Below are 43673 nucleotides of genomic sequence, written 5' to 3'. Positions count from 1 at the left end.
GATGGGGAAAAGTACGCTAACTCACGCGTTTTCACACAGCCTGGGCCAGTAGCGGACGCAGCGCGCGTGGCAAGGCCGGCACCAGATAGCCGGCGGTCGCCATCACGCGGCTCATCGCCGGGCGACTACGTTCGACGCGCCCGTCGCGGGCACAGGCCACGATCAGCTCGGCGATCTGTTCGGGCGTACTCATTGCCTGCGAGAAGGTGATGTCGGACACCGAGTCGATATCGGACAGAATGAAATCGGTCGCGATCGGCCCCGGCGATACCACGCTCACGCTGACGCCGGTATCGTCCAGTTCCTCGGCCAGGGCATAGGTGAAAGCGCGCAGGCCGAACTTGGTGGCCGAATAGCTGGCACTGCCGGCCAGCGGCATATGCCCGGCAATCGAGGCCACATTGACAATGGCGCCGCCGTCGCCGGCCTGAAGCGCATCCAGGGCCAGACGCGAGAGCATCAATGGCGCGCGCAGATTGGTATCCACCATTTCGCCGATTTCGTCGGCGCTGCGCGTGGCCACCGGTCCGCGGTGATGGCAGCCGGCATTGTTGACCAGTACATCGAGCCGGCCGTGAACGGCCAGCGTTTCGTGTATGAGCTGCTCGCAGCCGGCGGCGGAGGATACGTCCGCCACGATGGGCGTGGCGCCGATATCGCGGGCAACGCGTTCGAGCTTTTCGGCGCCGCGGGCGGCCACGATGACCTGCGCGCCGGCCTCGGCAAAAGCGCGCGCCGCAGCTTCGCCCACCCCGGCCGAGGCGCCGGTAACCAGCACCACGGAGCCCGCTAACTGCTTGACTGTCATGGGCTTACTCCATCGGTTGCAACGGACGTTTGTGGGTCGGGCGTTCGAACCACTGGTCGAGCTTGTGGGCGGTACGCCGACGCACGTCGTCGTTGATGTATTGCGACAGGGCCACCACCGCCAGGGTCAGCGCCGACAGATCGTCGGTCAGCCCGAAGCCGAACAGCCAGTCCGGAATGGCATCCATCGGCAGGATGAAATAACCCAGCGCGCCGTAGGCGGTCACCCGTGCCCAGCGCGGGGTTTCCGGGCGCTGGGCGGCATAATGCAGCCAGAGCGCTTTTTCCAGCAGTTCGTAGCCGGCGCGCTTGGCCACCCGCGACACCTTGGTCCAGAAGCGCGTATTGGAATACTGGCCGGCATAATCGCGCACCTCGGCCGCATTCTGCGGGGCCTCGCTCGGTCGATGAACGGTTGGTAGGGGCATGGGTCACTCCCGGCGTACGGCGCCTTGGATGAGAACGATAGTGTCGAGCGTAGCGCATGCACGGCGACAGGCGTATCCGTATCGTTCGCCGGTCGCGTTTCGATCGCGTCGTCGTTGCGACGGCCTATCTCACGACGTAGGGCCTGTGGTCGCGGGATATGTCATCGCAACCTCAACCAATAACGATCGGTCGGCGGCCAAGCCACGGCAATCCGGCGTTATGGTTCATGGGTTGGCTCGCTAACGCGAAATAACTACGCGGCACTCGCGATGCCTTTGTCTTGCCGCGGCATGGTCGGCGATGCGGTGGCCTATCTCGCGACGACAGGCCCTAGATTGCCGGCAGAAAGCTATGTGCCTGCGCCTTGCGCCAGGCGTTTTCGTAGCGACCATCGCCGAGCCGGGTGAGCAGTTCGCCGGTTTCCAGAAACCGGTAGACCTGATCGGCGGTATGGATTTCCGAATCCATCGTGCGCCGGCACAGATGTTCCGGGCGCAGCTGGCCCGGATGATCGAGCCCGACGGTCGCCACCACTTCCTGCATCGCCGCGACCGTACGGCGATGGAAGTTGTAGACGCGCTCGCCCTTGTCGGGCACTACCACCGCGCGCTGGCGCCATTTGTTCTGGGTTGCCACGCCGGTGGGGCAGCGATCGGTATGACAGGATTCGGACTGCACACAGCCCACCGCGAACATGAAGCCGCGGGCGGAGTTGCACCAGTCCGCGCCCAGGGCCATGTTCGCGGCCATCTTGAAGCCCGAGGTGATCTTGCCGGAGGCGCCGATACGAATACGATCGCGCAGACCGGCGCCCACCAGCGTGTTGTGCACCCAGATCAGGCCCTCACGCAGCGGTGTGCCGACGTGATCGGCCAGTTCCAGCGGCGCCGCACCCGTGCCGCCTTCGGCGCCGTCGACGACAATGAAATCGGGCGTGATGCCGGTCTTGAGCATGGCCTTAGCCAACGACATGAACTGCCAGCCGTGGCCCACGCAGAGTTTGAAACCCACCGGTTTGCCGTTCGCGCCCTCGCGCAGATCGGCAATGAACTCCATCAGCTCGATGGGCGTGGAAAACGCCGAGTGCGCCGGTGGCGAGACACAGGTCTGGCCGACTTCGATACCGCGGGCTTCCGCGATTTCCGGGGTGACCTTGGAGCCCGGCAGTACGCCGCCGTGGCCGGGCTTGGCGCCCTGGCTGAGCTTGATCTCGATCATCTTGACCTGGTCGTCGTTGGCGACCTGTACATATTGATCGCGATCGAAACCGCCATCGGCACGCCGACAGCCGAAATAGCCGCTGCCGATTTCCCAGATCAGATCGCCACCGAATTCCTTGTGGTGGCGGCTGACCGAACCTTCGCCGGTATCGTGGGCGAAGCCGCCCTTGGCCGCGCCGAAGTTGAGTGCGCGAATGGCATTGGCCGACAGTGAGCCGAAGCTCATCGCCGAGATATTGAGCGTGGAGGCTTCATACGGCTGGGTGCACTGCGGTCCGCCCACACGCACGCGCGGCGGGGTTTCGCTCGGGGTTTTGGCCGCGATCGAATGCACCAGCCATTCATGGCCTTCGGCATAGACATTGTGCTCGGTGCCGAACGGGTCGGCATCGTTGACGTTCTTGGCGCGCTGGTACACCTGCGAACGATACTCGCGTGAAAACGGCGCGGCTTCGGTATCCGATTCCAGCAGATACTGGCGGATTTCCGGGCGGATCGCTTCGATCATCCAGCGAAAATGCGCCAGCAGCGGGTAATTGCGCAAAAGCGCGTGTTCGCGCTGGAAGAAATCGTGCAGGCCCATGCCCAGAAACGCGACGCTGATCAGAAAGAACAGGCCGAAATAACGCGGCATGCCGAGGGTCAGGTAACCGAAGCCCACGGTGGCGGCGATACAGGCGATTAAGGCGATATAGCGCATGGGGTCAATCTAGGTGGTGATTCATTTCTGGCAGACCGGGCAGAAAAACGTGCTGCGTTGACCGATTACTTCGCGACGAATCGGCCCGCATCCGCGCGGGCAGGGCTGGCCGGCCTTGCCATACGCGGCCAGGCGTAGCTGGAAATAGCCGGTATCGCCGTCGACACCGATATAGTCGCGCAATGTCGTACCGCCGGCCACGATTGCGTCGGCAAGCACCTGTCGAATCGCGCTGGCCAGCGCATGGTAACGCGTGCGCCCGATACGTCCGGCCGGCCGGCGCGGATGAATACGTGCGGCGTGCAGGGCTTCGCAGGCATAGATGTTGCCCACGCCGACCACCGTGGCGCTATCCATGATGAATGTCTTGACCGGCGCGCGCCGTCCGCGCGAGCGCGTATACAGCCAGTCGCCGTCGAAGGCCTCGCCCAGTGGTTCCGGGCCGAGATTCGCCAGCAACGCGAATCGTTCGGGCGGGCCGTCGAGCCAGAACAGCGAGCCGAAGCGCCGGGCATCGTTGAAGCGCACGGTCCAGTCGTTATCGAGCACGATATCGACATGGTCGTGGGTAGCCACCGGGGTGTCGGCGGGCACGATACGCAGACGCCCGGACATGCCCAGATGCAGGCAGATGTGGCCGGTCTCGGCCTCGAACAGCAGATATTTCGCCCGTCGATGCACGGTGCGAATGGTCTGGCCGGGCAGGACTTCGGCCAGCGCTTCGGATACCGGCCAGCGCAGCTGCGGCTGGCGCACGATGACCGTGCGCACGCGCTGACCGCGCACATGCGGCTCGATCCCCGCACGCGTGGTTTCGACTTCGGGCAATTCGGGCATCGCGCCATTCTGCCACGGTCTTCGAGCCAGACCGCATTTGGCCAACATCGCCGGCCGAGGGGCGCGGTCTAGTCTGGCATCGATGTAGTGCCTGCGGCGCCGTCGTCTGCCGGGGTCAGCGGGATCGCCGAGGGTTGCAGGCTGCGTGCGCGCCCCGCGCCGAGTGTGTCCGGGTGCTGCATATCCAGCAGCGGCGCGGCCAGATGCGCAGCAAAGTGGTAGTCGATACCGCGTCCGGCATCGCGCAGGATGAGTTCCGGCTCGCGTTCGATCACATCCAGGTGGCGGATACGGTCGTCGCCGTAGCGCAGGGTCACACGAGCAATGCGCGCGCGTGAGGCATCGACGGGCTCGAGCGATAGTGCTCTGCTGTGGCGCCAGGCATCGATCGTGGCCTGGGCATAATCGGCCCCGAGATCTGCCTTGGCCGGGGCCACCTGCCAGCCGCCGGTATCGCTCCGGGTCAGCGTCAGCCGAGGCAATATGAGTTCGCTCAGATCGGCATCGTCGGCCAGCAGCGTGGGCGATACCCAGTTGCGCCAGTTCGCGGGCAGCCGCGCCAGGCGCTCGGCCTCGACCAGCAGCAGGGCATGCGGCGTGGCGACATAACGGCTGGCCGGCGTCGGTCCTTCATTGCCCACGGCAATCGGGGCTTGGCCGTTGAAGCGCACCACCAGCGCCGGCTCATCGAGCCCGGTGGTCTTGTCGTCGATCGCGCCGCGCTCGTAGCGCTGCGTGGGCGTTGCATCGGCCAGGGCCAGCATGGCTTCGAGCGGCGCGGTATCGGCCGGGGCGGCGATGGGCTCACGCATTTGCCAGCTGTGGCCGGCACCGCGGCGCTCGAGTTGCACGATGGCATCGGGCAGATGCACTTCGATGGCGGTGATCGCAGCGGCGGGCAGGGCACTGACCGTTTCCGGCGGCGCGGGTGTGGGTTTGCGCAGCAGCCACAGGGTGAGCCCGAGTACCGCGATGCCCAGAATGAGCGCGCTATTGAAAATCAGTCGCTTGCGATTCATCGCGATGTTAGCGCCGTCGCCGGCGCTGCCAGCGCCAGAGGCCGAAGCCCAGTAACACGAAGGGCAGAATCAGCACATACACCCACCAGAAGCCGCGAATCTGTGCCGGGCTGAGTTGCAGGCGCGTATCCGGGGCCTTGGCGACATCGACCGCGATCTGGGCGTCGCGAAAACCCAGCCACTGAAACAGGGCGAGCGCGAGCGGGCGGTTGCCGAGCCGGTCGAGATGGCCATTGGTCATGAAGTCGCTATCGGCGACCACGGCCACGCGCTGGGCGAACTGGCCGGCATCGGTGTTCACGGCCCGGGTCAGCGCGATGCCGATATCCAGCGGGCCGCGGGTATCGCCCTGATCGGGCTCGAAGGTCAGGCTTTGCTGGCCATCCAGCGGACCGGTTTCCAGCCAGCTGCGCGTACTCGAACGCAAAAAGGTCTGGGCCTGCCAGTCGTTGTCGGGTGCGTCATCCGCGCGCGCCAGTGCGCCTGCGTAGGGGAATAGACCGATCTGGGTGAGGTTGTCGGTGATCGGCGTATTCGGATAGTTGGCAACCAGGGCGATCGCGGGATGGCCCGTGCCCAGTTCGCGAAAATCCGGGTAGATCAGGGTGCCGGGCAGCCAGCGCAAACCCAGATCGCGCGCCAGCGGTTCCAAGCCGTAGCGCGGGCCGGGATCGTCGGCCCAGAGCAGGGCGCCGCCGCGGGCGACGTAGTCGCGCAGCATGCGCACTTCGCCGGGCAGCAGCGCGCGCTGGGGGCTTGCGATGACCACGATCGCGGCGTTGTCGGGAATGGCCGCGGCCTCGGCAATATTCAGGCTGCGCGTAGTCAGGCCCTGGGCATCGAGGGCGGCGGCGAGTTCGCTATAGCCGCCATTGGACGTGTCCGACGGCGAGCGCTCGCCGTGACCGGATAGAAAGACGACCCATTGATTCTTGGCTACCGAGAGCTTCTGCAGGGCGTTGGTCACGCTCTTTTCGCTGAAATCGGTCACCGTCTGGCTGCGCCCCTGATAGCGGATCTGGAGCGCACCCTGATCGCCGATGCCCAGTGCGCGCACCTGCTGCGGATCGCGTGCGGGGTCGACGAATTCCAGCGTCACGCGCGAACTGGCGCGCGTATAACGGGCCAGGCGTTCGCGTACTTCGGCACGGCGCGGGCCGGGATAGATATAGGCCACAAACGAAATCGGCCCGGCGTCGAGCGCGTCGAGCACCTGCTGGCTGGCGCTCGACAGCGAATTGCGATTGCCGGCCGTCCAGTCGGCACTCACAGAAAAGCGCTGGCTGAGCGCGCCGGCCAGAAGTGCGGCGATTACGATCAGCACGCAGGTCAGGGCATGGCTGGCACGCATCAGTGACGATCCATATCGAGGCGCACCACGGTCAGGGCGAGAAAACACAGGGTGAAGATCACGAAATACAGCACATCGGCGCTCGAAAACACGCCGCGCAGCAGCGCATCGTGGTGGCCGATCAGCGACAGCGCATGGGCGATGTCGCCCACCGCCAGCGTGGTGCCGAGCACGACCGGCTGCCAGTCGAAGGTGGAGACCGCATAGCACAGCCACAACAGCATGAGCAGGCCCAGCGTGGCGACCGCGGCCAGCGTCGGCTCGCGGGTGAGCGAGGATACGAACAGCCCGAGCGCGGCGAACGACGCCATGACCAGCCACTGGCCGACCAGCCCGGCACACAGCAGACCGAAATCCAGCGGCGTGAACAGCGCCAGCGACAACGGCATGGCCGCGATGAGTACGAACATCAGGCTCAGATACCCCATCAGCGCCGCGAACTTGCCGCCCACGATCGCCCACAGTTGCGCGGGCGCGGCCAGCATGAGATCGAGATTGCCGCTTTTACGTTCCTCGGCAAAAGCGCGCATGGTCAGCAGTGGTACCACCAGCAGCAGCAGCACGGTGGCAAACCGGAACACACCGCCGCCGACGATCGCGGAAATACCGTCGTATTCGCCCACCGTCTGCGGGTTGAGGCTGATATCGGTCAACGACAGGGCGAACAGAATACCCAGCAGCAGCTGGGTGACGGCGAGCAGCGTCCAGGCCAGCGGCGAGACGAACAGGCGCTTGAGTTCGTGGGCGGCGATCGCGCGTAGGGCATTCATGCGGCATGCTCCGGCGTGTCCCGGGTGAGCTCGCGAAAACGGCTTTCCAGATCGGGCGCGTGGCTGCGCATTTCCAGCAACTGCCAGCCGTGATGAACGGCCGTTTCGGCCAGCGCGCCGCGGATATCGCGTCCGGCCTCGGCGACGATACGCCAACGCCCGTCGCCGATCATCGCGACCGACTGGACGCCGGGCAGGGCAGACAGTGTGTCGGTATCCGGGCCCGAGCGCAGCGTGATGTCGATCACCGCCGGCGCATGGGCCTGTATGCCCGGGCGTTCGTCGAGCACGATCCGGCCGTGATGCAGAATCACCACCCGCGCGGCCACCGCCTCGATTTCCGAAAGAATATGGCTGGACACGATCACGCTGTGGCGGGCCGCCAGGCGCGCCACCAGTTCGCGGATACCGCGCAGCTGGTTGGGGTCGAGCCCGGCGGTGGGTTCGTCGAAGATCAGCACATCCGGGCGATGCACGATCGCCTGGGCGATACCCACGCGCTGCTGATAGCCCTTGGACAGATTGCCGATCAGGCGCTTGCCGACATCTTCGAGCCCGCAATCGCTTTTCGCCTGTTCGATTGCGGCACGGCGATCGGCACGCGCGATCGCGTGCAATCGCGCACAAAAGCCCAGATATTCATCAACGGTAAGTTCGCCGTAGACCGGCGGATGTTCGGGCAGATAGCCCAGATGACGTTTGGCCTGGAGTGGTTCGCGCGCCATGTCGAAGCCGGCGATCTCGACCTGCCCCGCGCCCGGGGCGAGGGTCCCGGCCAGCATGCGCAAGGTGGTCGATTTGCCAGCGCCGTTGGGCCCGAGCAGGCCCAGCACTTCGCCGCGCGCAAGCGACAGATCCACGCCGTCGACGGCCCGCCGGCCTGCATAATCGCGAACCAGGCCTTGCGCTCGGAGCTTCAAATCGCTTTCCATGATCGTTCCCGGTACCACGTCCTCCGGTACTGCCGCCCACTGGGCAGCACCACGAGGCCGAATCATCCGCTGACAGGATCATGACCGTAAACCACGACGATCGTTCGACAAAGCCGCAATCGACCCCGCCCGCCGCCGGTGAACTGGGCGTGGATACCGGCGGCACCTTCACCGACGTGATCGCCCGCGAGCACGGCCGGCTGGCGGTCTACAAGATCGCCTCTACGCCCGACGCCCCGGAAGCGGCGGTTATCGACGGCGTGCGCCATTTTGCCGGCGACGCCGCCGCGGACTGGCGTATCGTGCATGGCTCGACGGTCGCCACCAACGCCGTGCTGGAAAACAAGCTCGCGCGCACCGCCTATATCGCCAATACCGGCTTTGCCGATGTGCTCACCATCGGTCGTCAGGCGCGGCGCGAGTTGTATGCGCTGGAGCCTGCGCCCAATCCGGTCCCGGTCGAGCCCGGCCTGTGTTTCGAAATCGATGCGCGCCGCGACGCGAAAGGCCAATCGCTGGTCGCCCTCGACGAGGACATGTGCGACGCGCTGGTCGACAAGCTGCGCGAGGCCGGTGTGGAGGCGGTGGCCATCAACCTGTTGTTTGCGTTTCTCAACGGCGACGACGAAGCCGCTATCGAAACCGCCTTGCGCGCCGCATTGCCCGATCTGGCCATTGCCCGCGGCAGTCGTGTGCTGCCCGAATACGGCGAATACGAGCGCGGTATCGCCACCTGGCTCAACGCCGCGCTTGGCCCGACCGTGGGCGGCTATCTGCGCCGGCTCGAAAAGGCGCTCGAACGGGTGGCGATCATGCACGGCGCGGCCGGCACGGTCGGTGTCGACCAGGCTGCGGACAACGCCGTGAATCTGTTGTTGTCCGGACCGGCCGGCGGACTGCTGGGCGCACGCTTCGTGGCCCGCGCGGCCGGTCTCGAGCGCGTGCTTACGCTTGATATGGGCGGTACCAGCAGCGATGTGGCGCTGGTCGCCGACGAACTGGCCTTGACCAGCAAGACCCGGATCGCCGGTTACCCGGTGGCCGTGCCCATGGTCGACATGCATACCATCGGCGCGGGCGGCGGTTCGATCGCCTGGCTGGATGCCGGCGGGTTGCTACAGGTCGGCCCCGCGTCGGCCGGTGCCGAACCCGGCCCCGCCTGCTACGGCAAGGGCGGCGAACAGCCCACCGTGACCGATGCCCATGTCGTGCTCGGCCGCCTGCCGGCCTCGACTCAGCTGGGCGGGCATATGGGCCTGGATGTGGATGCCGCCCGGCGGGCGGTTTCGCGTATCGCCGAACCGCTCGATCTGAGCGTGGAAGCGGCCGCTGCCGGCATTCTGCGTATTGCCGATGAAGCCATGACCGGTGCCCTGCGGGTGATTTCGGTCGCCCGCGGTGAACCCGTGGCCGACGACAGCCTGCTGTGTTTCGGCGGGGCGGGGCCGTTGCATGCCTGTGCGCTGGCTGACGGCATGGGCATGAAACGGGTGCTCATCCCGGTATTCGCCGGCGTGCTCTCGGCGCTGGGCATGCTGGTGGCACGACGCTCGCGCGAGCGCTCGCTGAGTATTCTGCAGCCGTTGGCGGATATCGATGGCAACGAAATCGACAGCTGGCTGGCGCCGCTGCGCGAAGCCACCCGCGATGAGCTGGTCGCCGAAGGCGTGGCCGAAGCCGATATCGAGGAACGCCTGAGCGCGGATTTGCGCTATGCCGGCCAGAGTGCCTCGCTCAATCTCGCCTGGCGTGCGCCGGACGAACTGATGCGGGCTTTTCATGAAGCGCACGAAGCGCGCTACGGCCATCGCTTCGATTTGAGCGTGGAACTGGTCAATCTGCGCCTGCACCGTGCCGGGCCGGTGCCGGATGTCGAGCTGCCGGATATCGAAGCTGGCGAAGGCGCGCCCGAGACCGCGCGAACCGTGGCAGTACATGAATGCGGCGACGCGGTGCCGCTCTACGAGCGCGAGTCGCTACGCGCAGGCCAGCATTTCGAGGGCCCGGCGATCGTGCGCGAGCAGGTCACCACGACATGGATCGCGCCAGGCTGGTCTGCCGAGGTCGATACCAAGGGCAATCTGTTGCTGCGCCGGGACTAGGGCCTATCTCGCGACGACCGGTCCCAAAAGGCAGGACGCACAAAAAAACCGGCGCACGGCCGGTTCTTTCGCGATCGGCACCGGCGCGTCACGCCGGTACAGCGAAGATCACTTGATCTTGGCTTCCTTGAAGGTCACGTGCTTGCGCGCCTTGGGATCGTACTTCTTCATCTCGAGCTTGTCGGGCGTGTTCCGCTTGTTCTTGTACGTGGTGTAGAAGAACCCGGTATCCGCCGTCGAGACCATGCGTACTTTTTCGCGCATTATGCTTTCTCCTGCTTGCGGATCTTGGCAAGCACTGTATCGATGCCCTGGCGGTCGATAATACGCATGCCCTTGGCAGACACGCGCAGGCGCACATAGCGCTTTTCCGATTCCACCCAGAAACGATGCCAGTGCAGGTTGGGCACAAAGCGACGTTTCGTCTTGTTGTGGGCGTGCGAGACGTTGTAACCGGTGACCGGCTTTTTGCCGGTGACCTGACAGATCTGGGACATGACTAACTCCTGGGTCGCGCGCTCATGCGTCAGCGAGCCGCGCATTTAACCATCAATAACCGCGCGACACAACCGTTGTGCGCCAGAATTTGCAGGCCGCCGGTACGAAACGCGGCGGCCCGCAAGCCCGGCTGCTGTCTTAGAAGTTCACGCGTGCGCCGACACGGATCTCGTTGTCGAAGCCGATATCGCGACGCGACGTCTCGATGTCGCTGGCACGGAAATCGGCCGTGAGCGCGAGCGCGTCGTTGACGTAGCCCAGCGCACGCACGCCATAGCGCACACCGTCGGCATCGCCCAGGCCCGAGCCCAGATCGCCGTAATCGACCCAGCCGACATGCGGGTTGATTTCGATACGCGGATCGACCATCCAGCGCAGACCGACATCGGCGCCATAGCCGTTGGCGTCGGCATCGTCATTGCTGCCCGGCAGGTCGTCGAGGTTCAGGCGCTCGAAGGAGACCTGGCCGTAATAGCCCACGCCCGTGCCATCGCCGCGGCCGAAGTCGTAGAAATCGTTGGCGCCGACACCGATGCTGGTGCGATTGGCGTCGAATGCACTGCTGTCCACATCGACCCAGTCATAGCGGCCATTGACGTAAACATTGGGCGTGATCGCGACCGAGCCTTCGATGCCATAGCCGTCGTAATCGTGACCGGTGCCATGGGCGTCGCCATCGACGATCCAGTCGCCCTGAACATAGCTGTAATCGGGCGCGCCGGGCGTATCGTTGGGCGCGGCAATGCCGACCATCGGTACCAGGGATACACTCAGGGCGAGCAGGGTCTTGTTCATCGGATCTTCTCCTGTTGAGCGCAGAACTTATTGAAAGATAAGCAAGTTCGCGGCTGGCGCAAGCTAGTGGCTGGGTCGCGGTGTGTCAAAGCGTATTTGTGCTGAGAGACCGCCCCCGGTAATAAAACACCCCGCCGAAGCGGGGTGCCGGGACCGCGGCCGCGCACCCGCGCGACCGCCGGATTCTTTACGCCGTCGGCGCTAGAAGCTGTAGCGCGCGCCCACCTTGACTTCATTGCCGAAGTCCAGGCCGGCGCTGCCGATGTCGTAATCGGTCTTGGCATATTCGGCCGACAGGGCGAGATTGTCGGTCAGGTAGCCGAGCGTGCGCAGGCTGTAGCGCATGCCGTCGCCCTTGCCCAGATCCACGCCGTCGCCGGAATTGCGGCCGTAGTCGACATAACCGATGTTCGGGTTGATCTCGACGGCCGGGTCGACCATCCAGCGCAGGCCGGCATCGATGCCGTAGCCGGTGGCGCTCGTATCGGCGCTGCCGACCACATCGTCGAACTGCAGCCGCTCGTAGGACACCTGGCCGTAATAGCCGATGCCGGTGCCTTCGGCGCCGCCGTAGTCGTAGAAGTCATTGAGGCCCACACCGAGGCTGCCGCGATCGACATCGGTACGCGAGTCGTCCACATCCAGGCGGTCATAACGGCCTTTTACATAGACGTGCGGCACGATGGCCGCCGAGCCTTCGAGGCCGAAACCGTCATAGTCGGCATCCGCGCCGTCGACCTTGCCGTTGGGGATATAGTCGCCCTGGACATAGGTATAGCTCGGGCCCTCGGCGCTGGTCGGGGCGGCGATGGCGGCAAACGGTACGCAGGCGGCGCCGATCAGGATCACGGCCTGTCTATTGATGTGCTTCATGATGTACTCCAAAACGGTGGGGCCGGTGCAGACCGGCCGGGACAGCAATCTGTCCGCGCACATCATCTTAATTTTAAATTAACGAAACATTAACGCGTCTTAACGGCGCTGCGAAGCCTTTGTGGGCAAGGGCTAGAGCAACCCGCGTTCGGCGAACGAGACGGTTTGGCGCGCGGCGATGACCAGATGATCGAGCACGCGTACGTCGACCAGCGCGAGTGCGTCGGCCAGTCGATGGGTGATATCGCGATCGGCCGCGCTGGGCTCGGCCACGCCCGAGGGATGGTTGTGGGCGAGGATCACCGCGGCCGCGTTGTGGCGCAGCGCGGCCTTGACCACCTCGCGCGGATAGACCGCCGCGCCATCGATGGTGCCGCGAAAGAGTTCCTCGAAGGCGATGACATGATTGCGCGTGTTCAAAAACACACAGGCGAAGACCTCGTGCGGCACATGGGCCAGTTTGAGAGTGAGATAGCGCCGGGTGGCTTCCGGTGCGCTGAGTACGTCCACCTCGGCCAGGGTTTCCGTGGCATGACGGCGTGCCATTTCCATGACTGCCTGCAACTGGGCGAACTTGGCCACGCCCAGGCCGCGGGTCGCACAGAAGGTCTTCTGGTCGGCGGCCAGCAGCGCGCCGAGGCTTTCATATTCGCTAAGTAGCTGACGGGCGAGATCGACCGCGCTCGCCCCGCGTACGCCCACCCGTAGAAAAATGGCCAGCAGTTCGGCATCCGACAGCGCCCCCGCGCCGCGTTCCAGCAGTTTTTCTCGCGGCCGCTCGGCGGCCGGCCAGTCGGCAATCCCCATCGCATATCCTCCGTATCGTTGTTTTGCGATCCTCGTGGTCTGTTATCGGCGGGCAGACGGGGTTAATCCTGTAATTGCAAAGCAAGCGCCGTCCAGTCAGGCAGGTACAATGGCCACCATGTCTATGCTTGCCCATCGCAGAATCCTGCTCGGCGTGACCGGCAGTATCGCGGCCTACAAGGCGGCCGCGCTCGTACGCCGGCTGGTCGAAGCCGGGGCCGAGGTCCAGGTGGTGATGACCGAGTCGGCCAAACGTTTCATCACACCGATGACACTGGCCGCGCTATCCGGTCATGCGGTACGCGACAGCCTCTGGGACGAGGCTGCCGAATTGAACATGGGCCATATCGAACTGGCCCGCTGGGCCGATCTGATCGTGATCGCGCCGGCCTCGGCGGATACGCTGGCCCGTCTGTGTGCCGGCCGGGCCGACGATCTGCTGTCCACGCTGTGTCTGGCAAGTCATGCCGAGGTGCTGGTCGCCCCGGCGATGAATTACGTCATGTGGGCGCATCCGGCCACCTGCGCGAATGTCGAAACGCTGGGCGCACGGGGCGTGCGTTTCATCGGCCCAGCCGAGGGCGCACTGGCCGAGCGTGAAAGCGGCGCTGGGCGCATGGTCGAGCCGGAGGCGATCCGCGATGCGGTCATCGATTATTTCGAAGCCACCGCCGGCGAGGGCGTGCTCGCCGACCGCCATGTGGTGATTACGGCCGGACCCACGCGCGAAGCGCTCGATCCGGTGCGCTTCATTACCAATCATTCCTCCGGACGTATGGGCTATGCCCTGGCTGCGGCCTGTGCCGATGCCGGCGCCCGTGTGACGCTGGTGTCCGGGCCGACCGCCCTGGCTGTGCCCGCCGGGGTGGAACGTGTGGATGTACAGTCGGCCGCGGATATGCACGCCGCGGTCATGGCCGTAATCGACAGTGCGGATATCTTCATCGGCGCGGCGGCCGTTGCTGATTACCGGCCGGCCACCACCGCGGCCGACAAGATCAAGAAGTCCGACGGCGATACCAGCCTGGCGCTGACTCGGACCCGCGATATCATCGCCGACGTGGCCGCAGCCCACCCCTATCTGTTCACGCTGGGTTTTGCGGCCGAAACCACCGACATGCAGGCCAGTGCGCGTTCCAAGCGTGAACGCAAGAAGCTGTCGATGGTTGCCGGCAATATCGTCGGCCCGGAACATGCGTTCGGCCGCGACGACAACGCGCTATACGTGGTCTGGGACGGCGGCGAGCGTGAACTCGCCCAGGCCAGCAAACACGAACTGGCCGAACAGCTGGTCGATCTCATCGCCGAACGCATGGCCGCCGAAGTCGGCCTGTTACCCGAGTCATCCGAAGGAAATGTTTGATGTCCCGTTTGCAGGTCAAGGTGCTCGATGCCCGTCTGGGCCGCGATTTCGAATTGCCGCAACGGGCCACGGCCGGCTCGGCCGGTATCGATCTGCGCGCCATGCTCGAGGCCCCGCTCACGCTTGCCCCGGGCGACTGTGAACTGCTGCCCACGGGGCTGGCGATTCATATTGCCGATCCGAATCTGGCCGGCCTGATCCTGCCGCGCTCGGGGCTGGGCCATAAGCACGGCATCGTGCTGGGCAATCTCGTCGGGCTGATCGATTCCGACTACCAGGGCCCGTTGATGGTGTCCTGCTGGAACCGCGGTACGGCCGAATTCACCATCGATGTCGGCGAGCGTATCGCCCAGTTCGTGCTCGTGCCGGTTGTCGCCCCCGAGCTTGAGGTGGTTGAAGCCTTCGACGACAGCGCCCGTGGCGCAGGCGGCTTCGGTTCGACCGGCAGCCGCTGAGTAGTACGCCCATGACACCATTCGAACAAAACAAACGTATGTCACTCGATCCCGAACAGGCCGCGCGCGTGGCCCGCGTGCTGGGCGAAGCCTTGCCCTATATCCGGCGGTTTGCCGGCAAGACGGTGGTGATCAAGTATGGCGGCAACGCCATGACCGATCCCGAGCTCAAGTCCGGCTTTGCCCGCGATATCGCGCTCATGAAACTGGTCGGCTTCAACCCGGTGGTGGTGCACGGCGGCGGCCCGCAGATCGGCAAGCTGCTGGAGCGCGTCGGCAAGCAGACCGAGTTCATCAAGGGCATGCGGGTCACCGACGAAGAAACCATGGACGTGGTCGAAATGGTGCTCGGCGGGCTGGTGAACAAGGAGATCGTCAATCTCATCAACCAGCACGGCGGCCGTGCGGTGGGCCTGACCGGCAAGGACGGCGGGCTGATTCATGCCCGCAAGCTGGCGCTGGTGGGTGACGATACCGACCTGGGTTTCGTCGGCGAGGTGTCGCATATCGACCCGCGTATTGTGAAACGCCTTGAAGCCGACGATTTCATCCCCGTGATCGCGCCGATTGGTGTCGGTGCGGACGGGCGCAGCTACAACATCAACGCGGATCTGGTCGCTGGCAAGATCGCCTCCGTGCTCGAAGCCGAAAAACTCATGCTGCTGACCAATACGCCCGGCGTGCTCGACGGTGAGGGGCATCTGCTGACCGGCCTGGCACCTGGTCAGGTCAAGGAATTAATCGAGGCCGGGGTGATCCATGGCGGCATGTTGCCCAAGATCCAGTGCGCGCTGGATGCGGTGGCTTCGGGGGTGACATCGGCCCATATCGTCGATGGCCGAGTGGAAAACGCGGTACTCCTCGAGCTGTTCACCGATGCCGGCGTTGGGACCCAGATCACCCGCCAACCCGCCGAACCCCCGGCAGCGAACGATCCCGAGCCGGCCTGAATTCAGGCCGGCTCGGGTGCGCCGGTTCATGCGCCAGATCGATGGTTAGAAAGTCGCCCAGTCGGCATCTTCTTCGAGCATGGGCCGGGCCGGCGCCTGTCGTGGCGTAGTGACCGCCACCCGGGCCGGGGCGGCCGGGCGGGTTTGTGCCTGGTGGGGCGCGGGTGACGTGTTGTCCTCAGGCAGTTCGAAGAAGGCGATCTGCTTTTCGAGCGCGCCGGCCTGTTCTTCCAGGGACAGACTCGCCGCTGCCGACTCCTCGACGAGGGACGCATTCTTCTGGGTCGTGGTATCCATTTGCGATACCGCGATATTGACCTGGTCGATGCCGTGGGCCTGCTCGTTGCCCGCTGCGGCAATTTCGGAAATCAGGTCGCCGACCTGGGCGATCGAACCGACGATCTCCTTGAGCAGGGTTCCGGACAGCTCGACCTGATTCGAACCGTCGGCCACCTTGGCCGCGCTGTCCTCGACCAGTGTCTTGATATCCTTGGCCGCGGCTGCGCTGCGGCTGGCCAGGTTACGCACTTCCGAGGCAACCACCGCGAACCCGCGGCCCTGTTCGCCGGCGCGCGCGGCCTCGACCGATGCGTTGAGCGCCAACAGGTTGGTCTGGAAGGCGATATCGTCGATCAGGCCGACGATTTCGCTGATGCGCTTGCTCGATGCGCTGATTTCGCCCATCGCATGCACCGCGCGGGTCACCACCTCGTCGCCTTCGCCGGCTCGTGTGCGTACGGCATGGGCGAGCTGGTCGGCCTGAGTGGCGTTGTCGGCGTTCTGTTTGACCGTCGCGGTCATCTGTTCCATCGACGCCGCGGTTTCCTCGAGGCTTGCCGCCTGCTGCTGTGTGCGTGTGCTGAGCTCGTCGTTGCCGGAGGCGATTTCGCGTGCACCGGCGTGCACGTTCTGGCTGAGTTCGCGTAGCGAGATCACCAGGGCGGTCAGCTGTGCGCGTTGCTCGGCCATCGCTGCGAGTAGCCGGCCGACTTCATCGCTGCCGCGGACCGTGATCTCGCGGCGCAGGTTGCCGCGGGCCACGTTCTCGACCACATCGACGGCGTAATCCAGCGGCTTCGTAATGCTGCGCGTGATGATCCAGGCGAACACGATGGCCAAAACGATTGCTGTACCGGCGAACGCCAGCAGCGCGATCATCGAACTGCGCTGCTGAGCCTCGAGCGTGGGAATGCTCTGGGCCATGCGCGTATCGGCCAGTTGATCGATCGCTTCGGCCATCGACTCGAGATCGTAGATCGACTGCTTGTACTCTGAGAATGCGGTATTGGCGGCGGCGGTCGAACTCAACTCGCCGTCGCGGATACGCGCATAGGTGCGATCGAAGCCGTCGCGATAGCCGGCCAGTGCGCTCGCTGCATCGCGGTAGAGTGCACGCTGCTTGTCGTTGACGGCCAGCTGCGCGCCGTCCTGGAGCACGCCGACGAGTGCCTTGTGGTTATCGTCCCATGCCTGCTTGTAGTCGGCACGCTTGGCGGCATTCCCGATATTAATGAAGGTGTCTTTTTCGTAGCGTCGCGCTTGCAGCCCAAGACGCTGAACTTCTGCCGAATTGAGCGCGATTTGCGTATCCACGCTGATCGCGCGCGTTGCGGTCGCGGCCACGTGGTTGAGGCCGTAGGTCGCCACTGCTGTATCGACGATCAGAAGAAGCGTCAATATGCCGAAGGCGAGCCCCAGACGGCGGCCGATGCCGAGCCGATTGAGCATGAGGAAGACCGGTTGGTTAAAAGTTGAACTCTTATCGACGCGGATGGGCATTGCTTGAGAAAAGCGCCTCGATGTAGCGCGGCCATGCGCGTGCAAAGCGCCTAAGGCGCGGCGCGTCGGCGAGATCTTCGGCGTGCAACGCCAGGCCGAGCAGCCATGCCACGGTCGGTGCGATATCCGCGTTCTCGGCTTGTTCGGGTACGCCCGGGATGTTGTCGTTGCCGTTCGAGGGCGGGGCGCCGGCGGTGTCCGGCGCGGTCAGGTCCACCGACGCATTGTGTCGTTACAGCGGCCACGCAATGCGACGCATAAGACAAGCCAGGCCGCGATATGCCATTCCGTCGGCATCGTGATCCCCCAAGCCCATGCTACGAGTGCCGGGTGCTTCATCGCCACGTCGGCATGCCTACGGCAGAGCGCAGGTTGGCACGGGCACGCTATGGCGATCGGGTTTCAGCCATATGTCGTGCTTGAACGGCCGGTCAGCGCCTACCGCTTAGATCGCGCAGGTAGGTATCATCGGGCGTGATGACATAAAAGCAGCGCTTGTCCTTGAACGCGACGAACGGCCCCGGCAGGGCCTGCGGAGCCACATTCGTGTCGTTTTCGGATTCGGATACCCCGCCGCAGCCGTGTGATGAGACCGGGCCAACCTTGCGCCATTCGCCGTCGATCTGCGCATAGGCCGAACCATAGCGATGACCGGAGGACGAGCGGGTGAAAACCCACCAGAAAGTCATGTTCGGATGCTGTGCGCGCACCAGCGTACAGCGCCCCGGTGAGTGCAGACACTCGGGCCATGCCTCGGCGGCTGTCGTGATGAATTCAGCCGGTACGGCCGTATCGCCGGGAACAATATTGAACGTCGCGGCAATCGCGTCGGGGTCGGTCGTATCGACCGTCGGTTCGACATCTGTTGTCGACGGATTGTCGAGTACGGCCGCGATCCGTTGGGCGACGCGTGGATGGCCGTCGGCGAAATCGCTGTCACGCAACCGCTTCAGTTCGGCGACGCCATAGGCGCCGAGCTTATTGCGTAGATAGTTGTAGTCGAAGTGCGCCGGTGCGACGCGAGACTCGGTCAGCCGTTGGGCCTGGTTATGCGCACTCAGCGCGCGCAGATCGGCCAGCGGCGTATTGACCAGAATCAGCGTGCCGGCGACGACCAGGCCCATGACGACGTTGATCCGCTGCAGTCTTGCGCTGGCCTTGGCGCGTGACCAAAGGATCACCAGCGCATAGCTGAGTGCATAGGAGGCGATCAGGGCCAGCAGCACGACGGCCCAGAGCCGGTCGACGCTCAAGCCGTGCTGGCCGATACGCAGGCCCAGTGCCCAGCTCGCCAGAACGACGTTGAGCGGCAGGAGTATGACGGCCCCCCAAACCAGCGCGCGTAGCGGGCGTGGATAACCCGTTTCCTGTGGTGCTTCGAGAAATGCCGTGGCGAACAATGCCAGCAGTACCACGCTGAGCATCATCATCAGCGAGGCCGCACGCCCGGTCGCCCATATCTGTTCGACGCCGACCCACGGTAACGCCAGGGCAAAGAGCACGATGGCCAGCGCTACGGGTACCAGCAGCACACGTAGCAGGGCGCGGGTGATGGCGCTCAACGTCGCGATCAGTCGCGGCTGGTTGCGTATGACGACCAGCGCTATGCCGGCGATCAGGCCGTTGCACAGATACCCGAACAGTTCGTTGTTCAAAAGCTGCGAGAACAGCGTAATGCCGATGGCATCGAAAAGCATCGCCCAGAGTGTCAGCAGCCCCCAGGCAATGCCGAGAAACACGCTCACGAGCACGATGCAGAATAGCTGCTCGTGGGTGTAGATCAGCAGCTGCGGATAGTCAAAGACGGGTTTGTGCTGTGCGGTCCAGGCACGCAGATAGCTGGCGAGCACGAACACCGCGGCGCCCATGCTCAGTGCGAAACTCAAGAGGAAGGCATCGGTCGGGGAGCTGTGATTTTCGAACGGCTCGCACAGCCAGCCCAGATGCCAACCGAGGCCGAACAGCAGAGGTGCGAGCAGGACGGCCGCGATCAGATTGCGTATGTCGTACAGACGTTCGCAGCCCAGATAAAACAGCAGTGGCAACAGGCCGGCGACGACATAGGCGCCGTACAGCCAACGCGGCGCATCGAAAGCGTCGCTCGCCTGCGCAAGCCCATAAAGTGCAAGCGCCTGCGCTACGGCAAGTGCGACCAACGCATAGCGCGTAAGCCGGTCGAGGCCCGGCGTGTAGTCGCTGTTCGCGTCGGTGCTGTGCTGGCTCACGCGACGCCGTACTCGTCGCGATAGCGTTTGATTGCGGCCAGCCTGTCGTCGTCCAGCCCGGCGCGTTCGGCATAGCCGATCACATCGTCGAGATTGGCCACGGCGACCGTGGGAATGCCTTCGTCTTCAGCCAGTGCCTGCAGCGGCGAGCGCGCATCCGTGCCGCGTTCCTGGCGATCGAGCGCAATGAGCACGCCGGCGACTTCGCTGCCGGCGTTGCGAATCATGGCGATGGCTTCGCGCACGGCAGTGCCGGCGGTCATGACGTCGTCGACGATCACCACGCGCTGGCCCAGCGGCGCGCCGACCAGCGTGCCGCCTTCGCCGTGATCCTTGGCTTCCTTGCGGTTGTAGGTGAACGGGACGTCGCGGCCGTGATCGGCGAGCGCACAGGCGACAGTGGCCACCAGCGGGATACCTTTATAAGCGGGGCCAAACAGGCTGTCGTAGTCGATGCCGGCATGCGTGAGCGCCGCGGCATAGCCGGCGGCCAGGCGTTTCATGCCGGCGCCGGAGGCGATCGCGCCCATATTGAAGAAGTAGGGGCTCACACGACCCGACTTGAGCTGGAACTCGCCGAACTTGAGCGCGTCGTAGGTAGCGGCAAGGGCCAGAAAATCCTGGCTATGGTCGGTGGGCGGCGCAGACATGGGCAGTTCCCGGCGTGGTTGGATCGTACGGGCTTGGCAAGCACGTATGATAAGGCCTGCGCGGCGCAGCGGCGAGCCGTCACCGAGACGGTCCGCCGCGCGCAAGCGCTTGTCAATCAAGCCAAACAGGTCAAACAAGGGAACGTCGATGCGGGTCATGTCCTTCAACGCCAACGGTATTCGTGCCGCGCAGCGCAAGGGGTTTTTCGAGTGGATGGCCACCCAGGACCCGGACGTGGTCTGTATCCAGGAACTCAAGGCCCAGCAGCATCAGCTTGAGGGGGTGGCCGCGTTCTGGCCCGAGGGCTATCACTGCTTCTATGAAGAGGCGACCAATCGCAAGGGCTATTCGGGTGTTGCGATCTATTCCAGGCGCGAACCCGATGAGATCATCCGTGGCATGGGCCACGAGGAATTCGACGCCGAGGGCCGCTATATCGAGGCGCGCTTCAAGATGCCAGACGGCGATCTGAGCATTGCCAGCCTGTATGCGCCCTCGGGTTCGTCGGGCGATCATCGCCAGGATTCCAAGGAGCGCTATCTGCTGCATTTCCCGGAGCTGCTGGCGGCGCGTGCGGCCGCGCCCGGGGATTATCTGGTCTGTGGCGACTGGAACATCGCGCACAAGGAAATCGATCTCAAGAACTGGAAGAACAACAAGAAGAATTCGGGCTTTCTGCCCCACGAGCGCGAATGGATGGACCGGCTGTTCGGCGAGATGGGCCTGGTCGACGTGTTTCGCGAAATCAACCCGAACGAGGATCAGTTCACCTGGTGGTCCAATCGCGGGCGGGCTTGGGACAACAACGTCGGGTGGCGCATCGACTATCACGTGGCCACCCCCAATCTGGCGGCCAAGGCCACCGCCGAATCGGTATATCGCGCCGAACGGCTCTCCGATCATGCCCCGCTGACGATTGATTACGATGTCGACTTCTGAAGGCCTCGACACCGCAGGCAAGGGCCGGCGTGACTGGCGCGCGGCGCTCGAAGTCTATGCCCAGCCGCGGGTCATCGGCATGGCCTTTCTCGGCTTCGCCTCGGGGCTGCCGTTTCTGCTGGTGTTTTCCACGCTCTCGGCCTGGCTGGCCCAGGAGGGCGTGTCCAAGACCACGATCGGGTTCTTCTCGTGGATCGGGATGATGTACTCGATCAAGTTTTTCTGGGCGCCGGTGGTCGATCGCCTGCCGCTGCCCGTACTTGGCCGTCTGCTGGGCCGGCGCCGGGCCTGGATGCTATTGGCTCAATGTGGGCTCATGGCCGGTCTGATCGCGATGGCGACGACCGACCCCACCCAGAATCTCGCTGCGCTTGCCTGGTTCGGTTTGCTGGTGGCGTTTTCCTCGGCCACCCAGGATGTGGCGATCGATGCCTGGCGTATCGAGGCGGTAGACGAAAGTATTCAGGGCGCGATGGCGGCCACCTATCAGGCCGGCTATCGCATCGCGTTGCTCACCGCTGGCGCGGGCGCGTTCTATATCGCCTCGGGCACATCCTGGCCGTTCACGTATTTCGTCATGGCCGGGCTCGTCGGCGTGGGCATGGTGACCGTGTTGCTGGTCGCCGAACCGGAAGCCTCGGCGCGAGCGTCGCTGCTGCCGGAAGAGCCCTGGGTGAAGGCGCATCTGCAACGGTGTGGTTTTCTGCCCGAGCCGGTGCGCGGCGCCTATGGCTGGGTGCTGGGCGCGGTGGTGTGTCCGCTGGTGGATTTCTTCGCCCGCTACGGCATGCCGGCGATCATCATTCTGTTGTTCGTGAGCCTGTTCCGGGTGACCGATATCACGCTCGGCGTGATGGCCAACCCGTTCTATCTGGACATGCATTATTCGCTCAACGAAATCGCGAGCGTGACCAAGCTGTTCGGCATTGCCATGACCCTCGGCGGCGCGGCGCTGGGCGGCGTGCTGATCGTGCGCTACGGCATTCTCAAGCCGCTGCTGGCCAGTGCCATTCTTGCGGCCGCGACCAATCTCGCTTTTGCCTGGCTGGCTTCGCAGGCGCCGGATGCGCAGAGTCTGCTGCTGTTCAGTACCGGGCTGATGGATATGGCCACCCGCGGCGACAGTGCTGCTTTTTTGTGGACGCCGTTTCTGAATACGCCCTGGCAGCCGGGTAATCCGGGGCTGCTGTCGCTGGCGCTGACCGTATCTGCGGATAATCTGTCGGGTGGTATGGCCGGCTCCGCGTTCATCGCCTATTTATCTAGCCTGACGAATACTCAATACACGGCAACCCAGTACGCCCTGTTTTCATCGCTAATGACTTTGCCCGGCAAATATATCGGCGGTTATTCGGGCTGGGTGGTCGACAACTTCGGCTATCTGCCGTTTTTCAGCTACACCGCGCTGGCGGGCGTGCCCGCGATTTTGCTGGCGGTATGGCTGTTTTATATTCACCGGCATGAACAACCGGCTCATAAACCACAGGAATCGGCGTCATGAAGCATTCGAATCACTGGCTCAAAGCTTTGGTCGTGTTGCCGGCCAGCCTCGTACCGCTGGCTGTATTCGCGGCCACGCCGGCCGATCAGAGCCGGGTCGATGCCATGGCCTTGTACAACCGCGGCGCCGCAGTGGTGCAGACCACGCGCGATATCCCGCTCAAGTCCGGTGCCCAGACCATTGGCTGGCCGATCTCCGGGCGCCTGCGCGCGGATACGCTCTGGCTCGAAGGCGAGGGCGTGCGCCTGACCGGGCTGAGTACGAATATGCCCGATGACAGCGGTCAGGGGCTGCTGGCCGCGCGTATCGGCCAGCCGGTTACGCTGCTGCCGGCCAATGACGAAGGCGATGCCAGCGCGCGCGAGGCTACGCTGGTGGCGGCCAATGGTGACACGCTGCTGGTACGCGTGGATGATCATATCGAACGCTTGGGTCCGAATTCGCCCTGGCGTATCACCTGGCCGGCCGGCGACGACAGCGCCGCCGGGCTTAGCCTGGATATCGACGCCGACAAGGCCGGCAAGCAGGCACTGACCGCGACCTATCAGATCGACGGGCCGAGTTGGCAGGCCAGTTATACTGGGCGTTTCGATGCCCAGGCCGGCCAGCTGGAACTGGCCAGCATGGCGGTAATCGACAATAGCGCCGGCGCGCGATTGGCCGCCGACAAGGCATGGCTGGTCGCCGGCGATGTCGCGCGTAGCACGGGCAATGCGCCCGCACCGATGATGATGGCGCGCGCCGAGGCCAAGGCCAGCGATGCCGGTGCGCCCCAGGCCAGCGGCGATACCTATCGCTATGCGCTCGACAACGGCATCGAGGTCGCTGCCGGCGGCATTCGTGCGGTGTCGATCATGGTGCCGAAAACCTTCGAGGCCACACGCAGCTATCGCTTTGAGAACAGCTTCTATTCGATCAGCCGCGACAGCCAGCGCAGCCATGCCCAGATCCGTCTGGCCTTCGACAATAATGCCGATGTGCCGCTGCCGGCCGGCGTGGTGCGGGTCTACGACAGCAGCGGCGCGGCCAATCTGATGGGCGAAGACCGTATTGGCGACACGCCCAAACAGGCGCCGGTCACGCTCACGCTCGGTACGGCTTTCGACCTGACCAGCGAGCGTCGCCTGGTCGAGGATCGCAAGACCGGCGAGAACGCGCGTCGACGCACGATCGAGATCACCTTGCACAACGCCAGCGCCGATAGCGCGAGCGTCGAGGTCATCGAACACCTACCCGAGGGCGCGCGTATCGAATCGGCGCAACCGACGGTCGCCGATGACGCCCCGGCGAATACCGCCCAGTGGCAGGTCGATGTGCCAGCCAATGGTGAACAGACCGTTCGCTATACGGTGAGTTGGGAGAACTAGCCGATGGCGACCCGTGATCTGGCCCTCATCGGCGTACGGCTGATTGCGTTCTATCTGGTCGTACGCGGCCTTTTGGTCGCGGCCCAGAGTGTGCCCTACCTCTGGGCGAGTCAGTCGGTCGATGACCCGTCATTGGTACAGCTGAGCGTGCTGCTGCAACTGGTCGTGCCGGTCGTGCTGGCGGCGTTGATGTGGCTTGGCGCGCCGTGGCTTGCGGACCGTATGACGCGCGCCAGTGCGGGGGCTATCGAGCCGGGCGGTTTGAGCGCCGAGGCGGTCGCGGCGACGGCCTTTGGCGTGGCCGGCGTGGTCGTGCTGATTCACGGTCTGCCGCAATTGACATGGAGCGCGGTCCAGGCGCTGGTCGTAAGTCGGCAAACCGGTACCGCGTTTACGGCGCACGATCCGTGGTGGCAGGTGGCGGCGCTGGCCCTGCGTTGCGTGCTGGCGATAGCCGTCGTGTGCGGCGCGCGTTCGCTGGGTCGGTGGGTGCTTCGGCTACGCACGCTGGGCCTGCATTCGGGCGCGTCGTGAGCTGCTGCACGCCAATCGTTTTTATGCATGCGGGATGGGGTGGCCGATGAAAAGGCTTTTTCTGTCGTCCTCGTTTGCCCAGGTCGCAGATGAGTTCGCACGATTCGTCGGCGACGACTGCGCGGGCAAGCGTGTGACCTTCATCGCCACGGCCAGTGTGGTCGAACGTGTGAATTTCTATGTCGAGCAGGGCCGGCAGGCGTTACAGCGTCAGGGCCTCGAAGTCGACGCGCTGGATATTTCCACGGCCACGCGCGAACAGACACGCCGCACGCTGCAAGACAACGACTATATCTATGTCAGCGGCGGCAATACGTTCTATCTGCTCCAGGAGCTGCGAAGAACAGGTGCCGACCAGGCGCTGGTTCGGCAAGTCGAGTTGGGCACGCCCTACCTGGGTGAATCGGCGGGGGCGATGGTCATCGCACCGCATATCGAATACGTGCGGTTTATGGACGATCCCGCGGCGGCCCCCGATCTGGATGCCTTGACCGGGCTGGGGCTGATCGACTTCTTTCCGGTTCCGCATTACGGCAACGCCCCGTTTGCCGAGGCCGCCGAACAGATCATGGCCACGTATGGTGCAACGCTCGCGCTTCGGCCCTTGAGCAATACGCAGGCGGTGATTGTCGACGGCGAGCGCGTTGCGGTTGTGGGCGCCTGAGCCGATCGGCGCGCGCGGCTAATGGTCGCGCTTGACGATCTCGGTGGCGATTGCGCGTAGCGGGTCGGCATCGTCGCCGAATGGCGCCAGCGCCGCGAGCGCGTCCTGGTACAGGCGGTTTGCATAATCGCGCGCCGCGTCCAGGCCGAGCAGGGCCGGATAGGTGGCCTTGGCATGGGCGATATCCGCACCCTGTGTCTTGCCCAGCGTCTGCGTATCGGATTCGATATCGAGCACGTCGTCGCGTACCTGAAACGCCAGCCCGATATGCTCGGCAAAGCGATCCAGCGCGGCGCGGCGATCGGCGTCCAGCGACGGCCGGGTATCGGCGGCCAGACGCACGCAGGCACGCAACAGCGCGCCCGTCTTGTGCCGATGCAGGCGTTCGAGCGTGGCCTGGTCGATCGTCTTGCCTTCGCTGGCCATATCCAGCACCTGCCCGCCCACCATCCCGCGCGAGCCGCAGGCCAGCGCCAGCGTATGCGTACGCGCGGCAGCGATCTCGGGTCGGTCGGCCACGCTCACATCCGTCGCCAGCACTTCGAAGGCCAGACTTTGCAGGGCATCGCCGGCCAGAATGGCGGTCGCCTCGTCGTAGGCGATATGCACGGTGGGCTGGCCGCGGCGCAGGGCATCGTCGTCCATGGCCGGCAGGTCGTCGTGAATGAGCGAATAGGCATGGATGAGTTCGACCGCGGTGGCCGGCGCATCCAGGTGTTCGGCGGCGATGCCGAGGGTTTGGCCGGTGGCATGGACCAGCCGCGGGCGAATACGTTTGCCGCCGCCGAGCACGGCATAGCGCATTGCCGCGTGCAGCCGTGTCGGTTCGGTATCGGCGCCGGGCAGCGCGCGTTCGAGTGCTGCTTCGATACGGGCAGAACAGGCGTTGGATGCGTCGGTGGCCATGGGCGGGCAAGCCGTTGTTGAGCGGCGCTTTGATAGACGATGGCGCGCTAGCTAGCCACTAAAGCGCGAAGCGGTCAAATAGCCGGATCGCGCGAAGGGCGATCGCCGCTTGAAGATTCGATGACGGGCGCGCCGCTCGGCGAACTCCGGGTGGCACCGCGTGGTCCATCGCTATCGAACGAGCGAGTGGGCGGGCATCCCAGGAGACGAACATGCGTCGGCGTCGAAATACGTTGCGAAACACCTTGAGCTGCGTGCTGGCAACGCTTGTCGTGGTGGTTTGTCTGGGCGTGTGGAACGCGGCGGCCCGCGAGCCGGCCCCGGCGCTGGTCGAGCGTTTCGACAGCCTGCTGCTCACGACGATGAAACAGGGCGACGTGCTCGATTTCGATCAGCGCTACCATCGCATCGCCCAACGTATCGATACGGATTTCGATATCGCCCAGATTGCCCACCGGCGCCTGGGCGGGCAATGGGCGCAGATGAGCGCGCAGGCGCGTCACGCCTATGTGGCCCGGCTTCGACATACGCTGATTGCGCGCTATGCACACGACTACGACCACTATGCCGGTCAGCATTTCATGATATCCGGGCTGCGAACGCTCGCCGGCGACACCCGCGAGGTCGAAGCTGCTCTGGTCATGCCCGACGGCCGGCGTCGGGTGACGCACTATATTCTGGCCAGCGACCACGGCCGCTGGCGGGTGGTCGGCCTGTCGCAGCCGAGCGGCTATGCCCAGGCCGCGATCACGAACGAGGACACGCCGCAGGCGCTTTTCGGCTGGCTCGGCCGGCCAGGTACGCCGGCTACCCACAAGTCGCCGCCGGTCTGACGGCGGCAATTAATCGGCGAGTACGCGCTCGACCGTGTCCCAGTGATCGGCCCGAATACGCGGCCATTCGAGTTTCAGCCAGGGCGTGTAGCGCTCGGGATGCTCGGCCAATTCGCGATCCAGGGTGTCGGGCGTAACCGCCTGGCTGGCCGCGATCTCGTTGGCATTGGTGGTCACCGGCGTATCCGATTTTGCGACATAGACCGAGCACAGCTCGTGTTCGGCGCCGATGGTGCCGAAATGGGCATGGTATTCGAAGCGATACAAAAATGTGAGTTCGGCGCTTACGCCCAGTTCTTCGTGCAAACGCCGGCTGGCGGCATCGTCGACGGTTTCGCCGCGGCGCGGGTGGCTGCAGCAGCTGTTGGCCCAGTAGCCGCCCCATAGCTGTTTACCGGGCGCGCGCTGCTGTAGCCAGACCCGGCCCATGTCGTCGAACAAAAAGATGGAAAAGGCGCGATGCAGTACGCCATCGCCTTCGTGGGCAGCCGCCTTGGGTTTGTAGCCGAGTACGTTGTCGTCGCTGTCGACGAGGATGAGCGGCTCGTCGTCGAACGACACGATCGGGGCGGTGGAGTCAGGGTTGGACATGGACGGCTCAACGAATTTCGGTAATGAATGTGTTGTAGCCCGCGCTGCGCATGGCGGATGCAATCGCCTGGCAACGCTCGGGCTCGCTGATCGCGATCATCGCGCCGCCACCGCCGCCGCCGGTGAGCTTGGCGCCCAGCGCGCCGTTATCGCGCGCGATCTGGACCAGTTCCTCAATCTCGCGCGAGGAGACCTGCAGCGCATTGAGCAGGCCGTGGTCGATGTTCATGAGTTCGCCGAGTTCGACCAGGTCGCCTTTGCGCATGGCCTCGGCGCCGGCCAGCGCCAGTGCATCGATCTGAGAAAAGATCGATTCATACCGTTCGGGGTTTTTCTGCCAGGCAGCACGCACGCTGCCCACCGTCTGCATGGTGAGCGTCGCCACGCCCGACAGGCCGATGACTACCGGAATGGGGTGTGGTGTTGTCAGATCCTGGATATCGGCACGGCTATTGGCGTTGTCGCGGCGAAAGAGAATCGGCTTGCCGAACGTCGCCAGCGTGTTGTCGATGCCCGATGGCGTGCCGTGAGCGATCTTTTCGCAGTCGAAGGCAAGATTGGAAATCTCGCGCTCGCTGATTTCGATATCGAAACAACGTGCCATGGCACGGATCACGGCGACCGCGAGCGCAGCTGATGCGCCGAGCCCGTTCGCGCGCGGGATATGCGGAAAGACGTCGATACGCATGCCGCGATCGGCCAGGCCGAGGCGCTCGGCGATAAGCGTGATCGACGCATGCAACGAGCTGATCGCGCGTTCCGGCTCCGCCAGGCGCATTTCCACGCCCCAGCGCGGAATGACCAGATCGATATGGTTGGCTTGCGCGGTGACTTCCGCGCGCACATGCAGCGGAATAGGCGCAGCGATCGCATGCCGGCCATACACCACGGAATGCTCGCCGAGCAGGATGATCTTGCCGTAACCGATATCGCCGGCGGTATCGGCGTGTTCGATCACGTCCTGATGCGTGTTCGTACTCGTATTAACCTGCTCGAGCCGGGCGGTGTCTTCCAGCTCGGCGATGATCTCGCGTGCTTTCCATACCTTGATATCGCCGGCGGCGATCAGCCGGTCGACTACATCGTCGAAGATCGCGGCATCCGCACCCGCGGCCATCGCGACGCTGCGTGCATGCAACGTCATGTGGCCGCGCTGAATGCCGTGCGTCGAGAGTGCCTTGATCGCGGCAAAGTTCTGGGCCAGGCCCACCGCACCCATGACTTCGGCCAGTTCGGCCGCGGATTGAATACCCAGCACGCGATGCGCGATCTTGACTGCCTGGTTCGACTCGACCTGGCCGCCCACCGTGCCGATCTTGAGTGGAATATCGAGTTCGCCGACCAGATCCCCGGCTGCGTTGGCATACCAGCGGGTCAGCGAACTGTAGCGCCCGGTGCGCGCGGCATAGGCATGGGCCGCAGCTTCAATCGCGCGCCAGTCGTTGCCGGTGGCAATCGCTACGGCATCGATGCCGTTCATGATGCCCTTGTTATGGGTCGTGGCCCGATAAGGGTCCGTTTCGGCGAACTCGTTCGCGAGGATGATGCCGTCGCGTACTTCCTCTCCCGAATAATCGCCGGCGGCGAGACGGGCGGTCGGGATCACCGCTTTCGAGCGCACCAGCGCGCGGTCAGTGAGATTCGACAGAATGCGCAGGAAAACGCGCCCGCCCGAGATCTTTTCCACCAACGGCGCGGCGCCTTCGCACATCGTATTGACGAGATTCGCGCCCATCGCATCGCGCGTATCCACAAGCAGGTGCACGACCAGCATTTCGCCGTGCGCGGCGGTGCTGCCGTGGGTATGCACCTCGATTTCACGCGCGCCGCCACCGCGCGCGACCATGTTCGGATGCAGGCTGTTGGCCAGATCCAGAATTTCCTGGGCGTTCTGCAGCAACGCCTGGCGCGCGTGAGCCGCATGCGGCACGCCCACGATCTGTATCTGGCCGATGAGCAAAGGGCGCTCGGCATGACTTTCGAACCCGCCGGCGCCACGCACGATCTTGGCCGCGGAGCTGACTGCGGCGATGATCGAGGGCTCTTCGACCACCATCGGTACGAGATAGTCGCGGCCGTTGATCTGGAAATTCAGGCCCAGGCCCATCGGCAGCCCGAATACGCTGATCACGTTCTCGATCAGCCGGTCGGCCTGGGCGGCATCCATCATGTGGGTGCCATCGACGAGCATCTCGTATTCGCGCTCGTCGATGACCTCGCGCTCGAGCAGAACGCGCAGCCGGTTGGCGACGGAAAACTTGTAGAACGAAGGTATCCGGGAATGACTCATCGCAATTGAAAGCGTTTCGTGACAGGGCGAAAACGAGGCCGGAGCCGGGTTCCCGCTAAAGATCAGGGGCGCAGTTTATCGCAGACCGATGGCAGACCGGCGTCAGCCCGGCGATTGCGGCGTCCGACAGGCCACGCCGGCGGCGCCGAAATCCAGGTCCACGACCCGTGCGCCGGCCTGTTCAAGCGCGGCGTGCAACCGCTTTTCCCCATCACCACGTTGTGCGAACACCAGACCCACATCGCCGCCACCGGCGCCCGATGTCTTGAATACGCCGCCATGCTTTGCCGCCAGATCGGCCAGTTGAAAATGCTGCGGTGTGACAATACCGGCGCCGGCCGCGGCATCGAGTCGACATAGCGCAGCAAAATAATCGGCGGCGAGCGTGAGAAAGCTGCGCGTATCATTGAGGCTACCCACGACGGCGTCCGCCAGCGCGCGCAAATCTGCCATGTATCGGGCATGGGCGTCCGGCGCGCGGTTGCCGTAATCCGCTACGCGTTCGACGAGGTCGGGTGTGCTCGCGCCAGTGCCCGTAACCAGCGCGTAGGCCGCGAGATCGGCAGGCCAGGTGAGCGGTATGGGCGTGTGATCGCGGGTATAGCTGATCAAACCGCCGTAGACGGCGGCTGCCACGTCGCCACCGCTGCCACGTCCGTTCTGGGCTGTGCGATGGGCGGCGATCGCGCGCATTGCCAGGGCGCCCTTGTCGAGCGATTCACCGCTTGCCTGCGACAGGGCCGCGGTCAGCGCGGCAGCCACCGCCGCGCTCGATCCCAGCCCGAGCTTATGGCCGTCCTGGGCAAAATCCCGGCTATCGATCGTAACGTGCTGCGCGGTCAGGCGTGTGCCCAGCGCTGCAGCGCTATGCGCGCGTACTGCCTCGAACACAACGAGCTTGCTGCGTGTGGCGGCGTCGAACTCAGGGGGGGGCTGAAGGTCGGCGCCGAGATCGAGATCCCGAATACCCAGATTCGCAGCGGTGAGGCGCCAGCGCGCATCGGGCGAGGGCGTGGCCCTGACATGCACGCGCCGATCGACAGCCGTGAGCAACGCCGGCGCGCCGGCGAGTACCGCATATTCGCCGATCAGAAACAGCTTGCCGGGGGCGCTGGCTTCGACGGCCACGTTCAGTCGAGCGGGTGGGCGCCGGGCCCGAGGCCGCTGATACGCGTATCCAGCACGCCAGGTACGTCGGCCAGTACAGCAGCAACCTCAGCTGTATGTTCGGGCGCACAGATCGCCTTGACCTGGGGGCCGGCGTCGATCGTGAAATAAACCGGCGTACCGGCAGCGCGCAGCGCGCGTATTGCGTGCATCGAGGCAACCGTCGCGGCATTCCAGTAGATCAGCCCGGGGCGCGTCGACAGCATCAGGCCGTGCAGCTTCAGACAGCTCATCTCTGTGAGCGCGCCTACGGTTTCGAAATCGCGGGCGGCGATGGCATCGCGCATGCTCGCCAGATCGTCCGGTGCTCGTGCGACCCAGGCATCGTAATAATCGGAACGCTCGTCGAGTGCGGCCATGCCGGCGGTGGAATTCACGCTTTTCGCGTTGCGATCGGTAATCGCGACGACCACGCCCAACGGCCAGTCCTCGGCATTCAGTAGCGGCTCGGCGTAGGCGTCTTCGCCGCCTTCGGCCTGGCCGCGGTGCATTTCCACGATGCCGCCGAATATCGAACGCGCTGCCGAGCCGGAACCCTGGCGGGCCAGAATCGATAAGTCGCGCGCACTCGTTTCAAGGCCGGCGGCTCGACAGCCGGCCAATGCCAGCGCGCTGTAACCCGATGCAGACGATGCCAGGCCGGCACCAGTGGGAAAATTGTTCCAGGATTCAACGCGGGCGCGATGCGCGATGCCGGCGCGTGCGCGAATCAGGTCTAGAAACTTCGTGAATGGCGCAGCATCGACCTTGCGCCCGCCGATATCGACGCTGTCGCGTTCGGCGCCGGCATGAAAGCCCACGCGGGTATCGGTATAGAGCCCGTCGAGGGTAATCGAGATCGAGCCCACCGCCGGCAGATTGAGCGCGGCATCGCGTTTGCCCCAGTACTTGATCAGGGCGATGTTGCTGTGCGCGCGGGCAGTGACAGGCGAAATCGGTGCAGCAGCCATCGGGCGAGTTCCAGGCCGGTCGAAACCAGGTGAGAGGATACGCGAAAGCGCACACAGGGCGCAGGCCGGGCAGGGCCGTACAGGGTGCAGCATTTGCTAGCATAGCGGCATTCAAACTGGCCTGCCGATAATCGGCACAGCCGCGAAGACAAGAGATCGCGATGCCTGGAATCAGTGGACTGGCGCTTTATCTGCCGCCCTATCGTGTACAGCTGGCCGACTGGTGCGAATGGAATGACCAGCCCTGGGACAAGATTCGTAACGTCGTCGGGCGCAGTTTTCGTATGCGCGGCCCGGAACAGAGCGTGTATACGCTCGCCGCGAATGCCGCCTGGCGCTTGATTCAGGCCTACGATATCGACCCGCGCGAGATCGGCTATCTGGCGCTGGGCACCGAATCCTCCAGCGATAATTCGGCCGGCTCGGTGATCGTCAAGGGCATGCTCGATGACGCGCTCGCCGCCCACGAGATGCCGGCGATGTCGCGCGAATGCGAAGTGCCGGAATACAAGCATGCCTGTCTGGGCGGCGTGTATGCGATGAAGGGCGCGCTGCGCTATCTCGCGACCGACGGGGCCACGCGCAAGGCGATCGTGATCTGTTCGGATATTGCCGAATACGAGCGCGGCAGCAGCGGCGAGCCTACCCAGGGCGCGGGCGCGGTGGCGATGCTGCTCGAAGCCGAGCCGCAGCTGTTGCATGTGGATCTGGCCGGCGCGGGCAGCGCTTCGGATTATCGAATGGTGGATTTTCGCAAGCCGTTCGCGCGTTTTCGTGGTCAGCCCAGTCGTATCGATGGCCAGATGCAGGATCTGCCGGTGTTCAACGGCCGCTATTCGACCAGCTGTTATATCGATGCCACGCGTCATGCGATGAACGCCTTGCTGGCGCGCCAGCACGCACGTTGGCCCGATTACTTTCACGATGTGGACGCCGTGTTCATGCACCGGCCGTACCACAAGATGCCGGCCTCCGGCTGGGCCATGGCGTATCTGTTCGCCCTGGCCGAGGGCGATGACGCCGCGCGCGCCGAGCTGCGCGACTACTGCGCACAGGCCGATATGGACTACGACGCCGTGCTCGCCGAGATCGGCGGAGCGGCGCCGGATATGCGCGAGCGCGTGCATGCGGGCCTGAGCGGTGACGATGCCTTCCCGCTGGCCTCGCTACTGCTGCGTTATCTGCGCAGTACCGACCTCTGGAAGACGCTGGTTACCGGCAAGCTGTCGCTGGGCAGCGAAATGATGCGCGATCTGGGCAATCTCTATACCGCGGCCCTGCCGGCGTGGCTGGCGGCCGGTTTCGTGCAGGCGCTGCGCGAAAATACCGATCTCGACGGCCAACGCTGGCTGGCGCTGGGCTATGGCAGTGGTGATGCCGCCGAGGCCCTGCCCATGCGCGTGGCCGACGGCTGGCGCAACGCCGCCGAGCGAATCAATTTCATGGCCGCGCTCGGTGATCCGCTCGATCTCGACCAGGATCAGTACGTGGCCCTGCACGATGGGCGCGTGGCCGCGCTCGATCCGGTGCCCGCGCATGACGAGTTCGTGGTCGATGCGATCGGCGCGCGCGACGAGCCGGACTTTCGCGACGTGGGCATCGAGTACTACCGCTATGTCGCCAACGGCCATACGCGCAACCGCAGGCGCTGATTACGCCTGCGGTGCAACATGACGCCCGTGTCGGCGGCTAGGGGCAGGGGTTGGGATTGTCGGCGTGAATCGCCTCGATCGACTGGATGAGCTCGTCCGATAGCTCGATATCGGCGCTGGCGATATTGGTTTCCAGCTGTTCCATGGTGGTCGCGCCGATGATGTTCGAGGTCAGAAAGCTGCGGCTGTTCACATAGGCCAGCGCCATCTGGGCCGGGTCCACGCCGTGCTTGCGTGCCAGCGCCACGTAATCGGCGGTGGCCTGTTGACCACGGGCGTTGGTATAGCGCGAGAAACGCTCCCAGCGGGTCAGGCGTGCGCCTTCGGGCATGGCGCCGTCGAGATACTTGCCGGTCAGCATGCCGAACGCCAGCGGCGAATAGGCCAGCAGACGCACATCCTCGCGTTCCGCGCATTCGGCCAGGCCGATCTCGAAGGTGCGGTTGAGCAGCGAATAGGGGTTCTGAATGGACACCACGCGTGGCAGGTTTTCGTTTTCGGCCGCGCGTAGATAGCGCATCAGCCCCCAGGGCGTTTCGTTGGACAGCCCCACACAGCGGATCTTGCCTTCCTCGACCAGGCGGCCCAGTTCGCCCAGCGTTTCCTCGATGGGTACGGCGTCGTCGTCTTCATTGTGGACATAGCCGCGCTTGCCGAAGGTGTTGGTCGCGCGATCCGGCCAGTGCACCTGATACAGATCGAGATAATCCGTATGCAGCCGATCGAGGCTGGCTTCCAGCGCGCTGCGGATCTGTTTCGGCGTCAGGCGGGTTTCGAAGCCGTCCCGCAGGTAGTCCATCTTGGAGCGGCCGGTGACCTTGCTGGCCAGCACCACGTCGTCGCGCCGGCCGGAGGCGGCCAGCCAGGAGCCGATGTATTCCTCGGTGCGGCCCTGGGTATCCGCCTTGGGCGGCACGGGATACATCTCGGCGGCGTCGATGAAGTTCACGCCCTGATCGAGGGCATAGTCGATCTGGCGGTGGGCTTCGTCCTCGGTGTTCTGTTCGCCGAAGGTCATGGTGCCGAGCGCGATACGGCTGACGTCGATATCGCTGCGGCCGAGTTTGCGGTATTGCATGAAAGTCTTCTTTACTGGCGTGTGATGTGTTCTGGCGTGCTCAACGGGTGAGCGCGGCTTCGCGCTGTTCGAGCAGGCGTCGGATGATCGGCCCGATGATGATTTCGATGGCCATGCGCATTTTCGTGCCGGGTACCACCACCGTATTCGGGCGCGACATGAACGACCCATGGATCATGGTCAGCAGATAGGGAAAATCAACCGCCCAGTGGGCCGGATCGCGAAACCGGATCACCACCATGGATTCGTCATCGTTGGGGACGTCGCGGGCCACGAACGGGTTGGAGGTATCCACCAGCGGCACGCGCTGGAAATTGACATCGGTGCGGGTGAACTGAGGGGTGATATAGCGCACGTAATCGGGCATGCGTCGCAGGATCACCTTGGCGACATCCTCCGGCGCATAGCCGCGCACATCGATATCGCGCCGGATCTTCTGGATCCATTCGAGGTTGATGGTGGGTACCACGCCGACCATCAGATCCACATGCTGGGCCACATCCACCTGATCGGTGACCACGCCGCCGTGCAGTCCTTCGTAGAGCAACAGTTCGGTATCGGACGCGATCGGTTCCCAGTCGGTGAATGTGCCCGGTTCGCGGTCGAACTCGGCGGCTTCGATTTCGTCGTGCAGATAACGGCGGGTTTCGCCGGTGCCGCGATCGCCGTATTCGGCAAACAGCCTTTCCAGACGATCGAGGCGGTTGGCGCCCGGGCCGAAATGGCTGAAGTTCTCGCCCCGAATGGTGGCCCGTCGTACCGCCTTGGCCATTTCGCGCCGGCTGTAAGCATGAAACGCATCGCCATCGATATAGGCCGCGCGCACATGCAGGCGATGGAAGATGTGCTCGAATGCAATACGCGCGGTCGACGTGCCGGCACCGGAGGACCCCGTCACCGCGACGATCGGATGGATCACGGACATGTTGCGATAACTCCCAGTACTGCGGCCCGTACCATAGCCAATCCAGCCGCTGCGAGCGATGCGTCGCGACGACCGCGACGCCGTGCGCGGCCCGCCGCAGCCGCTACCGGCCGCGATAGAGAATGGCATTGAAAACGAGCGTACCCCCAGACGACAGGTTTGCCGTCGGATCGACAAACGCGGTTTGTCGATTACTCACCATACCACTGCCATGCGCCGGATCGCAGTGTACTGCCGTCTTGCGGCAGGCCTTTTGCATGCACTCGCTATCAGGCCGCAAAGACTGTGCCGCCGTGGCGTAGCCGTTCGCATCGATCGTGCTCGTGTTGCGCTGCAGCTTGACAGGAACCGGTCTATACCATTTAGTGAAACCACTCATTCAGAATCCACGAAGGGGGATTTTATGCGGCTCAAAGCCATCGGTTTAGCCATTGCATTCGGGCTCGTCACGGTTGCGGGCGTGGCAAATGCCGAAACCTGGCGCTTCGGTCTCGAAGAGATTGAAGGCAGCGTCCAGTACGAATATGCCAAGGAATTCAAGGAGCGCATCGAGGAAAAGAGCGGTGGCGATATCACCGTGCAGTTGCTGCCCTACGGCAAGTGGGGTTCGAGCTATTCCGCGCTGTATGACGCCATCCAGAACGGCGCCATTCAGATCGGCTTCGGTTCGGGCTTTCTGGGCGGTACCGTGCCGGAGAGTCAGCTCATGAGCCTGAACTTCGTCATGCCCGACGATCAGCTGGAAACCGCCGAAGTGCTCAACTCCGATGCATTTCTGAAAAGCGATGCCTGGCAGAAGTCGTTTAAGGATCGTGGCTTGGTGCCGCTGGCCGAGCTGCCCGAGGGTTATCAGGTATGGACCGCGAACCGCGAAATCCGTACCCCGGATGACATGAAGAACCTGCATATCCGCGTGATGGACAACAGCCTGTTGCGTGCGACCTATCGCGCCTACGGTGCTGCGCCGATCACCATTGCCTACGGCGAACTCTACAGCGCGCTGCAGCAGGGCCAGGCGGATGCCAACATCCAGCCGGTGTTCGCGCATGAAGAAATGGGCTTCTACGAAGTTCAGGACTACATGATCTTCGCCAACCAGTCGCAGTTCGTGGCCAACATGATCGGCAACCTGGACTGGTGGGATAGCCTGTCCGCCGACCAGAAGAAGATGGTCGAACAGACCACCCAGGACCTGGTCAAGGTCGGCTACGACATCCAGAACAAGTTCAATGACGAGCGTCTGGATACCATCAAGGAAAAAAGCGATATCAAGATTATCGAACTCAGCGACGACGAGCGCGCCAAGTTCGAGGAAAAAGCCAAGCCGGTACGTGACACCTACGTAAAAGACGTGGGCGAACGCGGTCAGGCTTCGCTTGATGCGCTGCTCAAGGCCATCGACGAGCACAAGAGCGACAGCGACAGCCAGTAAGGCTTCGTTGCGCCTGCCCGGTCGACCTGATCGGGCGTCATAATGAAAACCCGGGCAGTCCGCTGCCCGGGTTTTTTCATGTCCGGGGCAGGGCGAGCGGTTCCTGAACGCGGCGCCGTTTCCTTGACGACCGCGTTGTAGCGACGGCCGTCCGTTGGACGTGCGCGAGCCCCGGGGAGCTCACCGTTTGTAGCGCATATGCAGCGCCTCCGAGCGGGGATCGCTGGCTGCGGGTGATGCCTCCACAAAACCCAGGCGCCTACACAGCGCGATCGCTGCTTCGTTTTCACGGAATACGTTCAACGAGATCGTTTCAGGCTGCCTGGCCAAGGCCCAGCGCAGTAGCCAGTATGCGAGTTCTAGGCCGTATCCATGGCCTCGATGCGCCGGTTTGACGATCAGGCGCGCGAAATGAAGACGGCTTTTCCGATTTGGGTACAAGCTGTCCGAAGCCAATCAATTCCTGCGTATCGGCCAGACAGAAAGGGTAGGCATGGGCCCATTCAATTTGTTCGGCCAGCTTCGTCTTGTCGATCGGATACGACACCCGCGGACCCGCCCAATGCCGACACTGCTGCGCCGAGCCGATCCAGGGGATGACCTCGTCGAGATCGGCTTGCCCTGCCGAACGAAGTGTGGACACGCTAAAGTTTTTCTTGCACCAAAAATGCGCCCCTTTACGGGGCGCGATTATTAACCCGGCACCCAAACAGCTGACGCTGTCAGCCGTTTTCAACGCGATTGAAAATCAAGGCCGGCACGTGTCCGTCCTTGATTTTCAATAGCTTCGCGGCCGTCGGCCGCGGCGAGTACGCTGTGGCGCACTCGCGTTATTAACCCGATAATTCATCTATGTGTGCCGGGTTAATAACGTCGCATCGTTGCGTGTAGGCGGCGTTTGCCCATGTCGCTATTGCCCGCCGATCGAGGGCAGGAACAGCGAGATTTCCGGGAACAGGATCAGAATGAAGGTCGCCAGCATGAGGATGGCGATGAACGGCGGTGTGCCGCGGATCACGTCCATATAGGGCCGACGGAATACCGCGATCGCGGTAAAGATATCGCAGCCGAAGGGCGGCGTGGCCGAGCCGATGGCGGCCTGCAGGGTGACGATTACACCCACATGCACCGGATCGAGCCCGGCAGATTGCACCAGCGGCTTGAAGATCGGCACCAGGATCAGAATCACCACGATCGGATCGACGAACATGCAGCCGACGAAGAACGCGGCCGCGATCAGCAGCAGGGCAAGAATCTTGTTGTCGCCGATGGCATCGATGGCCGGCCCGAGCAGCTGTTCAGGCACGCCGGCGGTACCCAGCGTCTGCGAAAACGCCGCGCCCACCGCCACCAGGATGAACACCACTGCGGTGATCATGCCCGTCGACAGTGCCAGCGAGCCGAGATCGCGAATGGAAACCTGGCGATAGATGATGACTTCGAGCACCAGCGCATAGGCCACGGCGATGGCCGAGGCTTCCACGGCGCTGAAATAGCCGCCGTAGATACCGCCGACCACCAGCACCGGAAAGCCCAGCGGCAGAATGGTCTTGCGCAGCGCGGTAAAGCGCTCGCCCCAGCTGGCCTTGGGCTCGGCGGGGATGTCCTGAATGATGGCGCCGATATAGCAGTAGACGGAGAACATCCCCAGGATCAGCAGCCCCGGCAGGATGCCGGCGAGGAACAGATCGCCGATCGAGGTCTTCATGACCACGCCGTAGACGATGAAACCGATCGACGGCGGAATCAGCAGGGCGATATCGGAGGCGTTGATGATCAGCGCCAGGGCGAACTTGTCCGGATAGCCCTTGGCGAGCAGGCGCGGGCGCATGGGCCCGCCCATGGCCACGACCGTGGCCTGGGTGGAGCCGGACACGGCCCCGAATAACGCGCAGGAGGCGGCGGTGGTAATCGGCAAGCCGCCGCGCATATGGCGGGTAAAGGCATCCACCAGATCGAGCAGCCGATTGGCGGTATGGCCCTTGGTGAGAATATCGGCAGCAAAGATGAACATCGGTACCGCGGCCAGCACCCAACTGCCCACGCCGTTGATCATCCAGCTCACGGCCTGGTCAGGGCCGAAGAACGTCATGCCCGTGAACATCATGTAAAGCGTGCCCGCGGCCAACGGCACCATCATGGGAAACCCGAGCATCAACAGCACGAGCATCAGCAAACCCAACCACATCAACATGCGCTATCCCCCGTCATCATTTTTCTTGCAGGCCAATGCCGACGCTTAGACGCCATGTCTTTCGGCACTTGCGTGGGTTTGGCCGCTGTCGTCCAGCGGTACGTCGGAATACTCTTCCTTCTCGTTGAAGGAGCGATAGATATCGTCGCTGACCAGATTGCGAATGATGGTCAGCAGGTACTGCACGCCGGCCAGCGTGAAGCCGATGGGCAGGGCTAGGTTCACCGTCCATAGCGGCACGCCCAGCGATGAGCTCGCACGGCCGCGTTCGTAAAGCGTCATGTCGTACTGGGCGGATTTGTAGGCGAAGTAGAACATCAGCGCGCCGGTGCCCAGGCAGATGATGATCAGCAAGGTCTTGCGCAGCCCGCCGCTGAGCTGATCGTAAATGGCCGACATGCTGATATGGCGTGCACAGCGTGCGGCATAGCCGACCCCGACGAAGGTCATGACCACGATGAGCATTTCGGTGACTTCGTAGGTGCCGGGAATACCCCGGTCGAACAGCAGGTTGCCGACGACATGCGCGCTCATCAGCGCAGCCATGATCAGTACGCTGCCCGCTACCACCACGCGCTCGATCCAGCCGAATGCCTGGTCGATCGCATTGAGTATCGATAGAACGATATTGCGATGCCCGGCCTCAGCGGTTGGGTTTTCGCTCATGTGTGCTGCCTCGTCTTCATTTTCCCATCGTCGGCCTGACCTGCCCGGCCGATTGCCCCCAAATCACAGGGCACAGCGGTTGCGAACCGGGGCCTTGTGCCTGCGCGGCTTGCCGCGCCATTGATTGACGGTACAGGCATCCCGCGCACTGCGCTACTCGCCATTCGGCCAACGTCGGTATGCCCGCGGCGCTCGCGCAACTGGTTTTAAAGCTAGCAAAAGCGATGCCAGACGCGGGGCGCGTGAGCCCGAAAACGGACGGCACGCGTGCTGCTCGACGCGGGGAAAGTGGTCAGGGCAGGCGGCGGTACGCCATATCGAATACGGCATGTCCCTTGCGCAGGCCGCGCGCTTCGAAGCGCGTTCCCGTTCGCGGGGGATCGCTTACGAAGCCGTCGCGATCGCCGACGTTCTCGAACGATTCGTGGGCATCGAGCACGTCGCGCATGTGTTCGGCGTAGTTCGCCCAATCCGTGGCCAGGCGCCACAGGCCGCCCGGTTTGAGCACCCGCGCGATCTCGCTGGCGAAGCCGGGCTGTACGATCCGGCGTTTGTGGTGGCGCTTCTTCGGCCAGGGGTCGGGAAAGTAGAGCAGCACCTGATCGAGGCTGGCATCGGCAAACCCGGCCGCCAACACCTCCACTGCGTCGAGATTGAATACGCGTACGTTGGTCGCGCCAGCGGCGTCGAGCGCGCCGAGCAGCCGCCCCACACCGGTGAGATAGACCTCGATACCGATGAAGTCTTCGTCCGGGTGACGTGCGGCCAGATCGGACAGTACCTCGCCGGCGCCGAAGCCGATTTCCAGCGTACGCGGTGCGTCGCGGCCGAATTCCCGTGCCCAGTCGACCGGTGCATCGGGCATGGTCAGCCCATAACGCGGCCAGAGCACGTCGAGGTTTTTCTGTTGGCCGCTGGTCAGACGGCCTTCGCGGCGTACGAAGCTGCGGATACGGCGTTCGTGCGTCGTGTTCACGTCATGTCATCCTGGCAAATGCGGCGCGCCGCGCCCGATCGAACCAAGCTGCGAATGACGACACGCCCTAGAACGGCAGGTCGGTCATCGGCGAAGAGGCCGAGGCATAGCGTCGGCGCGGCATGCGCCCGGCCAGAAAGGCCATACGCCCGGCAATGACCGCATGGCGCATGGACTGGGCCATGAGTACCGGTTTGTTGGCATGGGCGATGGCCGAATTCATGAGTACGCCGTCGCAACCCATCTCCATGGCAATCGATGCGTCCGAGGCCGTACCCACGCCCGCATCCACGAGCACGGGCACGTTCGCGTTTTCGACGATCTCGATCACGTTGTAGCGGTTCTGGATACCCAGCCCCGAACCGATCGGCCCGGCCAGCGGCATGATCGCGACACAGCCGATGTCTTCCAGGCGGCGCGCGGCGATCGGATCGTCGCTGGTATAGACCATGACCTCGAAGCCGTCGTCGACCAACTGTTTTGCGGCGACCAGGGTTTCGCTCATGTCCGGATAGAGGGTTTTCTTGTCGCCGAGCACCTCGAGCTTGACCAGGTTATGGCCGTCGAGCAGTTCACGGGCCATGCGACAGGTGCGCACCGCGTCCTGGGCGGTGTAGCAGCCGGCGGTATTCGGCAGCAGGGTGTATTTTTCCGGCGGGATGATATCCAGCAGATTGCGTCGCTTGGCCGCCTCGGGATCGTTGAGCGCGGGCGTGCGCCGGATCGCGAGGGTGACGATTTCGGCCCCCGAGGCGCGGATGGCGGCATCGGCCTGGTCGAGATCGGCATACTTGCCGGTGCCCACCAGCAGGCGCGATTCGAACTTGCGTCCGGCAATGGTGAGTTGGTCGGACTCGGCGACCGCCTGACCGCCGCCGATGGCATGCACGATTTCCAGCGTATCGCCGGGCGCGATCATCGTCTGTTGGTAGCGTTCGCGAGGCACGATCTGGCCGTTGTGTTCGACCGCGATGCGTTGCTCGCCATAGCCCAGATCGCTGACCAGCTGCGCGAGCGTGGCGTGCTCGGCGCATTGCGTGGGGGCACCATTGACTTCGATCTGCATGATGTTGTCTGACGTCGTTCGAGAGTGGCGAACAGGCGATCTCGCCTGTCCAGACGCGCTAGAATAACGCGCCTCGCGGTTGCACGCGACTTGCGCGGCACGCAGCCAAGGCGCCATCGTCCGCGAGGAACGCCACGGCGTATGCGTGGTCCATCCGCCGGGTCGGCGATGCATTGCGCGCCGCTTCGATAATTACAGTATGGCCTTGCCCGCATGAAACGTTTTGTCCGGATTCTGCTTGCCGTGTTGGGCGTGCTCGTCGTGTTGGTCGTGGTCGCGATGATCACCTTGCCGCTGATCTTCGACCCCAACGATTACAAGCCGCAGATCAACGCCGCGATCGAACGCCAGATTGGCCGCGAAGTGAATATCAGCGGCGATATCGGCCTGTCGGTCTTCCCCTGGTTGGGCCTGGAGCTCGGCCGGGTCGAGGTCGCCAACGCCCAGGGCTTCGGCGACAAGCCCATGGCCGAAATGAACTCCGCCGAGATCAGCGTCAAGCTGCTGCCACTGCTCGCCCGCGATATCGAAGTGGGTACGGTCAGTCTCAATGGCCTGCGCCTGCGTCTGGCCCGCAATGCGGATGGGCGCAGCAACTGGGCCGATATCAGCGAGCATCTGAGTCAGACCCAGGCCGAAGCCGAACAGGCCGAGCAGACCGAAAGCCCCGACGAGGTCGATCGCAGCACGCGTACGCCGGGCGGTTTTACCCTGGAATCGCTACAGATCGGCGCGATCGATATCTCGGACGCTGCGGTGTCCTGGCGCGATGCCACCACGGGTGCGGACTATCGTCTGAGCGGCGTGCGGCTGGCCACCGGCCGGCTCGTCGACGGTCAGCCGGTTCGTCTCGAGTTCTCCGGCGATCTGGCCGCACCCGCGCAGGATCTGAAAGCCGACTTCAATCTGGTTTCGCGGGTCGAGCCCAATATCGCCGACCAGTTCTACCGCTTTTCCGATCTGAGCCTGAGTGTGCTGGCCACTGGCGAGGCCGTGCCCAACGGCAAGCAGCAGGGCTCGCTGTCCGGCAGCGGCGAATACGATGCCGCGGAAGGCCGACTCAAGCTCTCCGGGGTGACATTCCAGGGCGCGGGTCTGAACGTCACCGCCAGTGTCGACGGCGTAGGTCTGAACGACAAGCCATCCTATGCCGGACGGGTCACGGTTAAACGCTTCGACCCGCGCGCGGTCATGAACGAGCTGGCCATCGACGCGCCGGCCACGCAGAAATCCGGCGCGTTGTCGTCGGCTGGTTTCGATGCCCAGTTCGATGTCAACGGTCAGCGCGCCGAGTTCAAGCAGATCCTGGCAACCCTCGACGACAGCTCGCTCAAGGGCACGGCTGCGGTCGAGAATTTCGAGCGGCCGGCGTTCACCTT

General features: G+C 64.0%; 44 protein-coding genes (1 of these 44 only partly in view). 13 read left to right on the top strand and 31 right to left on the bottom strand.

The features are described from left to right. Window positions 1-31: 31 nt before the first annotated feature. The 8 genes from T5B8_RS11665 to T5B8_RS11630 form a co-directional block, all read right to left on the bottom strand. Complete coding sequence (locus T5B8_RS11665; protein WP_353178913.1) at window positions 32-808, bottom strand: SDR family NAD(P)-dependent oxidoreductase; 777 nt, start codon at window positions 806-808, stop codon at window positions 32-34. A 4-nt stretch (window positions 809-812) separates the two neighbouring features. Beyond that, window positions 813-1235, bottom strand: a complete 423-nt coding sequence (locus T5B8_RS11660; protein WP_353178911.1) for a YkvA family protein — start codon at window positions 1233-1235, stop codon at window positions 813-815. 331 nt (window positions 1236-1566) lie between these two features. After that, window positions 1567-3156 (bottom strand): FMN-binding glutamate synthase family protein, encoded by a 1590-nt coding sequence (locus T5B8_RS11655; RefSeq protein ID WP_353178909.1) that lies wholly within the window; start codon window positions 3154-3156, stop codon window positions 1567-1569. Window positions 3157-3177: 21 nt separating this feature from the next. Then, window positions 3178-3993 (bottom strand): bifunctional DNA-formamidopyrimidine glycosylase/DNA-(apurinic or apyrimidinic site) lyase, encoded by an 816-nt coding sequence (mutM, locus tag T5B8_RS11650; RefSeq protein ID WP_353178907.1) that lies wholly within the window; start codon window positions 3991-3993, stop codon window positions 3178-3180. A gap of 68 nt (window positions 3994-4061) precedes the next feature. Next, entirely contained in the window at window positions 4062-5012 is a 951-nt protein-coding gene (locus T5B8_RS11645; protein ID WP_353178905.1) for a DUF4340 domain-containing protein, read from the bottom strand. 7 nt (window positions 5013-5019) lie between these two features. After that, window positions 5020-6363, bottom strand: a complete 1344-nt coding sequence (locus tag T5B8_RS11640; RefSeq protein ID WP_353178903.1) for a GldG family protein — start codon at window positions 6361-6363, stop codon at window positions 5020-5022. Beyond that, window positions 6363-7133, bottom strand: coding sequence for an ABC transporter permease (locus tag T5B8_RS11635; protein ID WP_353178901.1), 771 nt, complete (start codon window positions 7131-7133; stop codon window positions 6363-6365). Before T5B8_RS11635 ends, T5B8_RS11640 begins: the two co-directional genes overlap by 1 nt. Next, window positions 7130-8065: an ABC transporter ATP-binding protein gene (locus T5B8_RS11630; RefSeq protein ID WP_353178900.1), complete on the bottom strand. Its 936-nt coding sequence runs from the start codon at window positions 8063-8065 to the stop codon at window positions 7130-7132. The genes T5B8_RS11635 and T5B8_RS11630 overlap by 4 nt, the downstream gene beginning before the upstream one ends. Before the next feature lie 80 nt (window positions 8066-8145). Between T5B8_RS11630 and T5B8_RS11625 the strand changes: the two genes are divergently transcribed. Further along, a complete protein-coding gene (locus T5B8_RS11625; RefSeq protein WP_353178898.1) occupies window positions 8146-10167 on the top strand; it encodes a hydantoinase/oxoprolinase family protein in 2022 nt (673 codons plus the stop codon). Between the two features lie 108 nt (window positions 10168-10275). On the opposite strand, the gene rpmG is transcribed toward T5B8_RS11625, so the two are convergent. The 5 genes from rpmG to radC all read right to left on the bottom strand — a co-directional run bounded on the left by rpmG (window position 10276) and on the right by radC (window position 13140). Then, window positions 10276-10431, bottom strand: coding sequence for a 50S ribosomal protein L33 (rpmG, locus tag T5B8_RS11620; protein ID WP_209060564.1), 156 nt, complete (start codon window positions 10429-10431; stop codon window positions 10276-10278). Beyond that, window positions 10431-10664 carry a 50S ribosomal protein L28 gene (gene rpmB / locus T5B8_RS11615; protein ID WP_006912358.1) on the bottom strand — a complete coding sequence of 78 codons (234 nt, stop codon included), beginning with the start codon at window positions 10662-10664 and terminating at the stop codon, window positions 10431-10433. Before rpmB ends, rpmG begins: the two co-directional genes overlap by 1 nt. Window positions 10665-10803: 139 nt before the next feature. Next, window positions 10804-11460 carry a putative outer membrane beta-barrel protein gene (locus tag T5B8_RS11610; RefSeq protein WP_353178896.1) on the bottom strand — a complete coding sequence of 219 codons (657 nt, stop codon included), beginning with the start codon at window positions 11458-11460 and terminating at the stop codon, window positions 10804-10806. A 201-nt stretch (window positions 11461-11661) separates the two neighbouring features. After that, entirely contained in the window at window positions 11662-12333 is a 672-nt protein-coding gene (locus T5B8_RS11605) for an outer membrane beta-barrel protein (protein WP_353178894.1), read from the bottom strand. 132 nt (window positions 12334-12465) lie between these two features. Next, window positions 12466-13140 carry a RadC family protein gene (gene radC, locus T5B8_RS11600; protein WP_353178892.1) on the bottom strand — a complete coding sequence of 225 codons (675 nt, stop codon included), beginning with the start codon at window positions 13138-13140 and terminating at the stop codon, window positions 12466-12468. 118 nt (window positions 13141-13258) lie between these two features. Between radC and coaBC the strand changes: the two genes are divergently transcribed. Genes coaBC through argB form a run of 3 tightly spaced genes read left to right on the top strand, consistent with a single transcriptional unit; the run spans window position 13259 to window position 15908 of the window. Then, window positions 13259-14503, top strand: a complete 1245-nt coding sequence (gene coaBC, locus T5B8_RS11595) for a bifunctional phosphopantothenoylcysteine decarboxylase/phosphopantothenate--cysteine ligase CoaBC (RefSeq protein WP_353178928.1) — start codon at window positions 13259-13261, stop codon at window positions 14501-14503. Beyond that, the gene (dut, locus tag T5B8_RS11590; protein WP_353178890.1) at window positions 14503-14958 is read left to right on the top strand and encodes a dUTP diphosphatase; all 456 of its coding nucleotides are present in this window, start codon (window positions 14503-14505) and stop codon (window positions 14956-14958) included. The genes coaBC and dut overlap by 1 nt, the downstream gene beginning before the upstream one ends. Window positions 14959-14996: 38 nt before the next feature. After that, window positions 14997-15908, top strand: coding sequence for an acetylglutamate kinase (gene argB, locus T5B8_RS11585; protein WP_353178888.1), 912 nt, complete (start codon window positions 14997-14999; stop codon window positions 15906-15908). A gap of 45 nt (window positions 15909-15953) precedes the next feature. Here the strand turns inward: argB and T5B8_RS11580 are convergent, their stop codons facing one another. The 4 genes from T5B8_RS11580 to pyrE form a co-directional block, all read right to left on the bottom strand. Continuing rightward, the gene (locus T5B8_RS11580; RefSeq protein ID WP_353178886.1) at window positions 15954-17636 is read right to left on the bottom strand and encodes a methyl-accepting chemotaxis protein; all 1683 of its coding nucleotides are present in this window, start codon (window positions 17634-17636) and stop codon (window positions 15954-15956) included. Window positions 17637-17667: 31 nt separating this feature from the next. Then, window positions 17668-17904, bottom strand: coding sequence for a hypothetical protein (locus T5B8_RS11575; protein WP_353178884.1), 237 nt, complete (start codon window positions 17902-17904; stop codon window positions 17668-17670). A gap of 214 nt (window positions 17905-18118) precedes the next feature. Then, the gene (locus T5B8_RS11570; protein ID WP_353178882.1) at window positions 18119-19912 is read right to left on the bottom strand and encodes a DUF4153 domain-containing protein; all 1794 of its coding nucleotides are present in this window, start codon (window positions 19910-19912) and stop codon (window positions 18119-18121) included. Then, window positions 19909-20562 (bottom strand): orotate phosphoribosyltransferase, encoded by a 654-nt coding sequence (gene pyrE, locus T5B8_RS11565; protein WP_353178880.1) that lies wholly within the window; start codon window positions 20560-20562, stop codon window positions 19909-19911. Before pyrE ends, T5B8_RS11570 begins: the two co-directional genes overlap by 4 nt. A gap of 148 nt (window positions 20563-20710) precedes the next feature. On the opposite strand from pyrE, the gene T5B8_RS11560 reads away from it, so the two are divergent. Genes T5B8_RS11560 through T5B8_RS11540 form a run of 5 tightly spaced genes read left to right on the top strand, consistent with a single transcriptional unit; the run spans window position 20711 to window position 25568 of the window. Continuing rightward, the gene (locus tag T5B8_RS11560; RefSeq protein WP_353178878.1) at window positions 20711-21502 is read left to right on the top strand and encodes an exodeoxyribonuclease III; all 792 of its coding nucleotides are present in this window, start codon (window positions 20711-20713) and stop codon (window positions 21500-21502) included. After that, on the top strand, window positions 21489-23003 hold the full coding sequence (locus T5B8_RS11555; protein WP_353178876.1) for an AmpG family muropeptide MFS transporter: 1515 nt from the start codon (window positions 21489-21491) through the stop codon (window positions 23001-23003). Before T5B8_RS11560 ends, T5B8_RS11555 begins: the two co-directional genes overlap by 14 nt. Next, window positions 23000-24370: a DUF4139 domain-containing protein gene (locus tag T5B8_RS11550; RefSeq protein ID WP_353178874.1), complete on the top strand. Its 1371-nt coding sequence runs from the start codon at window positions 23000-23002 to the stop codon at window positions 24368-24370. Before T5B8_RS11555 ends, T5B8_RS11550 begins: the two co-directional genes overlap by 4 nt. 3 nt (window positions 24371-24373) lie before the next feature. Next, window positions 24374-24904: a hypothetical protein gene (locus tag T5B8_RS11545; RefSeq protein WP_353178872.1), complete on the top strand. Its 531-nt coding sequence runs from the start codon at window positions 24374-24376 to the stop codon at window positions 24902-24904. A gap of 46 nt (window positions 24905-24950) precedes the next feature. Further along, a complete protein-coding gene (locus T5B8_RS11540; protein WP_353178870.1) occupies window positions 24951-25568 on the top strand; it encodes a Type 1 glutamine amidotransferase-like domain-containing protein in 618 nt (205 codons plus the stop codon). Window positions 25569-25586: 18 nt separating this feature from the next. On the opposite strand, the gene T5B8_RS11535 is transcribed toward T5B8_RS11540, so the two are convergent. After that, window positions 25587-26474: a farnesyl diphosphate synthase gene (locus tag T5B8_RS11535; protein WP_353178868.1), complete on the bottom strand. Its 888-nt coding sequence runs from the start codon at window positions 26472-26474 to the stop codon at window positions 25587-25589. A 212-nt stretch (window positions 26475-26686) separates the two neighbouring features. Here T5B8_RS11535 and T5B8_RS11530 point away from each other — a divergent pair, with 212 nt between their 5' ends. After that, window positions 26687-27307: an ABC transporter substrate-binding protein gene (locus T5B8_RS11530; protein ID WP_353178866.1), complete on the top strand. Its 621-nt coding sequence runs from the start codon at window positions 26687-26689 to the stop codon at window positions 27305-27307. A 9-nt stretch (window positions 27308-27316) separates the two neighbouring features. On the opposite strand, the gene idi is transcribed toward T5B8_RS11530, so the two are convergent. From idi to mvaD, 4 genes are read right to left on the bottom strand one after another with little or no spacing between them, the layout of a single operon-like run. Further along, entirely contained in the window at window positions 27317-27898 is a 582-nt protein-coding gene (gene idi, locus T5B8_RS11525) for an isopentenyl-diphosphate Delta-isomerase (RefSeq protein WP_353178864.1), read from the bottom strand. Between the two features lie 7 nt (window positions 27899-27905). Further along, window positions 27906-30251, bottom strand: coding sequence for a hydroxymethylglutaryl-CoA reductase, degradative (locus T5B8_RS11520; RefSeq protein WP_502950797.1), 2346 nt, complete (start codon window positions 30249-30251; stop codon window positions 27906-27908). Between the two features lie 39 nt (window positions 30252-30290). Beyond that, window positions 30291-31316 carry a mevalonate kinase family protein gene (locus T5B8_RS11515; RefSeq protein WP_353178862.1) on the bottom strand — a complete coding sequence of 342 codons (1026 nt, stop codon included), beginning with the start codon at window positions 31314-31316 and terminating at the stop codon, window positions 30291-30293. 2 nt (window positions 31317-31318) lie between these two features. Further along, window positions 31319-32305: a diphosphomevalonate decarboxylase gene (gene mvaD / locus T5B8_RS11510; RefSeq protein WP_353178860.1), complete on the bottom strand. Its 987-nt coding sequence runs from the start codon at window positions 32303-32305 to the stop codon at window positions 31319-31321. A gap of 161 nt (window positions 32306-32466) precedes the next feature. Between mvaD and T5B8_RS11505 the strand changes: the two genes are divergently transcribed. Further along, window positions 32467-33957, top strand: coding sequence for a hydroxymethylglutaryl-CoA synthase (locus tag T5B8_RS11505; protein WP_353178858.1), 1491 nt, complete (start codon window positions 32467-32469; stop codon window positions 33955-33957). Between the two features lie 37 nt (window positions 33958-33994). Here the strand turns inward: T5B8_RS11505 and T5B8_RS11500 are convergent, their stop codons facing one another. The 3 genes from T5B8_RS11500 to T5B8_RS11490 all read right to left on the bottom strand — a co-directional run bounded on the left by T5B8_RS11500 (window position 33995) and on the right by T5B8_RS11490 (window position 36339). Continuing rightward, window positions 33995-35035 (bottom strand): NADP(H)-dependent aldo-keto reductase, encoded by a 1041-nt coding sequence (locus T5B8_RS11500; RefSeq protein WP_353178857.1) that lies wholly within the window; start codon window positions 35033-35035, stop codon window positions 33995-33997. A 40-nt stretch (window positions 35036-35075) separates the two neighbouring features. Further along, window positions 35076-35960: a phosphoribulokinase gene (locus T5B8_RS11495; RefSeq protein ID WP_353178855.1), complete on the bottom strand. Its 885-nt coding sequence runs from the start codon at window positions 35958-35960 to the stop codon at window positions 35076-35078. 103 nt (window positions 35961-36063) lie between these two features. Beyond that, window positions 36064-36339 (bottom strand): hypothetical protein, encoded by a 276-nt coding sequence (locus T5B8_RS11490; RefSeq protein WP_353178853.1) that lies wholly within the window; start codon window positions 36337-36339, stop codon window positions 36064-36066. A gap of 24 nt (window positions 36340-36363) precedes the next feature. Between T5B8_RS11490 and dctP the strand changes: the two genes are divergently transcribed. Then, entirely contained in the window at window positions 36364-37392 is a 1029-nt protein-coding gene (gene dctP / locus T5B8_RS11485) for a TRAP transporter substrate-binding protein DctP (RefSeq protein WP_353178851.1), read from the top strand. Window positions 37393-37572: 180 nt separating this feature from the next. Here dctP and T5B8_RS11480 read toward each other — a convergent pair whose 3' ends face one another. From T5B8_RS11480 to thiS, 6 genes are all read right to left on the bottom strand, one after another. Then, window positions 37573-37791, bottom strand: coding sequence for a GNAT family N-acetyltransferase (locus T5B8_RS11480; RefSeq protein WP_353178924.1), 219 nt, complete (start codon window positions 37789-37791; stop codon window positions 37573-37575). Further along, the gene (locus tag T5B8_RS11475) at window positions 37706-38035 is read right to left on the bottom strand and encodes a hypothetical protein (RefSeq protein WP_353178931.1); all 330 of its coding nucleotides are present in this window, start codon (window positions 38033-38035) and stop codon (window positions 37706-37708) included. Before T5B8_RS11475 ends, T5B8_RS11480 begins: the two co-directional genes overlap by 86 nt. A 267-nt stretch (window positions 38036-38302) precedes the next feature. Continuing rightward, window positions 38303-39586: a TRAP transporter large permease gene (locus tag T5B8_RS11470; RefSeq protein ID WP_353178849.1), complete on the bottom strand. Its 1284-nt coding sequence runs from the start codon at window positions 39584-39586 to the stop codon at window positions 38303-38305. A 45-nt stretch (window positions 39587-39631) separates the two neighbouring features. Then, a complete protein-coding gene (locus tag T5B8_RS11465) occupies window positions 39632-40252 on the bottom strand; it encodes a TRAP transporter small permease (protein ID WP_353178847.1) in 621 nt (206 codons plus the stop codon). A gap of 292 nt (window positions 40253-40544) precedes the next feature. Next, on the bottom strand, window positions 40545-41228 hold the full coding sequence (gene trmB / locus T5B8_RS11460) for a tRNA (guanosine(46)-N7)-methyltransferase TrmB (RefSeq protein ID WP_353178846.1): 684 nt from the start codon (window positions 41226-41228) through the stop codon (window positions 40545-40547). A 67-nt stretch (window positions 41229-41295) separates the two neighbouring features. Next, window positions 41296-42294, bottom strand: coding sequence for a sulfur carrier protein ThiS (thiS, locus tag T5B8_RS11455; protein WP_353178844.1), 999 nt, complete (start codon window positions 42292-42294; stop codon window positions 41296-41298). 213 nt (window positions 42295-42507) lie between these two features. Here thiS and T5B8_RS11450 point away from each other — a divergent pair, with 213 nt between their 5' ends. After that, on the top strand, window positions 42508-43673 hold the 5' portion of the coding sequence (locus tag T5B8_RS11450) for an AsmA family protein (RefSeq protein ID WP_353178843.1). 1114 nt of this gene lie beyond the right edge of the window; the window shows 1166 of its 2280 coding nt (coding positions 1-1166); the start codon lies at window positions 42508-42510; the stop codon falls past the right edge of the window.

Origin of the sequence: Salinisphaera sp. T5B8 (genome assembly GCF_040361255.1) — a bacterium.
GTDB lineage: Bacteria > Pseudomonadota > Gammaproteobacteria > Nevskiales > Salinisphaeraceae > Salinisphaera.
Note: the sequence above shows the minus strand (reverse complement) of the source record. Positions and strands in the feature narration are given on the sequence as shown.

What these genes read in the sequence shown, in the direction of transcription:
- rpmG (WP_209060564.1), bottom strand. Translation starts at nt 10,431, where the DNA reads ATGCGCGAAAAAGTACGCATGGTCTCGACGGCGGATACCGGGTTCTTC.
- T5B8_RS11560 (WP_353178878.1), top strand. Translation starts at nt 20,711, where the DNA reads ATGCGGGTCATGTCCTTCAACGCCAACGGTATTCGTGCCGCGCAGCGC.
- T5B8_RS11640 (WP_353178903.1), bottom strand. Translation starts at nt 6,363, where the DNA reads ATGCGTGCCAGCCATGCCCTGACCTGCGTGCTGATCGTAATCGCCGCA.
- idi (WP_353178864.1), bottom strand. Translation starts at nt 27,898, where the DNA reads ATGTCCAACCCTGACTCCACCGCCCCGATCGTGTCGTTCGACGACGAG.
- T5B8_RS11535 (WP_353178868.1), bottom strand. Translation starts at nt 26,474, where the DNA reads ATGGCCACCGACGCATCCAACGCCTGTTCTGCCCGTATCGAAGCAGCA.
- argB (WP_353178888.1), top strand. Translation starts at nt 14,997, where the DNA reads ATGTCACTCGATCCCGAACAGGCCGCGCGCGTGGCCCGCGTGCTGGGC.
- T5B8_RS11530 (WP_353178866.1), top strand. Translation starts at nt 26,687, where the DNA reads ATGCGTCGGCGTCGAAATACGTTGCGAAACACCTTGAGCTGCGTGCTG.
- T5B8_RS11495 (WP_353178855.1), bottom strand. Translation starts at nt 35,960, where the DNA reads ATGTCCGTGATCCATCCGATCGTCGCGGTGACGGGGTCCTCCGGTGCC.
- mutM (WP_353178907.1), bottom strand. Translation starts at nt 3,993, where the DNA reads ATGCCCGAATTGCCCGAAGTCGAAACCACGCGTGCGGGGATCGAGCCG.
- mvaD (WP_353178860.1), bottom strand. Translation starts at nt 32,305, where the DNA reads ATGGCTGCTGCACCGATTTCGCCTGTCACTGCCCGCGCGCACAGCAAC.
- pyrE (WP_353178880.1), bottom strand. Translation starts at nt 20,562, where the DNA reads ATGTCTGCGCCGCCCACCGACCATAGCCAGGATTTTCTGGCCCTTGCC.
- T5B8_RS11635 (WP_353178901.1), bottom strand. Translation starts at nt 7,133, where the DNA reads ATGAATGCCCTACGCGCGATCGCCGCCCACGAACTCAAGCGCCTGTTC.
- rpmB (WP_006912358.1), bottom strand. Translation starts at nt 10,664, where the DNA reads ATGTCCCAGATCTGTCAGGTCACCGGCAAAAAGCCGGTCACCGGTTAC.
- T5B8_RS11610 (WP_353178896.1), bottom strand. Translation starts at nt 11,460, where the DNA reads ATGAACAAGACCCTGCTCGCCCTGAGTGTATCCCTGGTACCGATGGTC.
- T5B8_RS11555 (WP_353178876.1), top strand. Translation starts at nt 21,489, where the DNA reads ATGTCGACTTCTGAAGGCCTCGACACCGCAGGCAAGGGCCGGCGTGAC.
- T5B8_RS11505 (WP_353178858.1), top strand. Translation starts at nt 32,467, where the DNA reads ATGCCTGGAATCAGTGGACTGGCGCTTTATCTGCCGCCCTATCGTGTA.
- radC (WP_353178892.1), bottom strand. Translation starts at nt 13,140, where the DNA reads ATGGGGATTGCCGACTGGCCGGCCGCCGAGCGGCCGCGAGAAAAACTG.
- T5B8_RS11645 (WP_353178905.1), bottom strand. Translation starts at nt 5,012, where the DNA reads ATGAATCGCAAGCGACTGATTTTCAATAGCGCGCTCATTCTGGGCATC.
- T5B8_RS11580 (WP_353178886.1), bottom strand. Translation starts at nt 17,636, where the DNA reads ATGCTCAATCGGCTCGGCATCGGCCGCCGTCTGGGGCTCGCCTTCGGC.
- T5B8_RS11655 (WP_353178909.1), bottom strand. Translation starts at nt 3,156, where the DNA reads ATGCGCTATATCGCCTTAATCGCCTGTATCGCCGCCACCGTGGGCTTC.
- T5B8_RS11540 (WP_353178870.1), top strand. Translation starts at nt 24,951, where the DNA reads ATGAAAAGGCTTTTTCTGTCGTCCTCGTTTGCCCAGGTCGCAGATGAG.
- T5B8_RS11500 (WP_353178857.1), bottom strand. Translation starts at nt 35,035, where the DNA reads ATGCAATACCGCAAACTCGGCCGCAGCGATATCGACGTCAGCCGTATC.
- T5B8_RS11665 (WP_353178913.1), bottom strand. Translation starts at nt 808, where the DNA reads ATGACAGTCAAGCAGTTAGCGGGCTCCGTGGTGCTGGTTACCGGCGCC.
- T5B8_RS11490 (WP_353178853.1), bottom strand. Translation starts at nt 36,339, where the DNA reads ATGAGTGGTTTCACTAAATGGTATAGACCGGTTCCTGTCAAGCTGCAG.
- T5B8_RS11630 (WP_353178900.1), bottom strand. Translation starts at nt 8,065, where the DNA reads ATGGAAAGCGATTTGAAGCTCCGAGCGCAAGGCCTGGTTCGCGATTAT.
- T5B8_RS11660 (WP_353178911.1), bottom strand. Translation starts at nt 1,235, where the DNA reads ATGCCCCTACCAACCGTTCATCGACCGAGCGAGGCCCCGCAGAATGCG.
- T5B8_RS11605 (WP_353178894.1), bottom strand. Translation starts at nt 12,333, where the DNA reads ATGAAGCACATCAATAGACAGGCCGTGATCCTGATCGGCGCCGCCTGC.
- T5B8_RS11550 (WP_353178874.1), top strand. Translation starts at nt 23,000, where the DNA reads ATGAAGCATTCGAATCACTGGCTCAAAGCTTTGGTCGTGTTGCCGGCC.
- T5B8_RS11625 (WP_353178898.1), top strand. Translation starts at nt 8,146, where the DNA reads ATGACCGTAAACCACGACGATCGTTCGACAAAGCCGCAATCGACCCCG.
- T5B8_RS11545 (WP_353178872.1), top strand. Translation starts at nt 24,374, where the DNA reads ATGGCGACCCGTGATCTGGCCCTCATCGGCGTACGGCTGATTGCGTTC.
- coaBC (WP_353178928.1), top strand. Translation starts at nt 13,259, where the DNA reads ATGTCTATGCTTGCCCATCGCAGAATCCTGCTCGGCGTGACCGGCAGT.
- T5B8_RS11465 (WP_353178847.1), bottom strand. Translation starts at nt 40,252, where the DNA reads ATGAGCGAAAACCCAACCGCTGAGGCCGGGCATCGCAATATCGTTCTA.
- dut (WP_353178890.1), top strand. Translation starts at nt 14,503, where the DNA reads ATGTCCCGTTTGCAGGTCAAGGTGCTCGATGCCCGTCTGGGCCGCGAT.
- T5B8_RS11470 (WP_353178849.1), bottom strand. Translation starts at nt 39,586, where the DNA reads ATGTTGATGTGGTTGGGTTTGCTGATGCTCGTGCTGTTGATGCTCGGG.
- dctP (WP_353178851.1), top strand. Translation starts at nt 36,364, where the DNA reads ATGCGGCTCAAAGCCATCGGTTTAGCCATTGCATTCGGGCTCGTCACG.
- thiS (WP_353178844.1), bottom strand. Translation starts at nt 42,294, where the DNA reads ATGCAGATCGAAGTCAATGGTGCCCCCACGCAATGCGCCGAGCACGCC.